This window comes from Streptomyces sp. CNS606 (assembly GCF_000426325.1).
On record NZ_AUFD01000007.1, the window covers coordinates 280,323 to 337,231 of the forward strand.

At 73.9% G+C, this 56,909-nt stretch carries 52 protein-coding genes (1 of these 52 only partly in view); 19 read left to right on the forward strand and 33 right to left on the reverse strand.

From position 1 onward, the window contains the following. A protein-coding gene (locus K304_RS0104790) for an aspartate-semialdehyde dehydrogenase (protein WP_027762819.1) crosses the window boundary here: on the forward strand, window positions 1-131 show its 3' portion. Its footprint begins 898 nt before the window's first position; only the last 131 of its 1,029 coding nucleotides appear in the window; its start codon lies beyond the left edge, outside the window; its stop codon occupies window positions 129-131. Window positions 132-226: 95 nt separating this feature from the next. Here the strand turns inward: K304_RS0104790 and K304_RS0104795 are convergent, their stop codons facing one another. The 3 genes from K304_RS0104795 to K304_RS0104805 form a co-directional block, all read right to left on the reverse strand. Further along, window positions 227-1,303, reverse strand: coding sequence for an alpha-lytic protease prodomain-containing protein (locus K304_RS0104795; protein ID WP_051307874.1), 1,077 nt, complete (start codon window positions 1,301-1,303; stop codon window positions 227-229). Window positions 1,304-1,475: 172 nt separating this feature from the next. Then, a complete protein-coding gene (locus K304_RS27300; protein WP_078528518.1) occupies window positions 1,476-2,435 on the reverse strand; it encodes a slipin family protein in 960 nt (319 codons plus the stop codon). Window positions 2,436-2,559: 124 nt separating this feature from the next. Next, window positions 2,560-3,828, reverse strand: a complete 1,269-nt coding sequence (locus K304_RS0104805; RefSeq protein ID WP_027762821.1) for a DUF5685 family protein — start codon at window positions 3,826-3,828, stop codon at window positions 2,560-2,562. A 322-nt stretch (window positions 3,829-4,150) separates the two neighbouring features. Here K304_RS0104805 and K304_RS0104810 point away from each other — a divergent pair, with 322 nt between their 5' ends. Further along, window positions 4,151-4,597: a cell division protein SepF gene (locus K304_RS0104810; protein WP_027762822.1), complete on the forward strand. Its 447-nt coding sequence runs from the start codon at window positions 4,151-4,153 to the stop codon at window positions 4,595-4,597. A 43-nt stretch (window positions 4,598-4,640) separates the two neighbouring features. On the opposite strand, the gene K304_RS0104815 is transcribed toward K304_RS0104810, so the two are convergent. Next, on the reverse strand, window positions 4,641-5,822 hold the full coding sequence (locus K304_RS0104815; RefSeq protein ID WP_027762823.1) for an acyl-CoA dehydrogenase family protein: 1,182 nt from the start codon (window positions 5,820-5,822) through the stop codon (window positions 4,641-4,643). 32 nt (window positions 5,823-5,854) lie between these two features. Beyond that, entirely contained in the window at window positions 5,855-7,552 is a 1,698-nt protein-coding gene (locus tag K304_RS27305; protein WP_078528524.1) for an MFS transporter, read from the reverse strand. A 474-nt stretch (window positions 7,553-8,026) separates the two neighbouring features. On the opposite strand from K304_RS27305, the gene K304_RS27310 reads away from it, so the two are divergent. Further along, window positions 8,027-8,983, forward strand: a complete 957-nt coding sequence (locus tag K304_RS27310) for a phosphatase PAP2 family protein (RefSeq protein WP_078528527.1) — start codon at window positions 8,027-8,029, stop codon at window positions 8,981-8,983. A 58-nt stretch (window positions 8,984-9,041) separates the two neighbouring features. On the opposite strand, the gene K304_RS0104830 is transcribed toward K304_RS27310, so the two are convergent. After that, entirely contained in the window at window positions 9,042-9,257 is a 216-nt protein-coding gene (locus tag K304_RS0104830; RefSeq protein ID WP_027762824.1) for a hypothetical protein, read from the reverse strand. A gap of 304 nt (window positions 9,258-9,561) precedes the next feature. Next, window positions 9,562-10,527 carry a helix-turn-helix transcriptional regulator gene (locus K304_RS0104835; RefSeq protein WP_027762825.1) on the reverse strand — a complete coding sequence of 322 codons (966 nt, stop codon included), beginning with the start codon at window positions 10,525-10,527 and terminating at the stop codon, window positions 9,562-9,564. 197 nt (window positions 10,528-10,724) lie between these two features. On the opposite strand from K304_RS0104835, the gene K304_RS0104840 reads away from it, so the two are divergent. Next, complete coding sequence (locus K304_RS0104840) at window positions 10,725-11,528, forward strand: hypothetical protein (RefSeq protein WP_027762826.1); 804 nt, start codon at window positions 10,725-10,727, stop codon at window positions 11,526-11,528. 179 nt (window positions 11,529-11,707) lie between these two features. Further along, entirely contained in the window at window positions 11,708-12,016 is a 309-nt protein-coding gene (locus K304_RS27315; RefSeq protein ID WP_078528560.1) for a hypothetical protein, read from the forward strand. A gap of 121 nt (window positions 12,017-12,137) precedes the next feature. On the opposite strand, the gene der is transcribed toward K304_RS27315, so the two are convergent. The 4 genes from der to K304_RS0104865 form a co-directional block, all read right to left on the reverse strand. After that, a complete protein-coding gene (der, locus tag K304_RS0104850; RefSeq protein WP_027762827.1) occupies window positions 12,138-13,604 on the reverse strand; it encodes a ribosome biogenesis GTPase Der in 1,467 nt (488 codons plus the stop codon). A gap of 17 nt (window positions 13,605-13,621) precedes the next feature. Next, window positions 13,622-14,242 (reverse strand): lysophospholipid acyltransferase family protein, encoded by a 621-nt coding sequence (locus K304_RS27320; RefSeq protein ID WP_078528566.1) that lies wholly within the window; start codon window positions 14,240-14,242, stop codon window positions 13,622-13,624. A 74-nt stretch (window positions 14,243-14,316) separates the two neighbouring features. Next, window positions 14,317-15,009, reverse strand: coding sequence for a (d)CMP kinase (gene cmk / locus K304_RS0104860; RefSeq protein ID WP_027762828.1), 693 nt, complete (start codon window positions 15,007-15,009; stop codon window positions 14,317-14,319). A gap of 163 nt (window positions 15,010-15,172) precedes the next feature. Beyond that, window positions 15,173-16,261, reverse strand: coding sequence for a prephenate dehydrogenase (locus K304_RS0104865; RefSeq protein ID WP_027762829.1), 1,089 nt, complete (start codon window positions 16,259-16,261; stop codon window positions 15,173-15,175). 102 nt (window positions 16,262-16,363) lie between these two features. Here K304_RS0104865 and K304_RS27325 point away from each other — a divergent pair, with 102 nt between their 5' ends. After that, entirely contained in the window at window positions 16,364-17,134 is a 771-nt protein-coding gene (locus tag K304_RS27325; RefSeq protein WP_051307878.1) for a DNA polymerase beta superfamily protein, read from the forward strand. On the opposite strand, the gene K304_RS0104875 is transcribed toward K304_RS27325, so the two are convergent. From K304_RS0104875 to pyrG, 10 genes are all read right to left on the reverse strand, one after another. Then, complete coding sequence (locus K304_RS0104875; protein ID WP_078528530.1) at window positions 17,131-17,958, reverse strand: DNA polymerase beta superfamily protein; 828 nt, start codon at window positions 17,956-17,958, stop codon at window positions 17,131-17,133. The genes K304_RS27325 and K304_RS0104875 overlap by 4 nt on opposite strands. Next, a complete protein-coding gene (locus K304_RS0104880) occupies window positions 17,898-19,034 on the reverse strand; it encodes a pseudouridine synthase (protein ID WP_027762831.1) in 1,137 nt (378 codons plus the stop codon). The genes K304_RS0104875 and K304_RS0104880 overlap by 61 nt, the downstream gene beginning before the upstream one ends. Then, on the reverse strand, window positions 19,034-19,729 hold the full coding sequence (gene scpB / locus K304_RS0104885; RefSeq protein WP_027762832.1) for an SMC-Scp complex subunit ScpB: 696 nt from the start codon (window positions 19,727-19,729) through the stop codon (window positions 19,034-19,036). The genes K304_RS0104880 and scpB overlap by 1 nt, the downstream gene beginning before the upstream one ends. Further along, window positions 19,726-21,033, reverse strand: a complete 1,308-nt coding sequence (locus K304_RS27330; RefSeq protein WP_037789236.1) for a segregation/condensation protein A — start codon at window positions 21,031-21,033, stop codon at window positions 19,726-19,728. Before K304_RS27330 ends, scpB begins: the two co-directional genes overlap by 4 nt. A gap of 83 nt (window positions 21,034-21,116) precedes the next feature. Next, window positions 21,117-21,791, reverse strand: a complete 675-nt coding sequence (locus K304_RS0104895) for a hypothetical protein (RefSeq protein ID WP_027762833.1) — start codon at window positions 21,789-21,791, stop codon at window positions 21,117-21,119. Next, on the reverse strand, window positions 21,788-22,972 hold the full coding sequence (locus K304_RS0104900; RefSeq protein ID WP_078528533.1) for a ParA family protein: 1,185 nt from the start codon (window positions 22,970-22,972) through the stop codon (window positions 21,788-21,790). Before K304_RS0104900 ends, K304_RS0104895 begins: the two co-directional genes overlap by 4 nt. Window positions 22,973-23,345: 373 nt before the next feature. Further along, a complete protein-coding gene (gene ald / locus K304_RS0104905) occupies window positions 23,346-24,464 on the reverse strand; it encodes an alanine dehydrogenase (protein WP_027762835.1) in 1,119 nt (372 codons plus the stop codon). 252 nt (window positions 24,465-24,716) lie between these two features. After that, window positions 24,717-26,759 carry an NB-ARC domain-containing protein gene (locus tag K304_RS0104910; RefSeq protein ID WP_027762836.1) on the reverse strand — a complete coding sequence of 681 codons (2,043 nt, stop codon included), beginning with the start codon at window positions 26,757-26,759 and terminating at the stop codon, window positions 24,717-24,719. A 259-nt stretch (window positions 26,760-27,018) separates the two neighbouring features. Further along, window positions 27,019-27,651 carry an NUDIX hydrolase gene (locus K304_RS0104915; RefSeq protein ID WP_027762837.1) on the reverse strand — a complete coding sequence of 211 codons (633 nt, stop codon included), beginning with the start codon at window positions 27,649-27,651 and terminating at the stop codon, window positions 27,019-27,021. Continuing rightward, the gene (gene pyrG / locus K304_RS0104920; protein ID WP_027762838.1) at window positions 27,648-29,351 is read right to left on the reverse strand and encodes a CTP synthase; all 1,704 of its coding nucleotides are present in this window, start codon (window positions 29,349-29,351) and stop codon (window positions 27,648-27,650) included. The genes K304_RS0104915 and pyrG overlap by 4 nt, the downstream gene beginning before the upstream one ends. Before the next feature lie 304 nt (window positions 29,352-29,655). On the opposite strand from pyrG, the gene K304_RS0104925 reads away from it, so the two are divergent. Further along, complete coding sequence (locus K304_RS0104925; RefSeq protein ID WP_027762839.1) at window positions 29,656-31,467, forward strand: glycoside hydrolase family 15 protein; 1,812 nt, start codon at window positions 29,656-29,658, stop codon at window positions 31,465-31,467. A 39-nt stretch (window positions 31,468-31,506) separates the two neighbouring features. Here K304_RS0104925 and K304_RS0104930 read toward each other — a convergent pair whose 3' ends face one another. Then, a complete protein-coding gene (locus K304_RS0104930) occupies window positions 31,507-32,697 on the reverse strand; it encodes a beta-1,3-glucanase family protein (protein WP_027762840.1) in 1,191 nt (396 codons plus the stop codon). Window positions 32,698-32,849: 152 nt separating this feature from the next. Here K304_RS0104930 and K304_RS0104935 point away from each other — a divergent pair, with 152 nt between their 5' ends. Further along, entirely contained in the window at window positions 32,850-33,890 is a 1,041-nt protein-coding gene (locus tag K304_RS0104935) for a LacI family DNA-binding transcriptional regulator (RefSeq protein WP_027762841.1), read from the forward strand. Between the two features lie 88 nt (window positions 33,891-33,978). Here the strand turns inward: K304_RS0104935 and K304_RS0104940 are convergent, their stop codons facing one another. Both K304_RS0104940 and K304_RS31590 read right to left on the reverse strand, forming a co-directional pair. After that, the gene (locus K304_RS0104940) at window positions 33,979-35,148 is read right to left on the reverse strand and encodes a glycosyltransferase (RefSeq protein WP_027762842.1); all 1,170 of its coding nucleotides are present in this window, start codon (window positions 35,146-35,148) and stop codon (window positions 33,979-33,981) included. A gap of 108 nt (window positions 35,149-35,256) precedes the next feature. Continuing rightward, window positions 35,257-37,602 (reverse strand): BTAD domain-containing putative transcriptional regulator, encoded by a 2,346-nt coding sequence (locus K304_RS31590; RefSeq protein WP_027762843.1) that lies wholly within the window; start codon window positions 37,600-37,602, stop codon window positions 35,257-35,259. 96 nt (window positions 37,603-37,698) lie between these two features. Between K304_RS31590 and K304_RS0104950 the strand changes: the two genes are divergently transcribed. From K304_RS0104950 to K304_RS0104960, 3 genes are all read left to right on the forward strand, one after another. Beyond that, window positions 37,699-37,953, forward strand: coding sequence for a hypothetical protein (locus tag K304_RS0104950; protein ID WP_027762844.1), 255 nt, complete (start codon window positions 37,699-37,701; stop codon window positions 37,951-37,953). Window positions 37,954-38,028: 75 nt separating this feature from the next. Next, on the forward strand, window positions 38,029-38,775 hold the full coding sequence (locus K304_RS0104955; protein WP_027762845.1) for a hypothetical protein: 747 nt from the start codon (window positions 38,029-38,031) through the stop codon (window positions 38,773-38,775). A gap of 25 nt (window positions 38,776-38,800) precedes the next feature. Further along, entirely contained in the window at window positions 38,801-39,481 is a 681-nt protein-coding gene (locus K304_RS0104960; protein ID WP_158687296.1) for a hypothetical protein, read from the forward strand. A 581-nt stretch (window positions 39,482-40,062) separates the two neighbouring features. On the opposite strand, the gene recN is transcribed toward K304_RS0104960, so the two are convergent. Then, window positions 40,063-41,805 carry a DNA repair protein RecN gene (recN, locus tag K304_RS0104965; RefSeq protein WP_027762847.1) on the reverse strand — a complete coding sequence of 581 codons (1,743 nt, stop codon included), beginning with the start codon at window positions 41,803-41,805 and terminating at the stop codon, window positions 40,063-40,065. A 234-nt stretch (window positions 41,806-42,039) separates the two neighbouring features. Between recN and K304_RS31595 the strand changes: the two genes are divergently transcribed. The 5 genes from K304_RS31595 (at window position 42,040) to K304_RS0104990 (ending at window position 45,637) form a co-directional block, all read left to right on the forward strand. Beyond that, window positions 42,040-42,519: a WXG100 family type VII secretion target gene (locus K304_RS31595; RefSeq protein ID WP_051307880.1), complete on the forward strand. Its 480-nt coding sequence runs from the start codon at window positions 42,040-42,042 to the stop codon at window positions 42,517-42,519. A gap of 145 nt (window positions 42,520-42,664) precedes the next feature. Beyond that, window positions 42,665-44,263 (forward strand): hypothetical protein, encoded by a 1,599-nt coding sequence (locus K304_RS0104975; RefSeq protein ID WP_027762848.1) that lies wholly within the window; start codon window positions 42,665-42,667, stop codon window positions 44,261-44,263. Between the two features lie 11 nt (window positions 44,264-44,274). After that, window positions 44,275-44,736: a protease inhibitor I42 family protein gene (locus tag K304_RS27345; RefSeq protein ID WP_051307882.1), complete on the forward strand. Its 462-nt coding sequence runs from the start codon at window positions 44,275-44,277 to the stop codon at window positions 44,734-44,736. Window positions 44,737-44,747: 11 nt separating this feature from the next. Continuing rightward, complete coding sequence (locus tag K304_RS0104985) at window positions 44,748-45,155, forward strand: hypothetical protein (RefSeq protein ID WP_027762849.1); 408 nt, start codon at window positions 44,748-44,750, stop codon at window positions 45,153-45,155. A gap of 74 nt (window positions 45,156-45,229) precedes the next feature. Next, on the forward strand, window positions 45,230-45,637 hold the full coding sequence (locus K304_RS0104990; RefSeq protein WP_027762850.1) for an SgcJ/EcaC family oxidoreductase: 408 nt from the start codon (window positions 45,230-45,232) through the stop codon (window positions 45,635-45,637). A gap of 51 nt (window positions 45,638-45,688) precedes the next feature. Here K304_RS0104990 and K304_RS0104995 read toward each other — a convergent pair whose 3' ends face one another. The 6 genes from K304_RS0104995 to K304_RS0105020 all read right to left on the reverse strand — a co-directional run bounded on the left by K304_RS0104995 (window position 45,689) and on the right by K304_RS0105020 (window position 51,122). Further along, window positions 45,689-46,633: an NAD kinase gene (locus tag K304_RS0104995; protein ID WP_078528536.1), complete on the reverse strand. Its 945-nt coding sequence runs from the start codon at window positions 46,631-46,633 to the stop codon at window positions 45,689-45,691. Then, window positions 46,630-47,451 carry a TlyA family RNA methyltransferase gene (locus K304_RS0105000; protein ID WP_027762852.1) on the reverse strand — a complete coding sequence of 274 codons (822 nt, stop codon included), beginning with the start codon at window positions 47,449-47,451 and terminating at the stop codon, window positions 46,630-46,632. The genes K304_RS0104995 and K304_RS0105000 overlap by 4 nt, the downstream gene beginning before the upstream one ends. A gap of 7 nt (window positions 47,452-47,458) precedes the next feature. Further along, window positions 47,459-47,992, reverse strand: coding sequence for a hypothetical protein (locus K304_RS33875; protein ID WP_486591573.1), 534 nt, complete (start codon window positions 47,990-47,992; stop codon window positions 47,459-47,461). Between the two features lie 85 nt (window positions 47,993-48,077). After that, a complete protein-coding gene (locus K304_RS0105010) occupies window positions 48,078-48,836 on the reverse strand; it encodes an ATP-binding cassette domain-containing protein (RefSeq protein WP_037789302.1) in 759 nt (252 codons plus the stop codon). 190 nt (window positions 48,837-49,026) lie between these two features. Further along, a complete protein-coding gene (locus K304_RS0105015; RefSeq protein ID WP_027762854.1) occupies window positions 49,027-50,067 on the reverse strand; it encodes an iron chelate uptake ABC transporter family permease subunit in 1,041 nt (346 codons plus the stop codon). Next, window positions 50,064-51,122: an iron ABC transporter permease gene (locus K304_RS0105020; protein ID WP_027762855.1), complete on the reverse strand. Its 1,059-nt coding sequence runs from the start codon at window positions 51,120-51,122 to the stop codon at window positions 50,064-50,066. Before K304_RS0105020 ends, K304_RS0105015 begins: the two co-directional genes overlap by 4 nt. A gap of 128 nt (window positions 51,123-51,250) precedes the next feature. On the opposite strand from K304_RS0105020, the gene K304_RS0105025 reads away from it, so the two are divergent. Both K304_RS0105025 and K304_RS0105030 read left to right on the forward strand, forming a co-directional pair. Further along, window positions 51,251-52,288, forward strand: a complete 1,038-nt coding sequence (locus K304_RS0105025; RefSeq protein ID WP_027762856.1) for an ABC transporter substrate-binding protein — start codon at window positions 51,251-51,253, stop codon at window positions 52,286-52,288. Window positions 52,289-52,311: 23 nt separating this feature from the next. Beyond that, window positions 52,312-53,178 carry a siderophore-interacting protein gene (locus K304_RS0105030; protein WP_027762857.1) on the forward strand — a complete coding sequence of 289 codons (867 nt, stop codon included), beginning with the start codon at window positions 52,312-52,314 and terminating at the stop codon, window positions 53,176-53,178. A 51-nt stretch (window positions 53,179-53,229) separates the two neighbouring features. Here K304_RS0105030 and K304_RS0105035 read toward each other — a convergent pair whose 3' ends face one another. Further along, entirely contained in the window at window positions 53,230-54,255 is a 1,026-nt protein-coding gene (locus tag K304_RS0105035) for an HAD hydrolase-like protein (protein ID WP_037789239.1), read from the reverse strand. A 93-nt stretch (window positions 54,256-54,348) separates the two neighbouring features. On the opposite strand from K304_RS0105035, the gene K304_RS0105040 reads away from it, so the two are divergent. Continuing rightward, window positions 54,349-55,659 carry a DUF1015 domain-containing protein gene (locus K304_RS0105040; RefSeq protein WP_027762859.1) on the forward strand — a complete coding sequence of 437 codons (1,311 nt, stop codon included), beginning with the start codon at window positions 54,349-54,351 and terminating at the stop codon, window positions 55,657-55,659. Between the two features lie 111 nt (window positions 55,660-55,770). Here the strand turns inward: K304_RS0105040 and K304_RS33565 are convergent, their stop codons facing one another. Beyond that, window positions 55,771-56,544 carry a tetratricopeptide repeat protein gene (locus K304_RS33565; protein WP_199779557.1) on the reverse strand — a complete coding sequence of 258 codons (774 nt, stop codon included), beginning with the start codon at window positions 56,542-56,544 and terminating at the stop codon, window positions 55,771-55,773. Window positions 56,545-56,909 lie beyond the last annotated feature (365 nt).

A 56,909-nucleotide genomic window follows, 5' to 3' on the forward strand; every position in this document is an offset into this window, starting at 1 on the left:
TGGGCCGCATCCGCGCCGACGAGACCGCGGAGAACGGGCTGTCGCTGTTCCTGTCCAACGACAACCTGCGCAAGGGCGCGGCGCTGAACGCCGTGCAGATCGCGGAGCTGGTCGCGGCCGAGTCCCGCTGACGCTCCCGCCCGAGCGCGCTGCGCGCACATGACGGTGCCCCCGGACCGGGAAGGTCCGGGGGCACCGTCGTGGTGTCACCGCGTGCGCGTCGGCGTCAGGGGAGAGTCGCCCCGTACACGTCGAGCGCCTCGCTGACGGGCTGGAAGAAGGTCTGGCCGCCCGAGCTGCAGTCGCCGCTGCCGCCGGAGGTCATACCGATCGCCTTGTCGCCCGCGAAGAGCGCGCCACCGCTGTCGCCCGGCTCGGCGCAGACGTCGGTCTGGATCAGACCGTCGACCGTGCCCTGCGGGTAGGAGACGGAGGCGTTGACGGCCTCCACGGTGCCGCTGTGCACCTGCGTGGTGCTGCCGCTGCGGGTCACCTGCATGCCCACGGTGGCCTCGCCCGGGCCGGAGATGGCCTGGCTGGTGCCGTCGTAGAGGTTGACCTCGCTCGGGTTGTCCACGCTGCCCGAGTACATCACCAGACCGTAGTCGTCGCCCGGGAAGCTGCCGCCCTCGGTGTCGCCGAGGGTGGCGCCGGCCTCGTCGGTCCAGGTGGAGACGGCCTCGGTGCAGTGGCCGGCGGTGATGAAGCCGGGCTGGCCGCCCACCGTGACGTTGAAGCCGAGCGAGCAGCGGGAGCCGCCGCCGTAGATGGCGTCCCCGCCCGCGATGCGGGTGGTGAACTCGCCCTCGGTGCGCTTGAGGACGGCCTTGCCGCCCTCGGCCTTCACCTGCTTCTTCAGGTCGGCCAGTTCGGCTCCGGAGACCGTACGGTCGGCAGTGATGACGACCTTGTTGGTCACCGGGTCGACGACCCGGGAGGTGCCGGTCAGGTCCCGCTCGGTGAAGGTGTCCTTCACCGACTTCAGCTGGGCCAGGGTGTGCTCGACGACGCGGGCCTCGGCACCGGCCGCCTCGACGGTCTTCTTGGCCGCCTCGTCGACCACGTTCACCACGAGGCGCTTGGCGTCCGCGTCGTAGTACGCGCCCGCATGGCCCTCGACGTCACCGACGAGCTTGTCGGCGAGGCCGGTCGCCGCCTGCACCGAGAGGGTCTTGGGTGCGGGCGCGGGCGCCGGGCTCTCGCTGGCGTTGGCGTTGGCCAGGGTCAGCGATCCGCCGACGAGGGCGGCCACGGCCGCTCCGGCGACTGCAGCGCGGCGCTTGGGTATCCGACGGTGTCTCAACTCTCGACCTCCTGTGGGGGCGGGCGGGCCCGAGACGGGGCACACCCGGAGGGTGGAGGCACGGGCACGCCGAAGTGGGGGGAGGCGCGTCCATGCCAATGTGATCGCCGAGTATCACGCGTCACTCCAGGCGACACAACCCCCGAAAAGCCGGAACTGTCCGGTAATCGGCCTACTGGTTCCCGGAATCCGTCCGCTTTTCCCCGAGTTCGAGTTCGGGGTGAACGTCCACAGGGGGCACGATCCCCACATCCTGGTCCGGACCTGCACCGATCTCCCCCTCGGCGGGCACGCCTTCGGCAGCCAGTTCGCGTCGGGCGGCGTCCGCCTCCGCCTTTTCGGCCGGACCGGGGCCCGCACCGGAGGGACCGTAGTCGCCGGTGCGCTGCGAGCGGTCCAGGAAGCGGAGCAGCTCGACGGGGAAGGGCAGCACGAGGGTGGAGTTCTTCTCGGTGGCGACGCTGGAGACGGTCTGGAGCAGCCGGAGCTGGAGCGCCGCCGGCGTGTCGGACATCGCCCGCGCCGCCTGGGCCAGCTTCTTCGACGCCTCCAGCTCGGCTTCGGCGTTGATGACGCGCGCCCGCCGGTCGCGCTGGGCTTCGGCCTGCCGGGCCATCGACCGCTTCATGCTCTCCGGAAGCGAGACGTCCTTGATCTCCACACGGTCGACGTTGACCCCCCATTCGACCGCCGGGCTGTCGATCATGATGGCCAGCCCCTGGTTCAGCTTCTCCCGGTTGGACAGCAGGTCGTCGAGCTCGCTCTTGCCGATGATCGACCGCAGCGAGGTCTGCGCCATCTGCGACACGGCGAACCGGTAGTCCTCGACGCGCACCACGGCGTCCGCCGGATCGATGACGCGGAAGTAGACGACGGCGTCGACCCGTACCGTCACGTTGTCACGCGTGATGCCCTCCTGGGCGGGGACCGGGAGGGTCACGATCTGCATGTTGACCTTCTGCAACCGGTCGATCCCGGGCACCACCATCGTGAACCCGGGATCGCGCAGCGTGGACTGCAGCCGGCCGAGGCGGAACACCAGCCCGCGCTCGTACTGCCGGATGACACGCGCGGCGGCGCCTGCGTAGACGGCGCCGCCGGCGAGTGCGGCAAGGATGAGCTCGACGATCATGACTGGCCCCCAAAGTCCGACTTATCCCCCACGGTAAACCCGCCGGTAGCCGGGGTCGAGCCCTCCGGGAAGGGCTTCGGGGCCCGCTCGGGACCGTCACGGCGGGGCCGCGGCGGCGGGCGGCTCAGGCTCCGCAGTCGCAGCAGCAGCCGTCGCAGCCGCAGCAGTCGCACGCGCAGTCCCAGTTCCGGGAGCACCGCTCGCGCCTCTTGCGCCTCTTGCGCGACCAGGGACCCTCGTACTCCTTGGCACAGCAGATCCGGCAGGTGCAGAGGAGGCCGAGGAAGGCGCCGCAGCCGGCGAGCAGCCCGCGGGGCGGCCGCTGCCCGTCGCCCGGCAGGTGCGCTCCCGGCCCGCCGGGGCCGCCCGGTCCGCCGGGGCCGCCCGGTCCGCCGGGGCCGCCCGGTCCGCCGGAACCGGAAGGCCCACCCGGGCCGAACGGGCCACCCGCGCCGTCGGGGTCGCCGCCGCCCGCGTACGGGTTGCCGGGGACCGGCTTGCCGAGGGGCACCGGGCCGGGAGCGCCGTGGCTGCAGGTGGTGGTGCCGAAGGCGCGGTCGACGGCGCGTGGCAGTTCGTGGGCCAGCAGCCGGTGCACGAGACGGCCGTCGGCGAAGTCGACGTCCCGCAGGGCGAGCCGGATCCCGTGCGCCGCGTCGTCGCACAGACGCCGCACCTCGGGCAGGGGCGTGGCCGTGACCGTGACCGGGTTCCAGGCGCCCGCGGCCTCGTCGGCCGCACGGTCCTCCACGGCGTCGAGCAGGTGGGCGAGGCGGCCGAAGAGCCGTCCCGCCTCGGCGAGCGGGACGGCGTTGTGCGGACGTCCGGCGAGCACGGCGGTGTGGGCGAAGGCCGCGGCAGTGGCCGTCTCGGCGGGTTCGGTGACGGCGAGGAGGTCGCCGCCCGGACCGGCGGCGGCCTCCACCAGCGGCTGCCGGTCGACGGCGTCGACCAGCAGCGCGGTGTCGAAGCCGAGGGACGCGCCGGTGCGCGCGCCGGCCCGTTCCCAGCCGGTGGCGACCCGGCGGGCGGCCGCGGCCACCGGCCGGCGGGCGAGGAGTCCGTCTCCGTCAGTGACGTGGTCGCGGGTCTTCGCCGAGGCCAGGACGAGGGAGACCGAGGCGGCGAGCCGTGCGCCCTCACCGTGCGCCACGGACGCGGTCCGCATGCCGCGCAGCGGGCACGGGCCGGCCGTACGCCTGCCGCCGCGCACGTCGGCCGTCTGGGCCTCGGTGAGAGCGGACAGAACGAGTCCGTCGTAGTTGGTCACCACGCGGGCGAACTGCCCGTGGTCGGTGCGCAGGGCCAGGCACAGGCCGCAGAGGTGGGCCGCCCAGGCACGCTGCATTTCCGTTCCCAGTCGATGGCGGCAGGGCCTGATGATTCCGAACATCGTTTCCCCCGTTACGTCGTGACAGCGCATCATCGCAGGAAGCGGGGGAAGGCTGGAAGCCACACCCCGGTCACCCGTATGTCGTTCCTGCCACCCGTCCGGAGGGAAGGGCAGAATCTTTCGCACCGTCATCACCCGTATACGGCAGGATCGCTGATCGGGCAGCATGATTTCTGCACCAGAACCGTCACGAAACACCCTCGGAGCGGCAATCCGCTTGGCACATTGTCAGCCTCATGGAAGACCATAGGAATGGCGGGCCCCGCGGCGGGCCGGTCACGGCAGCACTTTCGAAGCCGCGCGCAGAGGAGAGGAGGCGTCCATGGGATCGGTGCGCAAGGCGAGTGCCTGGCTGGGCCTCGTCGACGACAGCGAGATGCGTTACTACGACGACGATTACGCCGAGGGGCCGGAGCCGGGCGACGCCGCCCGGGAGTCGTGGGTCACCGACCCCCGGGTCCGGGTGACGGCCGAGACCGCGCAGGACCAGGGCACCCGCATCGCCACGATCACCCCGGACGGCTTCCGGGACGCGCGCGGCATCGGCGAGCTGTTCCGGGACGGCGTCCCGGTGATCGTGAACCTCACGTCCATGGAGTCCGCGGACGCCAAGCGGGTCGTGGACTTCGCCGCCGGGCTGACGTTCGGGCTGCACGGCTCCATCGAGCGGGTGGCGACGCGGGTCTTCCTGCTCACCCCCGCCGACTACAAGATCGTCAGCGGTGAGGAGCGCCGCGCCTCCGAGGGCGGCTTCTTCAACCAGAGCTGAGGGAGGGACGTCCCGCCCGGACGCCCCTCCCCCGCTCCGACGGTCAGCGGAAGGCGTCCACGCCGGTGAGCGCCTTGCCCAGGACGAGCTGGTGCATCTCGACGGTGCCCTCGTAGGTGAGCACCGACTCCAGGTTGGTGGCGTGCCGCATCACCGGGTACTCCAGGGAGATGCCGTTCGCGCCGAGGATCGTGCGCGCGGTGCGGCAGATCTCGATGGCCTCGCGCACGTTGTTCAGCTTGCCGAAGCTCACCTGCTCCGGACGCAGCCTCCCGGCGTCCATGCGCGTCCCCAGGTGGTGGGCGAGCAGGATGCCCTTGTGCAGCTCGACCGCCATGTCGGCCAGCTTGGCCTGCGTGAGCTGGAACCCGGCCAGCGGCTTCCCGAACTGCTCCCGGGTGCGCGAGTAGTCCAGGGCGCTCTCGAAACTGGCCCGCGCGGCGCCCATCGATCCCCACACGATGCCGTAGCGGGCGTGGCTCAGGCAGCTGAGCGGACCGCGCAGCCCCTTCGCCTCCGGCAGCACGGCGTCGGCGGGCAGGCGCACTTCGTCGAGCACGAGTTCGCTGGTCACCGAGGCGCGCAGGGACCACTTGTGCCGGATCTCGGGGGCGCTGAAGCCCGGAGTGTCGGTGGGCACCACGAAACCGCGGATGCCGTCGTCGGTGCCGGCCCAGACGACGGCGACGCCGGCCACCGAACCGTTGGTGATCCACATCTTGCGGCCGGTCAGCAGCCAGTCGGACCCGTCGCGCTTGGCGTAGGTGCGCATGCCCGCCGGGTCGGAGCCGTGGTCGGGCTCGGTGAGGCCGAAGCAGCCGATGACCTCGCCGGAGGCCATCCCGGGCAGCCACCGCTCCTTCTGCTCCTCGCTGCCGAAGCGGTGGAGGGCGTACATGGCCAGCGAGCCCTGCACGGAGACCAGCGAGCGGATGCCGGAGTCGGCGGCCTCCAGCTCCAGGCAGGCCAGGCCGTACTGGACGGCGGACGCGCCCGCGCATCCGTAGCCGGTCAGCGACATGCCGAGGGCGCCGATCGAGCCCAGCTCGCGCGCCATGTCGCGGATGCCGGGCAGCTCTCCGCGCTCGTACCAGTCGGCGATGTGCGGCAGCACCCGGTCGGCGGCCCAGGAGCGCACGGTGTCGCGGACCGCCCGGTCCTCGGGGTCGAGCAGGTCGTCGAGGCCGAGCGGGTCGGCCGGGTCGAATGGCGGCAGCGCGGACATGCGTTCCTCCGGGGTGATCGTCTGGTCCGACGCTAGGTGCGTGCGGCGCCGCTGGACAAGAGGGCACCGGCGCCCTTGGCCGGTTGTTCCCGCTGCTCCCGCGCGCCGCGGGGGCCGTGCTCGCCCGGCGCGGGGCGCGGCGGGTCCGCGGAGCGGCGGGCGGTGTCCGCGCTGCCCGGCAGGCGGAGCGCGGCCAGCGCGCCGAGCAGCAGTAGTCCGGCGCTGACGAGGAGCGTGACGTGCAGGCCGTGCACGAAGGCGCTGCGGGCGGCGGCCCTCAGGGCCTCCCCCGCCACGCCGTCGAGCCGCTCGGCGACGCCGTACGCCTCGCCGAGCGAGTGTCCGGCGTCCCTGCTCGCCGCGGACGGCACGCCGGGGAGGTCCCGTACGCCCGGGGCATAGGCGGCGTTCATCACGCTGCCCAGCAGGGCTATGCCGACGCCCGCGCCGAGCTGGTACGCCGTCTCTCCCACCGCCGCGGCCCCGCCCGCACGGTCCGCGGGCGCCTCGCTGAGCATCGACTCGTAGCAGCCGAACAGCGTCGTCTCGAGGCCGAAGCCGAGGAGGACGAACGCGCCGACGAGCAGCACGGGCCGGTCGTCCTGGCCGACGACCGCGACCAGGCAGAGCACCGCGAGCGCCGTCACCCCGAAGCCGAGCGCGACCATCAGCCGGGGGCCCATCAGGCGCAGCATGCGGGCGCCGACCAGCCCGGCGGCGATCGCGGCGACGGAGAGCGGCAGCAGCCGCAGCCCGGTCTCCAGCGGCGACAGGCCGAGCACGAGCTGGAGGTACTGCGCGGCGAGGAGCGCCAGCCCGACCAGGGCCAGGACGGTGAGCACGATGCAGCCCAGCGACGTCCCGAACGCGGGGCGGGCGAGCGCCTTCATGTCGATCAGCGGGTGCGCGTGCCGGCGCTGCCTGCGGACGAACGCCGCCAGCAGCCCCGCACCGGCGAGCAGCGGGAGCAGGGTGCCCGGGGCCAGCGGCGCGCCGTCCCCGGCCTGCTTCACGCCGAGGATCACGCCGAACAGGCCGGCGGCGGCGAGCAGGGCGCCGAGCACGTCCCAGGGCCCGTTCCCCGAACCGGTCGACTCGGGCAGGAGCCGGCGGCCGACGGGCAGGCTGACCGCCATCAGCGGAATGTTGATCAGGAAGACCGCGCCCCACCAGAAGTGCTCCAGCAGGAGACCTCCGAAGAGCGGGCCGAGCGCGGCCCCCACCGCGGCCACGGCGCTCCAGACGCCGACGGCCAGCGCGCGTTCCCTCCGGTCGGTGAAGACCTGCCGGAGGATGGACAGCGTGGCCGGCATGATCATCGCTCCGCCGACACCGAGCAGCGCCCGGGCTCCGATGAGCGTCTCCGGGGTGTGCGCGTACGCGGCGAGTGCGGAGGCGAGCGCGAAGATGCCGTAGCCGAGCAGCAGCACCCGCCGCCGGCCGGTGCGGTCGCCGAGGGTGCCGAAGAGGATGAGCAGCGACGCGCAGACCAGCGGGTAGGCGTCGACGATCCAGAGCAGCTGTGTCGAGGTCGGCTGCAGGTCCTGGGACACGGCGGGGACGGCGACGTGCAGGACGGTGGCGTCGACGGAGACCAGCAGCAGGCTGGCGCAGAGGACCACGAGGACGGTCCAGCGTCCGGCCCCGCGGTCGCCTGCGGGGGGTGGAGCAGCGGACCTCTGTGCGGGGACTTCCGCCGTCTCGCGTGCCACGGGAGTGTTCCCGGGCATGTACGCACCTCCTCCTGCACTCGCCGCCGTCGGCCACCGCGGGGAATGCCGGGCGCGGCGGGGTTGTCGCCCGGCTCGGTGCTTCGGGCACGAGTGGGCGACAGCGTACGCGAGTCCGCGGCCGGTTCCCGTGGCGCCTGTCACGTACACGGGCCGACCGCGCAGGTCCGCCGTGTGCGGAGGGGACCGCGGGGGTACCCGTGGTGGTCGCACGACCGCCCGCCGTGCGCACGCCCGGTGAACGGACGGGCGGACGCGCACGGGAATTCCGCATTAAGCGACGGTTAACGCCGTCCCGCCCTTCCGGGAACTCCTTATGCGGCGACCCGGCGGTGGAATGCGAGTCGACCGAGGGAATTGAGCGGCGAAATGCGAGGGATAAGACCGGGAACGAGACGAACTCCACATCACATCGGCATCACAAAGGCGCGGACACGCGCGTTCGCCTCACCGACGCGTTGTAACGTCGACTGGGTGCGTACCGACCGATTGCTCGCCAGGCTCGAGCAGGAGCCCGAGCGGCCCAGCAACCCCGCCCCGCGGATGAGCGGGACCCGCAAGGTCCTGTTCGCCGCGACGGGAGTCGTGTACGCACTCATCGTGGCCGCCGTCCTGCTGACCACCGAACTGGTGCGCTGGGACTGGCAGCTGATGCTCCTGAGGCCCTACAAGCAGTGGCCGGAGTTCCACGCCTTCCTCGACTACTTCGTCGTCCTGGGCCAGCGCGGACCGACGGCCGTGCTGGTGGCGGCCTGGCTGGGCTGGCGCTCCTGGCGCCAGCGCACCCTCCGCCCGCTGCTGGTGCTGGCCTCCGCGCTGCTGGTCCTCAACGTGTCGGTCGGCGCGGTGAAGATCGGCCTGGGCCGCCTCGGCCCGCACTACGCCACGCAGGTCGGCTCGGCCGAGCTCTTCGCCGGCGGCGACATATTCCCCTCCGGGCACACCGCGAACGCGGTCGTGACCTGGGGCATCCTGGCGTATCTGGCGACCACCCCGCGCGCCCGGCGGGTGCTGTCCGTGGTGGCTGCCGTGTTCGCCCTCGGAGTGGGGGCCACCACCGTCTACCTCGGTACGCACTGGCTGAGCGACGTGCTGCTGGGCTGGGTGGCCGGCCTGATCATCCTCCTGGGCCTGCCGTGGTGCGAGCCGTCGATCGCCCGGGTGGAGGCGAAGATCTACGCCTACCGCGAGCGCCTGCGGCCCGTCGGCCGGGCCCGGCCGTTCCCGGTCCCGGTGACCCCGGTGGCCGGCCCGCCGGCCGTCGCCCGCGCGGGGCACGGTGACGGGCAGCACGCCGGGGCGCACGCCGAGCCGACGGGCGCCGGGCGCGCCGCCGCCGTACGGGGCCACACCACGGGGCGGGCCCACCCCGCCCGCGGGGACCGCCCGTCCGCGACGCGTACCGCGACGCTGGGGCCGCGGGGACGCTGAGGTACGGCGCCTCCGCCGCCCCGGCCCGCGGGGCGTGCCCACCGGGCCGGGGCGGCTGTCAGCCCTTCCAGGAGCGCACCACGGTGCCGTCCCGGACGGCGAGGTTCAGCCGCCCGGAGAGGAACTCCATGGTGATGATCGCGTCCGGGGCGAGGGTGCGGACGGTGGACCAGCCCTGCTCGCGCGCCCGCCGTTCGGCGTCGTCGGCGGCGAGCCCCACGTAGCGCTCGGGGTCGTCCTGCGAGGAGTCGGGATCTGCGGATTCGGGTGCCATGGCCGCCACCGTACGGCGCGGCGGCTCGGGCGCGGAAGTCCGGGCCGTATCCGCGGGGCGTCACACTTGTGTCACAACGTGGAACACTCGCGTGGCGTTATCCGTTCACCCGTTCGCGTCATGCGACGGTGAACGGTCGACGGGGTGGGAATTCCCTCCCCTCACCGTCGTGGGACGCCTCCGGGAATTGCACGGGAGGGCCCGATTTTCGGTCTTCTGTTCTCCTGCGGCCACAGAGGTATTCACCCGTTTCCGGCGGATGTCGGCACGCCCGGAATTCTCCCGCACCCGTCCGGAGGGCGGGTCACGGCTCGCCCAGCGCGCGCCCCAGCCGGTCCCGGAGGGAACGCAGGTGGGCGGCCAGCTCCACGGGCTCGCGGACCTCGAAGTCGATGCCGAGCATCACCAGGTGCACGGCCATGAGGTCCAGCGAGTGCGCACCGGTGCGCAGCAGGCAGCTGTGCTCGTCCACGCCCTCCAGGGTGCCCGTGGACAGCGAGACGCGTTCCGCCGCCTCCTCCACCGGGGCGTGCAGCAGTACGGTGGCCTGCTCGGCGTACACCCTCCTCGAGACGCCCTCCGAGACCCAGGCGGCCAGGTCCTCCGCGGGCGGGGTGCGCGGGGTGAATCCCGGGCCGTGCGGCGGCTTCGGTGTGAGGCGGTCGGCCCGGTAGGTGCGCCAGTCCGCACGGTCCCGGTCCCAGCCCACCAGGTACCAGCGGCGCGCGGTGCTCACCAGCCGGTACGGCTCCACGACGCGGCGCGACTCCTCCCCGTCGTGCGCCCGGTAGGAGAACCGCAGCACCTGGTGGTCCCGGCAGGCGTGGGCGAGTTCGGTGATGGTGGCGGGATCGACGGCGGGCCCGCGAGCGGGGCGCGCCATCGGCACGGTGTAGGCGGTCAGCGCCCCGACCCTGCGGCGCAGCCGGTGCGGCAGCACCTGCTCCAGCTTGGCCAGCGCGCGGCCGGAGGACTCGTCGATGCCGCGGACGCCGAGCTGCGCGGCGGCCTGGAGGCCGACGGCCACGGCGACCGCCTCGTCGTCGTCCAGCAGCAGCGGGGGCAGCTCGGCGCCCGCGCCCAGCCGGTAGCCGCCGGACGTGCCGGTCGAGGAGTGCACGGGGTAGCCCAGACCACGGAGCTTGTCCACGTCCCGGCGCACCGTGCGCGGGGTGACGCCGAGGCGCGCGGCGAGATCCGCGCCCGACCACTCCCGGTGGGTCTGGAGCAGGGACAGCAGACGCAGCAGGCGTGCGGAGGTCTCCACCATGCGGAGGAGTCTGCCAGGCATGGCGGACGGTTCCGGTCCTCAAGGTGGTGGGCCACCCTACGCGGCTCGACGGCACCCGGCAGCCCGCTGCCACAAGGTGCACTCGATCCGGCGAACCCGGCGTCCCGCACGTGACCGCCGGAGTGACGCGCCGGTTGGCCGGGCGGACAGTCATCCGCGAGAAGCCAGGAGTCCCCGTGCCCCCCATGCTCGACGTCAGCGACGCCGTACGCGCCGAGATCGGCGACGAAGAAGCCGGCCGGCTGCTGGCCGGGGAGAACGCCCCGGGCAGCTACGACTGCACCTCGTGCCGTACCCCCGGCGACACCGGCCGGGAGCCCACCAGCACCGTGCTCTTCGTGGGCGACGAGACGGCCGTGCTCGCCTTCGCGCACTCCGCCTGCGTGCCGTCCCAGGTGGTGCGGGTGTCGGAGGAACAGCTCCAGGGCGCCGTGGCCACCATCACCGGCGGGCACAACCCGGCGGCGGGAGCCGACGCGGGCACGCTCGGCGGCGCCCCGCGCCAGGCCGTGCTCGGAGTCACCTGCGGGCAGGTGCTGATCGGCGACACGCTGCACCCCGCGATCGTGGTGGAGCCCACCGGTCCGATCGCCCGGCCGGGCACCGACGGTCCCGGCGACGACTTCCTGCCGATGCTGATCGAGGAGGGCTTCAAGCCCGTCGCGGACGTGGACACCGCTCCGGGCACGGTGGACGGCTGGTCCGTGCTGATGGCCGTCGGCCAGCTGCACGGCATCCTCCAGCCGCCGCCGGAGGGCACCACGCAGCCCACCTCCTGGTGGCAGGCCCACCAGCCGCTGGACGTCACCGAGGGCTGGCGCACCGCCGCGAACAAGAACCACACGGTGCTGGTGTACGCCTCCCCGCACGGCACCATCGGGCAGCAGCCGCGTGAGGACCTGCTGCGCGACGCGCTGGAGAAGTCGGCCCGGCGCGGCACGCTGGTGGCCGCGGCGATGCCGCTCGCCGGAACGTCCTGAGGCACCGCGGCCGCCCGGGACCGCCCTGTGGCGGCCGCTCCTCTCCCCCGCTCCATCCCATCGATCAGGTCATTCGCCGCCCGGCCCCGCATCCGCCGGGCGGCGGTGTCGTTTGGACAGTCGTGCAGCCCTACGAATCCAGCAGCGACCCCGCCCCGCGCCACTCTCACGTCCCCGCCATGCGGCCTCCGCACGGAGTCTCCGGCGCGCCCGGCACGTCCGTCGGCTCCGTGTACCCGGCGTACCCGCGCTCGGCGACGCCCATCTACGACGCGCTCTACGCCGAGTACCAGCGGCTCTTCCGGGCGCTGCCCGGCGACCGGACGGGTGAGGAGGAGATGCGCTTCGAGCGGTTCGAACGCGTCGGGCGTCTCGACTCCCTGCGGCCGCTCGACGGCGGTCCGTGGGGCGGGCAGCCCACCACGCGGCGCCCCGCCCGCGCGGCACTGCCCCCCGCGCCGCGCGACGGCCACGGGTACGGGCTGTAGCACCCGCCCGGCCACGGTGGCACCGCAGCGGGGCCGGAACACGCCTGTTCCCGGCCCCTGCGGTGCGCCGTCACGTTCCCCCGTACCCCGGCGGCCCCGGGGGCCGCTCACCCCCCGTGCGTCACTTCTTCCTGCCGCGCTTCTCCCGCACCCGTACGGACAGGTGGATCGGCGTGCCCTCGAAGCCGAACTGCTCGCGCAGCCTGCGCTCGACGAACCGCCGGTAGCCGGCCTCCAGGAAGCCGGAGGCGAAGAGGACGAAGCGGGGCGGGCGGGTGCCCGCCTGGGTGCCGAAGAGGATGCGCGGCTGCTTGCCGCCGCGTACCGGATGCGGGTGGGAGGCGACGATCTCGCCGAGGAAGGCGTTGAGGCGTCCGGTCGGGACGCGCGTCTCCCAGCCGTCCAGCGCCGTCTCGATCGCCGGGACGAGCTTCTCCATGTGCCGTCCGGTGCGCGCCGAGACGTTGACCCGGGGCGCCCACTGCACCTGTCCGAGATCCCGCTCGATCTCGCGCTCGAGGTAGAAGCGGCGCTCCTCGTCCAGGGTGTCCCACTTGTTGTACGCCAGCACCAGCGCGCGGCCCGCGTCCACCGCCATGCTGATGATGCGCAGATCCTGCACGCTGATCGATTCGCTGACGTCGACGAGGACGACGGCGACCTCCGCCTTCTCGAGCGCGGCGGCTGTGCGCAGCGAGGCGTAGTAGTCGGCGCCCTCCTGGAGGTGGACGCGGCGGCGGATGCCGGCGGTGTCCACGAACTTCCACGTCACGCCGCCGAGTTCGATCAGTTCGTCGACGGGGTCGCGGGTGGTGCCGGCCGTGTCGTCGACGACGACCCGGTTCTCCCCCGCCACCTTGTTCAGCAGCGAGGACTTGCCGACGTTGGGGCGGCCGATGAGGGCGATGCGGCGCGGGCCGCCGAGTCCGCCCCCGAAGGTCTGCTGCGGGGCGTCGGGCAGCACCTTCAGCACCTCGTCCAGCATGTCGCCGGTGCCCCGGCCGTGCAGCGCGGACACCGGGTGCGGCTCGCCCAGGCCCAGTGACCAGAGGTACGCGGCGTCGGCCTCGCCGGACGGACCGTCGACCTTGTTGGCGCACAGCACCACCGGCTTGCCCGCCCGGCGCAGCAGCTTGACGACGGCCTCGTCGGTGTCGGTGGCGCCGACCACGGCGTCCACGACGAACACCACGGCGTCGGCCGCCTCGACGGCGAACTCGGCCTGCGCCGCCACGGAGGCGTCGATGCCGAGCACGTCCTGCTCCCAGCCGCCGGTGTCGACGACCTTGAAGCGGCGGCCCGACCACTCGGCCTCGTAGGTCACCCGGTCGCGGGTGACGCCCGGCCGGTCCTCGACGACCGCTTCGCGGCGGCCGATGATGCGGTTCACCAGGGTCGACTTGCCGACGTTGGGGCGGCCGATGACGGCGAGTACGGGGAGCGGGCCGTGACCCGCCTCGCCGAGTGCGCCTTCGACCTCGTCGAGGTCGAAGCCCTCCTCGGCGGCGAGTTCCATGAACTCCGTGTACTCGGCGTCGCCGAGTTCGCCGTGGTCGTGACCGTCGCCGGTCGCGTGCTGCTCGTTCATGCCGTCGTGGTCCTCGTTCACTGTGCTCGTTTCCCGTTCGGGTGGATGCTGCGGCGGCCGGTCAGCGCCCGGGCTTCGGCCAGGTGCTCGGTCAGCCGCTGCTGGATGCGTACGGTCGCGGCGTCCAGGGCCGCGCGCGTACGCCGGCCCGAGCCGTCCCCGGCGTCGAAGGGCTCGCCGAAGACCACGTCCACCCGGCCGCGCAGCGGCGGCAGCGCGCCGACGACGCGGCTGCGCCGCTCGGCGCTCCCCAGTACCGCGACCGGTACGACGGGGGCGCCGGAACGCAGCGCGAAGTACGAGAGGCCGCCGCGCAGCGAGGCGAAGTCCCCCTCGCCGCGCGTGCCTTCGGGAAATATCCCCAGCACTCCGCCCTGCGCGAGGACGCCCAGGGCGTCGGTCGTGGCGGCCCGGTCGGCCGCGTGCCGGTCGACACCGATCTGCCCGATGGAGCGCAGGAACGGGCCCAGCGGGCCGACGAACGCCTCCTTCTTGATCAGGAAGTGCACCGGGCGCGGCGAGGTGCCGAGCAGCAGCGGGCCGTCGATGTTGTGGCTGTGGTTGACGGCGAGGATCGCGGGCCCGGTCGCGGGGACGCGCCAGGCGCCCAGCACGCGCGGCTGCCACAGGCCGTGCATCAGACCGATGGCGATCCCGCGGCCGACGGCGGCGCCGCGCGGCCCGGGACCGTCCGGTCCGGGACCGGTACCGCTCACCGCGCCTGCTGCTTGTCTTCGACGAGGGTGACCACGCACTCGATGACCTGCTCCAGGGTGAGGTCCGTGGTGTCGACCTCGACCGCGTCGTCGGCCTTCTTCAGCGGGGACGTCTTGCGGCTGGAGTCGGCGGTGTCCCGCTGGAGCAGCGCCGCCCGGGTCGCGGCCAGGTCTGTGGCCTCCGCTCCCTTCAGCTCGCCGCTGCGGCGGGCCGCGCGCGCCTCGGGGGAGGCGGTGAGGAAGACCTTCAGGTCGGCGTCGGGGAGCACGGTGGTGCCGATGTCACGGCCCTCGACGACGATGCCGCCCGGCGCCTCGGTCGCGATGGCCCGCTGCAGCGCGGTGATCCGCTCCCGCACCTCGGGGACGGCGCTGACCGCGCTGACCGCCGCGGTGACCTCCTTGGTCCGGATCGGGCCGCTCGCGTCGGCGCCGTCCGCGGTGATCGTGGGAGCGGCCGGGTCGGTGCCGGAGACGATGTCCGGACGTCCGGCGGCGGCTGCGACGGCGGCCGGGTCGTCGACGTCCGTACCGTGGCTGAGCATCCACCAGGTGAGGGCCCGGTACTGCGCCCCGGTGTCGAGGTAGCGCAGCCCGAGCTTGGCGGCGACCGCCTTGGAGGTGCTGGACTTGCCGGTGCCGGAGGGACCGTCGATGGCGACGATGACGGGGGCCGGGGCGGTTTGCACGGTGAAGTGGACCTTTCTCGGGCACCGGGTTCGGATCACGCGGGGCGGGGCGCACGGTGCTGCGCTGGGGCCCCGCACAAGGCTACCGGCTCCCGGACGGCCGCCGTCCCGGGAGGGCGGCCGTACCGGAGGGCGCCCCCGGCAGGGCGCGCAGGCGGGCGGGCTACTGCGTGCGCAGCGCCCAGCCGCGTTCCCTGAGGGCCGCGGTGAGGACGGCGACGGCCGCGGGGTCGACCATCAGCTGGACGTGGCCGGCCTGCTGCCCCGTGGCGTGCTCGATGCGCACGTCCTCGATGTTGACGCCCGCGGCGCCGGCGTCCGCGAAGATCCGCGCCAGCTCGCCCGGCCGGTCGCTGATCAGCACCGCCACCGTCTCGTAGGCGGCGGGTGCCTGGCCGTGCTTGCCCGGGACGCGGGACCGGCCGGCGTTGCCGCGCCGCAGCACGTCCTCGATGCCGAGCGCCCCGCTGCCGCGCTTGGCCTGGTCGTGGGAGTCCAGCGACCGCAGCGCGGACACCGTCTCCGCGAGGTCCGCGGCGACCTCGGCGAGGATGTCGGCGACCGGGCCGGGGTTGGCGGAGAGGATGTCGATCCACATCCGCGGGTCGGAGGCGGCGATCCGCGTCACGTCGCGGATCCCCTGGCCGCACAGGCGTACGGCGGTCTCGTCCGCGCTCTCCAGCCGTGCCGCGACCATGCTGGACAGCAGTTGCGGGGTGTGCGAGACCAGCGCGACGGCACGGTCGTGCGCGTCGGCGTCCATCAGCACCGGCACCGCCCGGCACAGGGCGACCAGCTCCAGCGCGAGGTTGAGCACCTCGGTCTCGGTCTCCCGCGTCGGGGTGAGCACCCAGGGCCTGCCCTCGAACAGGTCGGCGGTGGCGGCCAGCGGACCGGACTGCTCCCGCCCCGACATCGGGTGCGTCCCCAGGTAGCTGGTCAGGTCGCCGCCGGCCGCGGTCAGCTCGCGTCGCGGTCCGCCCTTGACGCTGCCCACGTCCAGGTAGGCGCGGGCCAGGCCGGCCCGCTGCGCCTCGGCCACGGTGGCCGCCAGGTGGGCCGGGGGCACCGCGACGACGGCGAGGTCGACGGGGGCCTCCGGCTCCGCCGCGGTACCGGCGCCCAGCGCGGCCGCGGTCCGCGCCCGCTCGGGGTCGGCGTCCCGCAGGTACACCCGCACACCGCGTGCCGCGAGCGCGAGGGCCGCGGAGGTGCCGATGAGACCGGAGCCGATGACGAGGGCGGTGCGCATGGCGTACAGCCTACGGACCGGCCGGGACCCCCGCCCGCGTCGTCCGCCCCTCGGGCCTCGGGCCCCTCCGGCCATGGGTGTCGGCCCTGCGATGATGACGCGATGACCGGCCTCCCGCGCTCCGTACCCGCCCCGGATCCGCACACGCTGGTCCGCGCGCACACGGTGTACTCCTGCGTGATGGGCTCCCGGGCCTTCGGCCTGGACACCGCGGCAAGCGACACCGACCGGCGCGGGGTGTTCGTCGCTCCCTCCGAACTCTTCTGGCGGTTCGACAAGCCGCCGACGCACGTGGACGGCCCGGCGGAGGAGCAGTTCTCCTGGGAGCTGGAGCGGTTCTGCACGCTGGGGCTGCGTGCCAACCCCACGGTGCTGGAGTGCCTGCACTCGCCGCTGGTGGAGTACGCGGACGGCACGGGCCGGGAACTGCTCGGCCTGCGGGGCGCGTTCCTCTCCCGGCACGCCCACCGCACCTTCACCGGCTACGTGGACGGGCAGCACCGCAAGATCGAGGCCCGGGTGCGCCGGGGTGCGCCGCCGGGCAAGCCCGCCATGCACCTGCTGCGGCTCCAGCTCGCCCTGCTGGATCTGCTCCGCACGGGCACGCTCACGCTCGACGTGGGCGAGCACCGCGACGAGCTGCTGGCGATCCGGCACGACGAGACCCCGTGGGCGCAGGTCGAGAAGCGGCTCCGGACGCTGCGGGCGGCGTCGGAGGCGGCCGCCGCGCGGACGCCGCTGCCCGCCGAGCCGGACGTGCGCCGGATCGAGGACTTCCTCGTCCGCGTCCGCCGTACCTCGGCCTCGGCACCGGCCTCGGCGCCGGACTCGGACTCGGGGTCGGGGTCGGGGTCGGGCCGGAGTCCGTCCTAGGCGTCGCCGAGCCGGGCGCGGACGACGAGGTCGTGCAGCGCGTCCCGGGCCGAGGGCTGATCCGGCAGGGCGGAGGCGGTCTGGGCCTCGTCCAGGACGCCGTGCAGCGCGGCGATCTCCTCGGCCGTCGCGTCCGCACCGGCCAGGCCCTCGGCCGTGCCGTGCTCGGCATGCGCCTTGGCCTCGATCAGCCCGGCCAGCCGGCCCGGTGCCTCCGGGACCGCGTCCGCGAGCTCCCGCAGGTCGGCGACGACCTTGCCGCTGCGCATCAGGTGGATGCCGGTGAGCAGCACCCGGTAGGTGTACAGCAGCGGTTTCAGCTCGCGGTTCTTCTCGTGCAGCCGCCACTGGGTGCGGGCGAAGCCGCGGTAGTGGTGGGCGTGGTGCCGGGTGAGCACGCCCGGCGCCAGCGCGACCAGTTCGGCGTGCACGTCGGTGGTGTGCACGACCAGCGGGGAGAGCAGTTGCTCCAGCACGTAGCCGTTGCGGCGCAGCAGCAGCCTCGCGAACTTCCGCAGGTCGTGGGTGACCAGGTCCATCTCGACGCCGTCGTGGAACCACATCCGCGACCGGGTCTCGTCCGGTTCGCGCAAGCCGACGAGGTCGGCGGCGGGCAGCAGGTGCACACCGCGCAGGTCCACGTCGGAGTCGCGGGAGGGGAAGCCGTAGAGGTGGGCGCCGGAGACGGTGGCGAACAGCAGCGGGTGGCCGTCCCGCTGCTGCTCGACCAGGACGGGGGCGAGGTCCGGCAGCCCGGTGAGGGTCAGAGGCCGACCTCGTTCATCAGCATGCCGACCTCGGTGTTGGTCATGCGGCGCAGCCATCCGGACTTCTGGTCGCCCAGTGCGATGGGCCCGAAACGGGTGCGTACCAGCTTCTCCACCGGGAAGCCCGACTCGGCGAGCATGCGGCGCACGATGTGCTTGCGGCCCTCGTGCAGGGAGACCTCGACCAGGTAGTTCTTGCCGGTGTTCTCCACGACCCTGAAGTGGTCGGCCTTGGCGTAGCCGTCCTCCAGCCGGATGCCGTCCTTGAGACGCTTGCCCAGGTCGCGCGGGAGCGGGCCCTGGATCGCGGCCAGGTAGGTCTTCCGCACCCCGTAGCGGGGGTGGGTGAGGCGGTGGGACAGCTCACCGTGGTTGGTGAGCAGGATCAGGCCCTCGGTCTCGGTGTCCAGGCGGCCGACGTGGAAGAGCCGGGTCTCGCGGTTCTGCACGTAGTCGCCGAGGCACTGGCGGCCGTCCGGGTCCTCCATGGCGGAGACCACACCGGCCGGCTTGTTGAGCGCGAAGAACAGGTGCGACTGAGTGGCGATGGTGAGGCCGTCGACCTTGATCTCGTCCTTGTCGGCGTCGACCCGGAGGCCCTGCTCGACGACGATCTTGCCGTTGACCTCGACGCGAGCCTGCTCGATCAGGTCCTCGCAGGCCCGGCGGGAGCCCATGCCCGCGCGGGCGAGGACCTTCTGCAGCCGCTCGCCGTCCACCTCACCGAACGTCTTCGGCAGCTTGACCTGCGGCTTGCTGTGACGGGCGCGGTTGCGCTCCTCGATCTGCGCCTCGTACTCGCGCGGACGCGCCGGGGCGGACGCGCGGCGGTTGCGCGTCTTGGGGGCGCCACTGCGGGTGGTGCTCTTCGGTGCCGCTCCACTGCCCCCGGCCTTGCCGCCGGCGCCTGAGCCGGCCTTCCCGCCCGCGGGGCGGCCCTTGGCTCCGGAGGCGCCCTTGCTTCCCGGAGCGCCCTTGCCGCCGGGCGTGCTCCTGCCCGATCCGGCGCCGCCGGTGTCGTAGCGGCGCTCCTCGGGACGCGGCTTGCCCGTCCGCTGCTGCTTCTCGTCCCTCTTGTTCCCCGCGCCTCGCTGGTTACGGTCGCCGCCGGGGTTCCTGCCGCTGCTTCGCATCAATGTTCCGTCGTCGTCTGGGTGTCGCCGCTGTCGTCTACGTCGAACGACGGCATCCCCTCCTGGGTGTCCCCCTCGACCGCGTCCGCCTCCGGGAGGAAGGGCGCGAGTTCCGGTAGCTCGTCCAGGCCGCGCAGGCCCATCCGCTCCAGGAAGTAGTGCGTCGTCCTGTACAGGATCGCACCTGTCTCGGGTTCCGTGCCCCCCTCCTCCAGCAGACCGCGCTGGAGGAGCGTGCGCATCACGCCGTCGCAGTTCACGCCGCGCACGGCGGATACCCGCGAACGGCTGACCGGCTGACGGTACGCGACGACGGCCAGGGTCTCCAGCGCGGCCTGGGTGAGCCGGGCCTGCTGGCCGTCGAGCACGAACCGCTCCACGGCGTCGGCGTACTCGGGGCGGGTGTAGAAACGCCAGCCCCCGGCGACGAACCGCAGGTCGAAGCCGCGACGCTGGACGGCGTACTCGTCGACGAGCTCGCGCAGCGCGTCGGCGACGGCGCGGCGCGGGCGGTCCAGCACCTTGGCGAGATGCTCCTCGGTCGCGGGCTCGTCGACGACCATCAGCACCGCTTCCAGCGCGGGCTTGAGCTCGAGTTCGGCGACGCGGTCGCCGCCCACGGGCGCCGTCCCGTCCGTCGTCTCCGGGACGGCGGGCACGTCCTGTTCGAGGACGTCGTAGGTCTCCTCGCTCATGGCTGGGGCTCCTTCTCGGGCTCGGGCGGCTGCTCGGGCATCTGCTCGGGCGGCGTCCCGGGCTGCGGCTGCGGTCCCTGGTCGAACTCGTCGGTGACCAGCGGACGGCCGGTCGCCGCCCCGCCGGTCCACCGCACGATCAGGTCGCCGAGCGCCTCGGGCTGGTCGAGGGCCACGGCGCGTTCGCGGTACAGCTCCAGGAGGGCGAGGAAGCGGGCGACGACGGTGAGCGTGTCCGGCGCGTCGGCGACCAGGTCCCTGAACCTCGCCTCGCCGAACTCCCGCAGCCGGGCCACGACCACCTCGGCCTGTTCCCGGACGCTGACCAGCGGGGCGTGGATGTGCTCCACGTACACCTGCGGCTTGGGCTTGGGCTGCATGGCCTTGACCGCCAGCCTGGCGAACCCCTCGGGCCCGATGGTGAGCGCGACCTCGGGCAGCAGTTCGGCGTGGTGGGGCTCCAGACCGACCGTGCGCGGATGGCGGCGCGCCTCGGCCGCGAACCGGTCGGCGAAGATGTCGGCGACCCGCTTGTACGCGCGGTACTGGAGGAGCCGCGCGAAGAGCAGGTCACGGGCCTCGAGCAGCGCGAGGTCCCCCTCGTCCTCCACCTCGGCAGCGGGGAGCAGCCGCGCCGCCTTGAGATCGAGCAGGGTGGCGGCGACGACCAGGAACTCGGTGGTCTGGTCGAGATCCCAGTCCGGGCCCATGGCGTGGATGTGGGCCATGAACTCGTCGGTGACCCGGGACAGCGCCACCTCGGTGACGTCCATCTTGTGCTTGGAGATCAGCTGGAGGAGCAGGTCGAACGGCCCCTCGAAGTTGTCCAGCCGGACCGTGAACCGGCCGTCGTCGACGGCCTCCGCGCGCTCCTCCTCGTCCGCGTTCCGGGTCTCCGTGGCGGAAATCCCCGTGATCTCCGTGATCTCCGTCGTGTCCGTCTCCGCGGCGTCCGTCTCCGCCGGAGGCGGAGGGGAGGACGAGACGGCTCCCGCGGCGTGGTCGTCGCCGTCGCCGGACGTCTCCGCGGCGGGCCGTACCGTGTCGTCGCGCGGCGGTTCCGGCTCCTCGTCGGGCAGGTGGACGGCATCGGTCGCCGTCGCCTCCTGCAGCGCACCTGGCGCAGAGGCGGGCTCAGGCCCCGGCTCCGGGTCCGGCGCGGGACGCGGAGCGGCGGCGGCCTCGGACGCATCCGCCGTTCCGTCGGCCGCCACGTGCGGGCGTGCGGAGGGTGCGCCGGGGCCGCGGCCGAGGGGGCGGCGGGAGGCCCGGGCGGGCGGCTCGTGGTCGTCAGGTGTGGGCATGTGCGGGGCAGCGTACTGGGCGCGACCGGTGGCGGGCGGCCGGTGTCACCCCGTTGGACCTGCGTTTCCCCGGAGCGGCGTGCTCATCGGCCGCGGAGGCGGCGGACCAGGATGCTGGCGTCGCCCCGGGACTCCAGGTCGGCGAGGACGACGGCCACCGCCTCCCGGACGATACGGCCGCGGTCGACGGCGAGTCCGTGTTCGCCGCGGAGGACGAGCCGGGCGTGCTCCAGGTCCATCAGTTCCTCGGCGGAGACGTAGACCGTGATCTTCTCGTCGTGGCGTTCCCGCCCGCTGGGGCGCCGTGCGGCCCGGCTGCGGCGCGGAGTGGGCGCTCCGTCGGGCTGGCGGTTCTTGCCCGCGGCGGGGCGGTTCGGCCCTCCCGCTCCGGTGCTTCCGGGCGCGCCGCCCGCGGCGGTGGCGGTCGGCCCGCCGCCGGGCGCGGTGCCGTTGACACCGGAGCCCGAACGGCCGTTCGCGCCACCGGAGTTCTGGCCGGGGACGGCACCGCGCGCCGGCCGGTCCGTGCTGCGCGTGCCGTGCTCGGCGGGCCCGGCGTCCGCGGCGCGCCCGGTGGTGGGCCGATCGCCCGCGCGGTCGCCGGGCGAGCCGGCCGACGGCGCGTCGTCCGCCGCCGGGGCGTGCTCACCGCCGGGCGCCGGGACGCGCGGGGCGCCGCCGGGCTGCGGCGGGGTGGAGGGCTGGACCGCGGATCCCCCTGTGGTACGGAACAGTTCGTCGGCTGCCGGCAGACTCACTCGGCGTGGCACCGGGCGAGCACCTCCCTGGCGAGCTGGCGGTAGGCGGCGGCACCGACGGAGTTGGACGCGTAGGTGGTGATCGGTTCGCCCGCGACGGTGGTCTCCGGGAAGCGGACGGTACGGCCGATCACCGTGTGGTACACGCTGTCGTCGAACGCCTCGACGACCCGCGCGAGGACCTCGCGGCTGTGCACGGTGCGGGAGTCGTACATGGTGGCCAGGATGCCGTCCAGATTCAGCTCCGGATTGAGCCGCTCCTGCACCTTCTCGATGGTCTCGGTCAGCAGCGCCACACCGCGCAGGGCGAAGAACTCGCATTCCAGCGGCACTATCACCTTGTGCGCGGCGGTCAGCGCGTTGACGGTGAGGAGACCGAGCGAGGGCTGGCAGTCGATGACGATGAAGTCGTAGTCGGGCAGCAGCGGGGCGAGGGCGCGCTGGAGCGTCGACTCGCGGGCCACCTCGCTGACGAGCTGCACCTCGGCGGCCGAGAGGTCGATGTTGCTCGGCAGCAGGTCCATCCCGGCGACCGCCGTCTTGAGCAGCACCTCGTCGGGCGACATGCCCCGCTCCATGAGCAGGTTGTAGACCGTCAGGTCGAGTTCCATCGGGTTGACACCCAGCCCGACGGACAGCGCACCCTGCGGGTCGAAGTCCACGAGCAGCACGCGGCGTCCGTACTCGGCGAGCGCGGCGCCCAGGTTGATGGTCGAGGTGGTCTTGCCCACCCCGCCCTTCTGGTTGCACATCGCGATGATCTTCGCCGGCCCGTGCTCGTTGACCGGGCCGGGGATCGGGAAGTACGGCAGCGGACGGCCGGTGGGGCCGATGCGCTCGCGGCGCTGGCGGGCCGCGTCGGGCGCGAGGGTGGCCGCGTACTCGGGGTCCGGCTCGAACTCGGCGTCGGGGTCGTAGAAGTGACCTTCCGGCAGGTCCGGGGCGTTGTGGTCGTAGTCGGCGAAGCGGTCGCCGGATGCGTGGTCCGTGCCGTCGCCGGCCGAGGCGTTCACGTGGTGACCGTCCATGCTCTGGTGGGCTGTCGAGTGCGGCTGGGTGCCCTGGCGGGCGGCGAAGGTGCGAACGGCGACGGAGCCGACAGCCTCTGGCCCCGTGGCGCCCCGTCCCGCTACCGACGCTCCCGGCTGACCACCCCCGGGAGTGAATGTCGACTCGTTCACAAGTCGTTCTACCTCCTAGGCGACCAGGAAACTTCTGGACAAGGTCAGCGTGCACCCTGCCGACGACTGGTGACTCTATGGCGTGTCGGCCTCCCGCAGCAACACAAACCGTCGGACACGGTGCGATCCGTCGGCATGTGAACGTCCCGCTGTCAAGGGCGTCACGGCTCCGCGCGCGAGGTTTCCGGGAGGTGCGTAACGGCCAAACAGCACAGTTCCGCGCGAGTCGACCCGCTCGGCGGCCGGTCGTGCGACCGGTGGGCGCCCGCAGGTCGCACGACCGGCCGGGCCCCGAGGGTCGGAGCCCGGCCGGTGACGCGGCGTCGGTGACGTTGACGACGGACGTTGACCCGTCGTCGTGCAGGTCGACTTGTCAGCCGAGCAGCGTGGCGAGGTCCACGGTGGAGGACAGGCCGTGCGCCTCCGCGACGGGACCGTAGACGACCTGACCCTCGTGCGTGTTGAGGCCCTTCGCCAGAGCGGCGTCCCGGCGCAGGGCGTCCCGCCAGCCGCGGTTCGCGAGCTCGACGATGTAGGGCAGCGTCGCGTTGGTGAGCGCGTAGGTCGAGGTGTTGGGCACCGCGCCGGGCATGTTGGCGACGCAGTAGAAGACCGAGTCGTGCACCTGGAAGGTGGGCTCGGCGTGGGTGGTGGGGCGGGAGTCCTCGAAGCAGCCGCCCTGGTCGATCGCGATGTCGACAAGGACACTTCCCGGCTTCATGCGGGAGACCAGCTCGTTGGTGACCAGCTTCGGGGCCTTCGCGCCCGGGATCAGCACGGCGCCGATGACCAGGTCGGCCTGGAGGACGGCCTGTTCGAGGGAGAGCGCGTTCGAGGCGACCGTCTGCACCTTGGTGCCGAAGATGCGGTCGGCTTCGCGCAGCTTGTTCACGTCCTTGTCCAGGAGCGTGACGTGGAAGCCCATGCCGACGGCGATCTGGGTGGCGTTCCAGCCGGAGACGCCGCCGCCGATGACGACCGCGCGGCCCGCGGGGGTGCCCGGAACGCCGCCCGGCAGCACGCCGCGGCCGCCGGCCGAGCGCATCAGGTGGTAGGCGCCGACCTGCGGGGCGATCCGGCCGGCCACCTCGGACATCGGGGCGAGCAGCGGCAGCGCCCGGGTCGCGGTCTCGACGGTCTCGTACGCGATCGCGGTGGTGCCGGACTGGAGCAGCGCGTCCGTGCAGTCGCGGGAGGCGGCGAGGTGCAGGTAGGTGAAGAGCGTCTGGTCCTTGCGGAGCCGGTGGTACTCCTCGGCGATCGGCTCCTTGACCTTCAGGAGCAGGTCGGCGGTGGCCCACACGTCGTCGGCGGTGGCCAGGATGGTGGCGCCGGCGGCGGTGTACTCGTCGTCCGCGATGGAGGAGCCGAGGCCGGCTCCGAGCTCCACGTAGACCTGGTGGCCGTTGCGCACGAGTTCGTTGACGCCGGCCGGGGTGATGGCCACTCGGAACTCGTTGTTCTTGACCTCGCGGGGGATGCCGACCTTCACGTCGATCACGGTCCTTGCTTCGGGGATGCAGGAGAAGGGCCGGGCCCGTTTCCTGTCATCTCAGCATAGAGGGGTGCATGCCGGATGCAGGCGGAACGGCCACAGCGCAGCCAGTCTAATGAAGGATGCCGCACTGTCTAGCCTTGCAATGGGTCAATCTTTTCCGATCCTGCTATTGATTTCGCAGGTCGGCACCGGGGGTGACACGGCTGCCACCTTGGGTCCACCACGCGCCCCCGCACGCCCTCGCCGCTACCGCTCGGTAAGGTCGCGCAGCTCCTCGCCCGCGGCACGGTGCCGCGCGGCGGCGGCCGGGTCGCCCGCCGCGTCGCACACGTCGGCCAGGCGCATCCGCAGGTCCGCCTGGAGCAGCGGGTCGCGGGCGCGACGCGCCTCGGCGAGCGCCTCCCGGCAGCTGCGCAGCGCCTCGTCGGGCCGGCCCCGCTGCTGCTGGAGGCGGCCGACTTCGCCGAGCGCGCGGCCGCGGCCTGCCGGATCGCGCAGCCTGCGGTGCAGGGCGGCGGCCGCACGCCACGTGCGCAGGGCCTCTCCGGTGTCGCCGTTCCGCGCCTGGGCGTCGGCGACCAGGCCGTGCAGGCGGGCGACCTCGTGCGGGTCGCCGGCGGACTCGCGCAGGGAGAGCGCGCGGCCGTACCAGTCGGCGGCGCGCGCCCAGTCCCCGAGCCGTCCGTGGGTGTCGCCCAGGCGCTCCGGGATCACCGTGGCGGCGACGCCGTCCCGGCAGGCCCGGGCGGCGTCCAGGGCCCGCCGGTAGCGGTCGGCGGCGACGGCGAGGCGTCCGGCGGCGGCGTCCATGTCGGCGAGGGCGAGGAGGGCGGCGGCGCGATCGGGCTCCAGGGCGCGGCGTTCGGCGACCTGGAGGGCCAGTTCCTGGAGACGGTAGACCTCGGGTGCGGCCTCCTCGGGGGTGCGGTGCGCGGCGAAGCAACGGCCCAGGGCGTGCACCAGGCGGCGGAGCAGGGTGTCGAGATCGCCGGCGCCTTCGGCGACGGCGAAGCGGGCCGCGGCGAGGAGCGCGGGCCGCCGCAGCTCCAGCCAGTCGCGGGCTTCGCGAGCGCTGTCGAAACGCAGCGGGCGCGGCATCCCGGCGAGTTTCGTCCGGGCGGGCGACCCGGGCGGCTCGGTGACGGCGCGGCAGGCGTGCAGCCGCCGTACGGTGCGCTCCAGCATGCGAGCACGGGCGAGCATCACCTCGGCCGGGCGTTCGCGGGCGTCCAGTTCGGCCCGCAGCAGCGGGTCGAGGCAACCGGGGACCGTCCAGCAGCCGGGCGCGGCGTGGTGCAGCAGGCCGAGGGCGTGGAGCCGGTGCAGCGTCTCCTCGGCGGTCTCCGGCGAACAGCCGGTGAGGGCGGAGGCGTGCTGCGCGTCGACGAATCCGGCGGGCGCCACGGCGAGGAAGCGCAGCAGCCGGGCGGCGGGCGCCGGAAGGGAGCCGGCGACCAGGTGGAAGGCGCGAGCCAGGAAGTCGGGGGTGCGGGTGCCGGGGGTTCCGAGGGTGCCGCCGGTGTCCGGACGGCCGTCCGGGGTGCCGAGGAGCTGGGCGGTGGCGTCGGAGACGGAGAGCTTGGGGCGTGCTGCGAGCCAGCCGCCGACCATGCGCAGGGCCGCAGGGAGGTCGCCGCAGGCCTCGGCGAGCGATTCGGCGCGCCGCGGGTCCACGGTGAGCCGGGGCGAGGTGCCGGCGCGGCTGCGCAGCAGTTCGACGGCGGCGGCCCGGTCGAGTCCGCCCATCGCGCAGGGGCGGATGTCGGGGACGCCGGTCAGGGGACCCGAGGCGACGGCGACCACGAGGCAGTCGCGGTTCTCGGGGACGAGTTCGCCGAGCTGCTCGGCGGCGGCCACGTCGTCGCAGAAGAGGAGGACCCGGCGCCGTGCGAGTTCGGCGCGGAGCACGGCGGTGAGGTCGTCGGGGTCGGCGCCGGGAGGTGCACCCCCGGCGCCCAGCGCGGTCAGCAGGTCGCGTGCGGTGCGTTCGGTCGGCACGGGCATGCCGCCGGGGTCGGTGAGCCGGGCCCGGAGCACGCCGTCGGGGTAGCGTCCGGCGACCTCGCGGACGAATTCCTCCGCCAGCGTGGTGCGCCCGGAACCGGGCCGCCCGGCGACGAGCAGCACCCGGCTGTGCGGGGCGGGGCGGCCGGCGAGGGTGCCGAGTCCGGCGGACTCCAGATCGGTGCGGAGCCGCCGCAGTTCCCGGTCCCGTCCGACGAAGGAGCATCCTCCGTCGGGGCGGCCGCCCGCCTTCGGCGTGCCGTGCCGCACCGCCTGCTCCGTCACGGGTCATGCTCCCGTCCGCCTGCGCCTGTGGGGGCACCCTCCGCGCCGGGGGTGCGGGGGCGTACGACCCGCCGCGCGGGGCGGGCGGGGACCCGTCGAGCGTAGTTCACCGTGCGCGTCCGGGAAGGACGCGCACGGCGGGCGGACGGCCCGGCGGTTCCCGAGGATCACTGCACCGGGCCACGGACCTCACGAGGCGTCAGGTGCGTGCGCACGGGGCTCGGGGCGTCGGGCGTGACGGCCGGATCACACTTCCCGGTCAGGCATCGAAGGGCCGCGCCGGCCAGGGGGCGTCGGCGGCCCGGAGCGCGTCGAGGCCGTCGGAGGTGAGGGCGGCGTGCAGGGCGAGCGCGCCGACGACGAGGCAGTTGTTGTGCAGCTCGCCGGCGAGCGCGCCGCGGAGCAGGTCGGGCAGCGGGACCCGGGCCTGCTCCATGGTGGCCTCCTCCTCGCTGACCGCGAAACGTTCGCCCTCCGCGTCGGTGACGCCGCGCGCCAGGAAGATGCGCACGGCCTCGTCGCAGCCGCCGGGCGTGGTGTAGACGTCGACCAGCACCCGCCAGTCCTCCGCCTTGACGTGCGCCTCCTCGTACAGCTCGCGCTGAGCGGCGTGCAGCGGGTTCTCCCCGGGCACGTCGAGCAGACCGGCCGGGATCTCCCACAGCGTGTGCCGCACGGGGTGACGGTACTGGCTCAGCACCAGCACCCGGTCCTGGTCGTCGAGGGCGAGAACGGCCACCGACCCGGGGTGCACCTGGTAGTCACGCCCGACGACCTGCCCGTCGGGCATCTCCACCTCGTCGGTGCGGACGCTGGTCTTGTTGCCTCGGAAGGGGACGTCGGTGCCGACGACGCGCCATTCCTCGGCCCTGTCGGCGAGGCGGTCGGTCACGCTCCGGCCTCCTCGGCGGTACGGCCGGCCGCGACCTGCCCGGCCTGGCCGCCCTGCCGCTCGACGGCGGCCCGGACCAGGCCCGCGAACAGCGGGTGCGGGCGGGTCGGCCGGGAGCGCAGTTCCGGGTGGGCCTGGGTGGCGACCAGGTAGGGGTGGGCCTCGCGCGGGTACTCGACGTACTCGACCAGCTTGTTGTCGGGGGAGGTGCCGGAGAAGACCAGTCCGGCCTTCTTCTCCAGCTCCGAGCGGTAGGCGTTGTTGACCTCGTAGCGGTGGCGGTGCCGCTCCTCGACGTAGGGCTCGCCGCCGTAGACCTCCCGCACGAGGGAGCCCTCGGCGAGCTTGGCGGGGTAGAGGCCGAGCCGCATGGTGCCGCCCATGTCGCCCTCGCCCGCGACGATGTCGAGCTGCTCCTCCATGGTGGAGATCACCGGGTGGGCGGCTCCCTGGTCGAACTCGGTGGAGTCGGCGCCGTCGATGCCCGCGAGGTTGCGGGCGGCCTCGACCACGATGCACTGGAGGCCGAGGCACAGGCCCAGCAGCGGGACCCGGTTCTCGCGCGCGTAGGTGATGGCGGCGAGCTTGCCCTCGACGCCGCGTTCGCCGAAGCCGCCGGGGATGCAGACGGCGTCCACGTCGCCGAGCTGCTCGCGGGCGCCGGCGGCGGTGCGGCAGTCGTCGGAGGTGACCCACTTGATGGTCACCCGGGCGTTGTTCGCGAAGCCGCCGGCCCGGATGGCCTCGGTGACGGAGAGGTAGGCGTCGGGCAGGTCGATGTACTTGCCGACCAGCGCGACGGTCACCTCGTGGTCGGGCTGGTGGACGCGGCGCAGCAGGTCGTCCCACTGCGTCCAGTCCACGTCGCGGAAGGGCAGGTCGAGCTTGCGGACGGCGAACGCGTCCAGGCCCTCGGAGTGCAGCACCTTGGGGATGTCGTAGATCGACTTGGCGTCGATGGCGGCGACCACGGCGGCGTCGTCCACGTCGCACATCAGCGAGATCTTGCGCTTGATGGAGACGGGCACCTCGCGGTCGGCGCGCAGCACGATGGCGTCGGGCTGGATGCCGATGTTGCGCAGCGCGGCCACGGAGTGCTGGGTGGGCTTGGTCTTCAGCTCGCCGGAGGGCCCGATGTAGGGCAGCAGCGAGATGTGCACCACCAGCACGTTGTCCCGGCCCACCTCGTGCCGGACCTGGCGGACGGCCTCCAGGAAGGGGAGGGACTCGATGTCGCCGACGGTGCCGCCGACCTCGGTGATGACGACGTCCACGTCCTCGGCGGCCATCCGGCGGATGCGGTTCTTGATCTCGTTGGTGATGTGCGGGATCACCTGGACGGTGTCCCCCAGGTACTCGCCGCGCCGCTCCTTGGCGATCACCGAGGAGTACACCTGGCCGGTGGTGACGTTCGCCGACCCGTCCAGGTCGACGTCCAGGAACCGCTCGTAGTGGCCGATGTCCAGGTCGGTCTCGGCGCCGTCGTTGGTGACGAACACCTCGCCGTGCTGGAAGGGGTTCATCGTGCCCGGGTCGACGTTGAGGTACGGGTCGAGCTTCTGCATGGTGACCCGCAGGCCGCGCGCCTTGAGCAGCGCTCCGAGGCTGGAGGCGGTCAGCCCCTTGCCGAGGGAGGAGGCGACACCCCCGGTGACGAAGAGGTGCTTGGTCGTCACGGACGACGAAGGTCGGTTCGGCATGGCCAAGAGGGGGCTCCCGTGGTCGCTTGGTGGGGTGCGCACCGGCTACCTGGCAGGTCGCGCAGGGGTACCGTCGCTGCGGTCGGGGGGCTGCCGTCTCGGGATCGGATGCCGATTCCGCGCCCACCGGTCCACGGGCCACCAGGGTATCAGTGGCAGGCTGTGACCGTGGCGGTCCAGGGGTGGACCGCCAGGTCGGACGAATCACATTGCACGGCACGTATGCTGCCCGGACACTCGCATGGGCAGGATGGACGTATACGCGCCCCGCGGCGCGTGAACCGCAGCTCGACTGGAGACGCACGTGGCAGGGCGCATCGAGGATTACGCACTGATCGGAGACATGCAGACGGCCGCCCTCGTCTGCCGGAACGGCTCCGTCGACTGGCTCTGCCTTCCCCGCTTCGACTCCGACGCGGTCTTCGCCGGCCTGCTGGGGACGGAGGACAACGGCTTCTGGCGGATCGGCCCGGCCCACTCCCCCGACGGCACCCCGCCGCCGGCCACCCGCCGCCGGTACCGCGGCGAGTCGCTGGTCCTGGAATCGGAGTGGGACACCGACCGCGGCACCGTGCGCGTGATCGACTTCATGCCGCCGCGCGGCACCGGCACGCCGCAGCTGACCCGGATCGTCGAGGGCGTGAGCGGCCGGGTGCCGGTGCGCTCCGCTCTGCGGATGAGGTTCTCCTACGGCTGGGTGGTGCCGTGGATGCACAAGGTCGACGGCCGTTCGGTGGCCGTGGCCGGCCCGGACTCGGTCTGGCTCGACACGGATGTGGAGACGTACGGCGAGGACCTCACCACGTACGCCGACTTCACCGTGGCGCCCGGCGAGCGGGTCGCCCTGTCGATCAGCTGGCAGCCCTCGCACAAGGAGCCGCCGCCGCTCCCGACGCCGGAGGCCGGGCTGCGCAACACCGAGGAGTTCTGGCAGCGCTGGGTCGGACACTGCACCTACCACGGCCCGTACCGCGAGGCGGTGGTGCGTTCGCTGATCACCCTGAAGGCGCTGACCTACTCCCCCACCGGCGGCATCGTCGCCGCCCCGACGACCTCGCTGCCGGAGGACATCGGCGGCTCGCGGAACTGGGACTACCGCTTCACCTGGCTGCGGGACGCGGCGATCACCCTCTCGTCGCTGCTGCGCACGGGCTACCACGAGGAGGCCAGGGCCTGGCGGGAGTGGCTGCTGCGCGCGGTCGCGGGCGACCCGGAGCACCTGCAGATCATGTACGGCATCGCGGGCGAACGCGACCTCGGTGAGCGGGAGCTGACGTGGCTGCCGGGCTACGAGAACTCGGCTCCGGTGCGCATCGGCAACGGCGCGGCGGGGCAGCTCCAGCTGGACGTGTACGGGGAGGTCACCGAGGCGCTGCACCTGGCCCACATGACCGGTCTGGCCCGCAACGACTACGCCCAGCTGCTCCAGCTCAAGCTGATCCACTACCTGGAGGAGCACTGGGACGAGCCGGACGAGGGCATCTGGGAGGTGCGCGGCCCGCGCCGCCACTTCGTGCACTCCAAGGTGATGGCCTGGGTGGCGGTGGACCGCACCTGCAAGCTGATCGAGTCCGGCGACGTCGACGGCCCGCTGGAGCGCTGGCAGGAGCTGCGCGACACCATCCACCGCGCGGTGTGCGAGAAGGGCTACGACGCCGAGCGGAACACCTTCACGCAGTACTACGGGTCCAAGGAGCTGGACGCCTCGCTGCTGCTCATCCCGCAGATGGGTTTCCTGCCGCCGGACGACAAGCGGGTCATCGGCACGGTCGAGGCGATCCAGCGCGAGCTGTCCACCCACGACGGCTTCATCCTGCGCTACCCGACCTCCAGCGAGGAGGGCGACACGAACGTCGACGGCCTGGAGGGCAACGAGGGCGCGTTCCTGGCGTGTTCCTTCTGGCTGGCGGACGACCTGGCGATGATCGGCCGGGTGGACGAGGCGCGGAAGCTGTTCGACCGGCTGCTGTCGCTGCGGAACGACCTGGGGCTGCTCGCCGAGGAGTGGGACCCGGTGCGCGGCCGCCAGGTCGGCAACTTCCCGCAGGCGTTCAGCCACGTGCCGCTGATCGACACGGCACTGCGGCTGACCGCCTCGGGTGCGTACGGCGGCTGACGCCGCCGTACGCGGACGCCTGATGCGCCGTGCGCCGGCCTAGAACGGCGTGAGCGTCAGGGTGAAGGAGCGGGGAGCTCCGTCCTGGATGTAGGAGGCGTATCCTCCGACGTCGTCGAAGGCGAACCCGTAGGCCTTCCCGTCCTCGGTGGCCTCGTGCATCGCACGGGCGTAGGCGTGCACGGGGTCGTCCTGGTAGAAGCCGCCGGGGTCGCCGGTCGGCTGGTCGGCGTGCGCGGCCAGGGTGGTGCGGTTGAACCCGGCGCCGAGGATCGCGGCCACGGGGCCGGTCGTGCCGTCGTTGGGGGCGGCGAGCGCCCCGTCGCAGAAGAGGACGTCGCGTGTCGAGGGCCGGTCGAAGGACACGTTCGCGGGGCCGGTGAAGGAGAGCCGCCCGCCGGAGACGCGGCCGGTGAACGTCCCGGCGTTCGTGGTGACCCGCAGGTCGCGGGAGGCGTAGGTGTCCCACACCCGGTCGATGTAGCCGCCGAAGTAGTCGGCGGGGAAGAGCCCGGCGTCCAGGCCGTGGCCGGGGGCGATGACGCGCCGGTCGTCGACGACCAGGGACGAGAACGGTCCGCTGCCGCGCAGCGCGTCGAAGATCTGCGCCCGTCCGCCCGGGCGGAGGGTGCCGGTGGTCTGGTCGGCCGCCCCGGTGAGGCGGATGGACAGCGGCACGCTGAACATGTCGACCATGGTGGTGTTGCAGAACATGCCGGCGGAGTTGAACGTGAACTCCGCGCAGTCGTGCAGCACGTCGTAGTTGGGGTCGCCGGATACCCAGCCCGCGGGGTAGGCGAGGGCGGCGTTGCCGTTGCCGTCGCGGACGGCCTTGAACTTCAGGTCCGCGCCGAGCGCGACGTACATGCGGCCGGACATGTGCGGCAGCGTCAGGGTCGTCGCGCCTCCGGCCGCGAGCGGGATGGCGTAGTCGGTGTAGCCGTCCGGGCCGTTGTCCGACAGGGCGACGGGCGCGACGGTGCCTTCCGGGGTCAGGCGCACCTGGCGGGTGCCGTCGTTGCCGACCACGTAGAGACGGATGTCCGCGTTGCCGTAGCGGCCGGTCTCGTTGACGACGGTGAGGTCCATCGTCGCCGCGGTCCCGCGCGCGGGTGCGGTGCGCGGGGTGCCGGCGGTGGCGAGACCGGCCGCTGTTCCGGCGGAGACGGCGGTGGCGGCGACGCCGCCGAGGAACATGCGCCGCGTGAAGCGGCTTTTCATCGTGCCCATGTCATTCACCTCTCGCAGGTGGGGGTCATTTCGGGAGGGGTGGGGCCTTTCCGGCGTACCGCGCCCACGTGAGAGCGCTCTCACGCCGTGGTCATGCACCATGCCGCGCGCTCGCGGTAGCGTCAAGGGCCGACGACGGATAGGAGTTCGACGTGCACGGTGTCCGCGGTTCCCGGCCCACCCTGGAGGCCGTCGCCGCCCATGCGGGCGTCTCCCGCGCGACGGTCTCGCGGGTCGTCAACGGCGGCCCCGGCGTACGGACCGAGGTCCGCGAGAAGGTGCAGCGCTCGGTCGAGGAGCTGGGCTACGTGCCGAACAGCGCCGCGCGCAGCCTGGTGACCCGCCGCACCGGAGCCGTGGCCGTGGTCATCGCCGAACCGGAGACGCGGGTGTTCTCCGACCCGTTCTTCTCCCAGCAGCTGCGCGGCATCAGCCGCGAACTGTCCGAGCGCGACACCCAGTTGCTGCTCATGCTGCTGGAACACCGCCGGGACTACACGCGGATCGGCCGCTACCTCTCCGGCGGCCACGTCGACGGCGCGCTGATGTTCTCGCTGCACTCCGAGGACCCGCTTCCGGCGATGGCCGCGGAGTCCGGGCTGCCCACGGTCTTCGGCGGCCGCCCCGGCTGGCCGGGCGCGGAGAAGGACCCCGACCTGCTGTACGTCGACACCGACAACCGGGGCGGCGCCCGGCAGGCGGTCGCACACCTGCTGGAGCGGGGCCGACGGCGCATCGCCGTCATCACCGGCCCGCTGGACCAGACCTCGGCGCTGGACCGTCTCCAGGGGCACCGGGACGCGCTGGGCGCCGCAGGGGCTGCGGGCGCGGGCGAGGCGCACGGCGCGTTCACCGCCGAGGGCGGCGAACGGGCGATGCGCGAACTGCTGGCCCGTGAGCCGGAACTGGACGCGGTGTTCGCCGGGTCGGACCTGATGGCGTCCGGGGCGCTGCGGGCGCTGCGCGCGGCGGGGCGCCGGGTGCCGGAGGACGTCGCGGTCGTCGGCTACGACGACCTGGAGCCCGCGGCGTGGGCGGACCCCCCGCTGACGACGGTCCGTCAGGACGTGGAGGGAATGGGGCGGATGATGGCCGAACTGCTGCTGCGCCGTCTGGACCCCTCCCCGTCCGGCCCGCCTCCCACCCCGGTCGTCACCCCGGCCCAGCTCGTCGTCCGCGCCTCCAGCACGTAGGACCTGTCCGGCGGCGCGACGCGCGCCGGACGACGTCCTCGGACGGCCCCCGCCCACGGCGGCGCGAGAGGGGGCGGCGAGAACCTCGTCAGCGGCGGAGGCCCAGGAGCTCGTCGTAGACCGCCAGCACGTGGGTGACGCGCTGTTCCCCGGTCGGGAGGGTGGCGGCGCGCTCGGCGCACGCCGCGCGCAGCCGGGCGAGCCGCACCGGGTCGCGGAGCAGTTCCGCGACCGTCCCGCCCAGGGCCGTCGCGTCGCCGGGCGCGGTCAGCGCCCCCGCCTCCCCGACGAGTTCGCGGGCGCCCTCACCCTGCCGGGCGGCTCCCGCGACGGGGACCCCGGCGCGCAGCGCCTCCTGGGCGAGGAGCATCGCGGACGCGCCGCCCTCCGGCAGCAGGACCAGGTCGGAGGCCCGCAGCAGGTCCAGTGCGTCGTCCCGTCGGCCGGGCAGCGTCACCGGGAGGTTCTCGGCGACGATCTGCCGTTGCAGCGCCGCCCGTTCGGGGCCCTCCCCGGCGACGACGGCGAGCGGCGGCCGCTTCAGGCCCCGCCACGCGCGGGACGCTGCGACGACCGTGCCGTAGCCGTGCCGCGCGTCGAGGCGGCCCAGGGAGAACAGCAGCGGCCGGTCCACGGCGCCGATCTCGGCGCGGGTCTTGTCCCGGCTCTCCGCCGCGCCGCACGGGGGCGTCGCCGGTACGGGCAGCGTGAGGGGCGACAGGCGCGCGTCGCGGGCACCGCACCGCCGGGCCCGGTCGACCTGGCGCGGGGTCGGGCAGAGGACGACGGCCGCCGCCCGCGCGGCCCGTCGCTCCAGCGTGCGCAGCAGCCCTTCGCGCGGACCGTCGACGGGCTCGCGGTCGTGCCAGCCGACCACGAGCGGCACCCGCCGGCGTGTCAGGTCCCGGGCGAGGGAGGCCAGCGCGGCGGCCCGCAGCCCGTGGGCGTGCACCAGGTCGGCGCCGGTGAGGGCGGAGCGCAGCGCCATGACCGCTTCCGGTTCCGTGCGGGCGTGGGCGGGGCGGAAGGCCGCGCCCCGGGAGGCGTCGGGGCAGGCGGACCCGGCCTCGGGCGGCGCGTGCACCGTGACCCGCACGCCGTGCGCCACCAGCCCGTCGGTCAGCGCCCGGAGGCTCAGACAGGCCAGGGCGGACGGAGGCTCCTGCCCCAGCCCGGGTGACGTGCCGCCGAGCACGTGGACGACGTGCACGGGGGCGCCGCCGTGCGGCGGCGGGGGCGGCTCGGCGCTGCGGATCACGGCGGGGCAGGCTCCTGGACGCGGTGGCGGTCGGTGGTGCGCGGGAGGCGCGGGGTGCCGGGCGCGGGGTGTGCGCGGGCGCGTGACAGTCTGACAGGTGCTGCGGGTTCATCCGACCGCGCCGGGCCGCCGGTCTCCCGTGATCGCCGAGTAGAGCCGCTGGGTGGCGGGCGAGGGTTCGGTCGCCAGCTCCTCCCGCAGCCGTTCGCGGAGCAGCAGGTAGCTCCGTACGGCCTCGGCGCGTCTGTCCTGCCGTGCGCAGACCTCCATCAGGACGCGCCAGGCGCGCTCGCGCAGCGGGTCGCGGCCGATGACGCGGCGGGCGTGCACTTCGGCCTCCTCGCAGGCGCCGGAGGCGAGGAGGCCGGCTGCGTGCTCCTCCAGCGTCCACAGCCACTCCAGCGCGAGCCGTTCGCGTTCCCGGCGGACCCATACCTGGCCGAAGCCGGGGAGGAGGTCGCCCCGGTACAGGGCCAGGGCGTCCCCGCATGCCTGGCGGCGGGCTCGGCCGGTGCTGCGCCGGGCCGTCCCGACCTGGGCCTCGAACCGCGCGAAGTCGGTGGTGACGCGCACCTCGTGGGCGATGCGGTAGGAGCCGGCACGGTGCTCCACGTAGTTGGCGTCGGGGCGCCAGGGCGGGCGCAGGGCGTGCCGGAGGAGACGCATGGTGCTGCGCAGACGCACCTCGGTGCGGCGCACGTCGTCCTCCGGCCAGAGCAGGTCGAGGAGTTCGTCGCGCGTGGCGCCGCCGTTCGCGGCGAGGTACACGAGGATGAGCTGCGCGTGCAGCGACGTCCACCGGCCGGGCGGCACGGGGGCGCCGACCCGGACCTCGTAGCCGCCCAGGCACCGCAGGTCCAGGCCGGGGAGCGGTTCGGCAGCCGCTGCGGTCAGCGTCTCGGCGACGCGGGCGCGTACGGCCGGGCTGTCGTCGTGGTGGCCGGCCAGCAGTGCGTAGGCCCGCGGAGTGGGCCGGCCGGAGAGCGCGGTGACGGCCCAGGTGCGTACCCGCTCGTCCGGGGAGGCGAGCAGGTCGGCGGCGAGGCGTGCGGGGGAGTCGTCCCCGCCGCCTTCGGCGGCCGGGAGTACGGCGGCCACGCGGTCGGCGACGGGCGGGAGGAGGCTGGGCAGCCGCCCGGCGATGAGCGGGGTGAGGCCGGGGTAGCGGCCCATGTCGGTGACGAGTGTGGTGACGTGGCCGGACAGCGCGTCCAGGTCGCCGCGGTCGTGGGCGTGCCGGGCGGCGACGGTGTGCCAGCGCAGCGCCTGGTGGCGGTCGCCGTAGCGGCGGAAGAGGGCGCCCGCTTCGGCGAGCAGTCCGGCGCCGGCGGCGGCGCCTTCGATGTCGGCGAGTTCCAGGAGGCAGACCCCGAGCGTCCACCGGTCCTGCTGGGTGCGGGCGACGTGCACGGCGGTGCGCGCGGTGTCGGCGGCCCGGCGCGGGCTGTGCGGGCGTTCCAGGCGGGCCCTGGCCAGCAGGACGTCGGCGCGCAGCAGCGAGGAGGAGCCCGTCCGCAGGGCGCGCAGCGCCCGGTCGCAGGCGTCCAGCGCGGCCGTGGTCTCGCCGCGGTGTCCGAGGGCGACGGCCTGGTTGTACTCGGCGAAGCAGACGGCGTGCGGTACGTGCAGCCGGTGGCCCTCCTGCAGGGCGCGCCGGGCGTGACCGTGGGCCTCGTCGTGGCGTCCCTCCCAGTTCAGCACGAACGCCAGGCAGTTCAGGGTGCGGGGCAGGCCGAGTTGCAGGCCGTGCTCCTCGGCGAGGGCGAGGGCTTCCTCCAGCAGAGCCTCGGCGTGGTCGAAGTCGCCGCGTCGCAGCGCGACGAGGACGGCGGCGTTGGCCAGCACATGGCGCTGTCCCTCTGCGTCGGCGCGCCGCTGGAAGGTGCGGAGCTGGATGCGCAGGAGGGTCTCGGCGCGGTCGAGTTCGCCGTGGGCGCTGTGCACGAGGGCCTGCCCCTCGCGGAGCTCGTCCCACGCGGGGTCGTCGGAGACGGTGCCGGCGAGGAACCGGGAGGCGCGATCGAGGAGGCGCCGGGCCTCGGGGATGTCGCCGCGGTACCAGGCGAGGACTCCCTGGGCGGTGACGACCTGGGCGAGGTCGGGGGCGGTGCCGTGGTCGGTCGCGAGCCGGTGGGCGCGCCGGTAGCAGGCGGCGGCCCGCTGCCAGGCGGTGAGTTCGGTCCAGGCGGTGCCCGCCCGCAGCAGCAGGTCGAGGTCGGTGTGGGCCTGGGCGGGAGGGAGCGCGTCGAGGAGTTCGAGGAAGCTGCGGACCGCGCCGCTGTCGCAGAGCGGCTTGGCGAGCGTGCGCAGCTCGGAGAGCGCCCCGTGGTGGTCGCCGCGTGCGGCGGCGCCTCGGCAGCGGGCGACGTCTCCGTCGGCCGCTCCGGGCCGCCCGGTGTGGTCGTACTGCGAGTGCTGGAGCCCGGTCCCCGGCTCCCGGCGCTGCGGTTTCACTGTCGTTTCACCTCCGGTCGCCACCCTTCCCGCTGCGCGTGTCATGTACGCGCAACGGGTGGAGACGGGCGTGCCCGGAGGAGTGAGGAGAGCGCTGTGCGCGAAGCGACGGACGACCGCGCCCGGCGAACGGCGGGGCGGCGCCTGCGGCGTCACCTGCCGCCCCTGCTGCTCGCCGTCGTGCGCGCGGTCCCCGGCATGGCGGCGCCGCTCCCGGGCACGCCCGGACCGGCGCCGCAGCAGGCGGACGCGTCGTCGCCGGGGCCGCAGCCCGCCCCTGCGGGGGCCCGCCACACGCTGGACCTCGACTCCGACGCGTCCGGCGCCCGCTGGCGCAACGACCGCCGCTGAGCCCCCCGGCCGGACAGACCCCGGGGCATGCACCCCGGCACACCCCGACACGCCCCCTGCAGAGAAGGAGACACCGTGAGGGACCACCCCGCGCCGTCCGCACGGACCCGCAGACCGCTCGGACTGCGGGCCGCCTGGACGGCCGTACTGCTGCTGGTGGCCGCGCTGCTGGCACCCACCGCGCAGGCCTCGCACCACAACACCAGCTCGCACCAGACGCACGTCAACTCCATGCACTACACCTCGGCGGGCGGCGGCGCGGCCGGGCCGCTGGACGAGCAGTACTGCGCGCAGGTCTACGGCAGCTCCTACCTCTCGCACACCCAGGCCCGGAACTTCCTGGAACAGACCCTGGCCGGCCAGGGCGACCGCGACTGGGACGGCACCGGCGGCTGGCGCATCGACCTGTGGCTCGCGCCGAACCCGTGCACCTCCTACCCCACGCAGGAGCGGGCGGAGATCGAGCTGGAGTACCACTACGCCGCCGACTGGAGCAACGTGTGCGGCGGCAGCTACGGCTACTACAACTGCGCCGTCAGCCAGAACCCCGTCTACAACTCCGACTACGGCCACACCGACTACCGGTGGAAGGTCATGTACATGGTCGACAGCACGGGCGGTGCGCTCGACAACGTGGGCCGCGCCTTCATCAACCACGAGACGGGCCACGCCTGGGGCCTGCTCGACCCGCGCTGGGACGGCGACTGCCACACGCCCAGCATCATGCACGGCAGCTACACCTACGGCTGCCAGAACTGGACCAACTGGTGGCCCAGTTCCTACGACTACGACTCCGTCGTCGCCTCGATGAACGGCAACTGACCCCCGCCAGGAAGGACGATCACCGATGCTTCGACGCCTCCGCATCCGCAGGAGAACGGCCCTGCACCTGGCCGCCATGGCGGCCGTACTGGGCGCCGCCACCGCCGCACTCGGACACGGCGCCGCTCCCGCGCACGCCGAACTGACCCCGGACAACGGCCTGCTGGTGAGCACCCGCGAGGACTTCCGCATGTGCGTGCACACCGCCGACGGCGTGGCCGACCCGGCGCGGGCGCGCGCCGACCTCGCCGCGGGACTCGCCCACGCCCAGCAGCACCCCGACTGGCGTGCCGCCTTCGGCGCCGCGCCCTCCTCCGCCCGCGCGGCGACCGCCGCCGACTGCCCCGACGTGACGCTGCCCGCCCGCGTCGACCGCACCACCCTCGTCGGGCCCGGCGTCACCGAGGAGCCGAGCCCCTACCGCACCTGGGTGCACGTGCTGGACGACCGGACCGCCGACCGGCTGCTCGGCGAGGGCGTTCCCGCGCTCTCGGTGACCGCCGAGGCGCTGCCCGACGGCGAACGCCACGCGGCGACCGTGTCCACCGCCGTACTGGTGCGCCGCGACCACCTGGACGACAAGCGGTTCCAGCTGGGCACGCTGACCCGCGCCGTCGGCCTCCAGCCGCAGCAGGCGCCCCCGGCCGGCGTGCACGGGCCCGCCACGGTCAAGGAGCACACCGCGGCAGGGAGGGCCGCGGAGTGAACCGGCGCCCGGCACCGGGGCCTGCCCGGGTGCCGGGCGTCTGCACCGGCGCCTTCGACCCGGTCGTCCGCTGACCGCCGACCCCGTCACCCAGCAGGTCGTCCTCACCCTCACCGACGCCACCGACGCCCGCGGCGCCGCACGCCTGCGCGCCGCCGCGGCCGAACACGGCGACGCCGTACGCATCGAGGAGACCCGCGGCGCGATGAGCCCGGCCGTCCGGGGCAGAGCCCCATCACCGGCGGCGGCATCCGCTGCTCCGCCGGCTTCACCACCCGCAAGAACGGCCGGAACTGCATCATCGACGCGCCGGTCACTGCACCAAGGGCGTCGCCAACTGGAACGGCATAGGCCCGTCCGTCGGGGCCAGCTTCCCCGGCAACGACTACGGCATGATCCGCAACCGCCACAGCAGCGCGCCCGGCGTCGTCACCCTCTACAACGGCGACGTGCAGCGCATCGACCGGGCCGCCTCAGCTGAACACGGCTCACCGAGGGCCGCCGTACGCCGGATCCGTCGGCGGTGCGGCGGACGGCCGGTCCTCCCTGCGGTGGCCGGTCGTCCGCGGCGCGGCGCACGGTCACGCCTCGGCGCGGGCGGCCTCCAGCAGTTCCTCCGCGTGCGCCCGCGCCAGCTCCGAGTCCTCCTGGCCGGCGAGCATCCGCGACAGCTCCCGCACCCGGTCCTCCCCGTCCATCGCCAGCACGCCGCTGCGCGTGACGCTGCCGTCGTCGGTCTTCTCCACCACCAGGTGCCGGTCGGCGAACGCCGCCACCTGCGGGAGATGGGTGACGACCACGACCTGCGCGGAACGGGCCAGCCGGGCGAGCCGTCGCCCGACCTCGACCGCCGCCTTGCCTCCCACTCCCGCGTCGACCTCGTCGAACAGGTACGTCGGCACCGGGTCCGAGTCCGCGAACACGACCTCGACGGCCAGCATGACCCGGGACAGTTCGCCTCCGGAGGCACCCTTGGCGACCGGCCGGGGCGGCGCCCCGGGGTGCGGGGCGAGCAGCAGCTCCACCTCGTCGGTGCCGTGCGGCCCGTAGGCGTAGGCGCCGCCGTCGATCTCCAGACCCTGCGGGTCCTCCGTGCGGCGCAGCGCGAACGACACCCGGGCGTGCGGCATGGCCAGTTCGCCCAGCTCGCCGGTCACCGCGTCCGCGAACCGCTTCGCCGCGCCCGTACGTGCCTCGGTGAGCTGTGCGGCCAGACCGGCCAGCTCGGTGCGCAGCGCGTCGCGTTCGGCGGCGAGTTCGCCGATCCGGTCGTCGTCGCCCTCGAGTTCGGTGAGCCGGGCGGCGCTGCGCTCGGACCAGGCCAGGACGCCCGCGATGTCGTCGGCGTACTTGCGGGTGAGCTGCGTCAGAGCGGCACGGCGCTCCTCGACCGCGGCGAGACGGAGCGGGTCGGCGTCCAGGTCGTCGGCGTAGCCGGCGAGTTCCCCGGCGACGTCGGTGAGCAGAATGGACACCTCGCTCAGCCGGTCGGCGAGGGCAGCCAGCGCGGGGTCGTGGGCCCGTACCGCCTCCAGCGCGCGGTGGGCGCCCGCGACCAGCGCGTTCGCGTCCACGCCCTCGGGATCGGCGGGGTCTCCGGCGAGCGCACCGTGCGCCGTGGCGGCGGCCGAGGCGAGGGCCTCGGCGTGGCCGAGGCGTTCCGCCTCGGCGGCCAGCTCGTCGTCCTCCCCCGCGCGGGGCTCGGCGGCGGCGATCTCCTCGATGCCGAACCTCAGGAGGTCGGCCTCCTGCGCCCGCTCGCGGGCCCGGGTGGTCAGCTCCTCCAGCTCCAGCGTGACCGAGCGCACCCGCTTGTAGGCCTCGCCCCAGGCGGCGAGCGGCACGGCGACGGCGTCGCCCGCGTACCGGTCCAGCGCCTGGCGCTGGCGGGAGGGGCGCAGCAGCCCCTGCTGGTCGGTCTGGCCGTGCACCGCGACCAGGTCGTCACCGAGGTCGGAGAGCAGCCCGACCGGGACGGACCGGCCGCCGACGTGGGCCCGGGAGCGGCCCTCGGGGGAGACGGTACGGCTGACCAGCAGCGCGTCCTCGTCCAGTTCGGCGCCCGCCTCGGCGGCCCGCACGGCCGCGGGGGCGTCCGGCGCGACGACGATGCGGCCCTCCACGACGGCGGACCTGGCCCCGGCCCGCACCAGGGCGGCGTCGGCGCGGCCGCCGAGCAGCAGGCCGAGGCTGGTGACGACCATGGTCTTGCCCGCGCCGGTCTCGCCGGTCACCGCGGTGAAACCGGCCGACAGCTCGACGACGGCGTCGTCGATCACGCCGAGGTCCTTGATCCGCATCTCCTGCAACACGGATACGACCATACGAGGTTCCCTGCCGGAAACCACCCCCGGCCGTCGTACGCCCTCCCTGCGGGGCCCTCCGCACGCGTGCACGAGCCACGGCGGCACGTCCGCCCGCGCCGGGCGTGTCGGCACGGCAACGGCACCTGACCTGCACCAGGTGTCCGTGGTCATGACACCGAGTGCGGGTATGCTCATGATCGGCGTACCGGGGCCGAGGGGGCGTGCCGGTCGGAGCGAGCAGGGGGACGCGGCATGTCCGGCGGGGCGGGGAACGGTTACGAGGTCCGGAAGAGCGGCATGGCCGGCGAGGCCGGCAAGCTCGACCGGGCGGGCGACGACGTCGGCGACATCCGCAAGGCCGTCGACATGCAGGTGTGCTACCCGGCCGACACGCTGGGCGGCTCGGACTCGGGCCCGGCCCACGACGGCTTCGCCGACGCCTGGCAGGCCGAGGCGAAGGTGCTGGAGGCCGCGTTGCACGAGCTGGCGGACAAGGTCCGCATCTCGCAGCAGAACTACCAGGGCGCCGACGTCTTCGCGCAGAACGGGCTGAACTCGGCTGCCGGCGGAGACGGCCTGACGACGATGCCCACCCCGGCCACGCTCCCCCACCCGGGAATCACCGGCGGACCGGCGCCCGGCGAACGCCCCGCGGTCATCGGCGAGCCGCCGCTCGTCGGCGGACCCGCACCGGCCACGCACACGCCCCCGGGCCTCGCCGACTTCGGCTGAGCAGCACCGCATCAGGCCTCAGCGCACCCCCGCAGCACCGCACCTCCGCATCTCCCGTCGTGCGCCGCGACGGCCGCGCCTGCCGCGGCCGGCCCGGTGCGCGCGTCCGCCGTCACTCACCCACCACCCACGGGGCGAACACGTCATGGCCGCAGCAGGCGAATCCACCACCGACCGCAGGGAAGCGATAGCCGGACACCGGAAGTCCGTCTCCGACGCCGGGGACAAGAACGCCCTGCTCGACGCGATCGGCAAGCTGCTCGACGTCTCGGCACCCGTCGGCTCCCCGAGCACGCTGGACGGCATCGCGAAGACGTACAAGAGCCAGGCAGACGACGCCGGGGACGTGCAGACGCGCGTCGAAGCGGTGGCCAGGTCCGGCCTCCCCTCGGTCTGGGTGGGCAGCACGGGCGCCAAGGCCGCCGAGGTGGTGGCGGCCGCCGGCCGTTCCGCCGAGCAGATGGAGGAGGCGTTCCGCAAGGCGTCGAAGGCGTTGTACGACCTGTCCGACGCCCTGACCTCCGCGCAGTCGACCGACGAGTCCGGCCGCGGCCAGCTGCGTCAGGCCCGCACCCTCCTCGGCGACGAGGACGGCTTCTTCGACGACTGGGTGGAGAAGGACGCCGAGGAGGAGGAACGCAAGCGCGCCCAGAAGATCGCCGTCGGGGGCGCCGACGAGCTGCACGCGGCGGCCGTCAAGGCGGACGACGCGGCGCGGACGGCCGCGCGGGTGCTCAACAAGTTCGCCTCCGAGGCACGCGCCGGACAGATGCGGACGGACGAGATCTCCGCCGCCGACCGCCTCGTCCTCGCCGACATCGGCCAGGTCGGCGGCCCGTTGGAGCAGAACGAGCTCCTGACGGCCAACGACCTGGAACGGTCGGGGCGTTACCTGGAGAAGATGAGCCCGCAGGAGCAGGCCGAATTCGAACGGATGCTCGCCGACGCCGGGTCCCCGCAGGAGCGCGCCTACCTCGTCAAGGCACTCGCAGCGGGCTACAGCCTCGACGAGGTCGGGGAGTTCCGCGACAAGATCCACGACAAGGACCCGGTCTGGCTCCAGGAACACCTTTCGCCCATCACGACGGGCTACGGCAGCAAGGTCGACATGGGGGTCAACGACCAGGGGGCCAACGTCAACACCGAATTCCAGAAGTTCGAGGGCAAGGAGTGGTCTCAGGACGGTCTGACCTGCGTCCCGTCCTCCGTCGTGACCGCCCGCGCAATGGTCGACCCGGTGTACGCCCTCGAGCTGACTGGGGGTCCGACAGGGCAGGAGAACGATGCCGAGGCGTTCCGAGAGCGTCTCACCGACGAACAACTGCGGTTGCACGAGGACGGCGACGGCGCCGACAAGGGCTGGTTCGACGACACGCCCGCCGGGATGAACGACGAGGGAAAGACCGACATCGCCAACAACGAGATCAGCCCTCATACCGGCAGCGAGTACGAGGCTCGGCAGCTCGACAGCGCCGACGCGCGCCGCGACGTGCTGCCGGACGTCGAGAAGGCGGTCGCCGAGGGCAAGCCGGTGCCGATCGGTGTGGAGGGCCACGACGAGGACGGCAATTGGGTCGGGCACGGAATGATGATCATCGGCCAGGAGGGCGACATGCTGCAGGTCTACAACCCGTGGGGGCGAACCACCTGGGTCAGCGAGGACGACTTCGTCAACGGCAACATGCAGAAGGCGTCCGACAACGACCTACCGGACACCTACTCCGTCCATCTTCCGGCCGCGTGAAAGGACCTGCGATGCGCAGTGTACGAAGCGGGGCGTTCGTCTTTCTGACCGTCATACTCGCCGGGTGCGGCTTGGCGGGCCCGGCGATCTACGAGCTCGACGAGAAGACCGTGGAGGTCGAGGTGGGCGAGGAGTTCACGCTGGCCGTGCCGGTCGACGTCGCGTTGGGCGAGAACTGGTCGCTGACCGCACCGGAACCGGATGCCCGCATCGTCCGCAGCAGCGGAAACCGCGAGGAGTACGGGGACAGCGGAGACTACGCGGGCGGGAGCTCCGGAACCTCGTTCTTCGACTTCGAAGCGGTCGGCAAGGGCACCACACGCATCCGGCTCGTGGAGTGCCCCGACATGGGCTGCACGGGCGGCGGCGACAGCGGCAGGCCGGTCGTGCCCAGCCCGGTCCCGAGCGGGAGCCCCACGCCCGACGCCGAGGACCGGGCGAAGATCCACACGTACACCGTGACCGTGAAATGACCGAGGCGCGCATGAACTCCGCATCCACTCCCCCGCCCCCGTCGCGGACCGACGACGAGCTGGCGCAGGCCGATCCGGCGGCGATGCTGCGCTACGGGCTGTCGTTCGGCGGTCCGCACCGCACCGCGCTGTTCGGCGACGGCGCCGTCGGTGCCGCCGTGCGCCTGGACCGGCTGGGCGTGCCACCGCGCGCGGTGGCGTTCCTCGCCAAGGTCGTCCGCAGCGGCGGCGCCCGCTACGCGGCGGAACTGGAGGAGCCCGTGCCGGGTGAGGCCGCCGCGGAACAGGTCCGCGGCTGGCTGGAGACGGCGGCCACCGTCGTCACGGGGCCGGACGGCGACGAGCAGGCCGCGCGCTGGCTGGAGGCCGTCGCGGAGATCCTCTCCCTCCGCGTCACGACCCGCCGCTCCCCCGCCTAGATGATCGATTCCAAGGGGTCGGTGTTCGCTCTCCTCTTGACCTCAACCGAACTTCACGTCACACCATGACCCGCATGGACACTGAATCGACAGCCGCCCACCCGGCCGACCTCGAAGCGATCCACCAGGTCGTAGCCGCCGTCGAGCACTCCCAGCAGCACAAGGACCCCGACGAGTTCCTCGAGCTTTTCCACCCTGACGCGGTCTGGACTACGGGCGGAGGCAAGGTCCTCATCGGTCTCGACGCGATCTCCGAGTTCACCCGCAAGGTCCTTCCCGGAAACCACTGGGACGGCAAAGTCACCTACGAGGTGATCCACGTGTTCTTCATCCGCTCCGACGTTGCGGCGGTCAAGGTCCGTCAGCTCTACCTGACCCCGGGGGACGAGAGTGAGGGTGCACCGCTGTACGTGATGTCGAAGCAGGACAACGGCCGCTGGCTGCTGACCGCCTGCCAGAACACGGAGGTCGTCGCAGACTGATCGATGCAGACTGACCGCCCACGACCGCTGAACCCCTTCGGAATCACTCGTCTAGGGGCGGCGGGCGCCACGCCAACCGGCCACCGGGAGGGCGAACTTCGCGACCAGGCGGTCCGTGAACGACGCGTGGTGCAGCCGTGCGAGACGTACGGGGACGGCGCCGCGGCGGACCTCCACCCGGGCGCCGGCGGGGAGTTCGACGCTGCGGCGCCCGTCGCACCACAGGACGCCGTGCGGGGTCTGCCGCTGCACCTCCACGGCGAGCACCGAGTCGGGCGCGGTCACCAGCGGCTTGGCGAACAGCGCGTGGGCGCTGATCGGCACCATGAGCAGGGCCTCGACCTCGGGCCACACCACGGGGCCGCCGGCCGAGAAGGCGTAGGCCGTGGAGCCGGTGGGCGTGGCGCAGACGACGCCGTCGCCGCCGAATCCGGTGACGGGCCGGCCGTCGACCTCGGTGACGACCTCCAGCATGCGTTCGCGGGCGGCCTTCTCGACGGACGCCTCGTTGAGCGCCCAGTCGGTGTGCACCACGTGGCCGTCGTTGCGCACCAGCACGTCGAGCGTCATGCGCTCCTCGACCTCGTAGCTGCGGCCCACGACCCGGTGCACGACGCGGTCCAGGTCGTCGCGTTCGGCCTCGGCGAGGAAGCCGACCCGGCCGAGGTTGACGCCGAGCATGGGCACGCCCGACGCGCGCGCGAACTCCGCGCCGCGGAGCAGCGTGCCGTCGCCGCCGAGCACCACGAGCAGTTCGCAGCCGTCGAGCACGTCCGGGGCGGCCTCGACGGTCTCCACGGCGGGGGGCAGCGGCATGTCGCTGGCCTCGTCGCCCAGCACGCGCACGCCGATGCCGTTGCGCAGCAGTCCCTGGACCACGAGTTCGGCGCTGCGGACGGCGGCGGGCCGCCCGGTGTGCGCCAGCAGGAAGACGGTGCGGGTGGCGTCGGCCTCCGCGCTCGTCCCCGGGGTCGTCTCGGTCGCCTTCGTCGTCACTGGGGCCCCTCCGCCACCGCTCGTTCCACGTCCGCCGGGTCCAGCTTCGGTGCACCGGCGCGCAGCCACAGGAAGTACTCGACGTTCCCGGACGGCCCTGGCAGCGGGCTGGCGGTGACGCCGCGCACGCCGAGGCCGAGGTGCGCCGCCCGTTCCGCCACCGTCCGCACGGCCTCCGCGCGCAGGGCGGCGCTGCGCACCACGCCGCCGCTGCCGAGCCGTTCCCTGCCGACCTCGAACTGCGGTTTGACCATCAGCAGCAGGTCGGCGTCGGGTGCGGCGCACCGGACGAGCGCGGGCAGCACGAGTCCGAGCGGGATGAACGACAGGTCGCCGACGACCAGTCCGACGGGCCGGCCGTCCACGTCCTCCACGGTCATCTCGCGTACGTTCGTGCGGTCCTTGACGGTGACGCGCGGGTCGCTCTGGAGGGACCAGGCGAGCTGGCCGTAGCCGACGTCGGCGGCGACGACGTGTCCGGCTCCGGCGCGGAGCAGCACGTCGGTGAACCCGCCGGTGGACGCGCCCGCGTCCAGCGCGCGGCGGCCGGTCACCTCCAGCCCCTGCGGGACGAAGACCTCGAGGGCGCCGGCGAGCTTGTGGCCGCCGCGGGAGACGTAGTCCGGGTCGGCGTCGTCCTCCCGGACGACGAGTGCGGCGCTGGTCTCGACCTGGGTGGCCGCTTTGGTGGCGGTCGCACCGCCGACGGTCACCCGCCCCTCGGCGATCAGCCGGCTCGCGTGCTCGCGGGAACGGGCGAGCCTGCGGCGCACCAGTTCCGCGTCGAGTCGCTTGCGTTGCGGGCGGGTCGCAGCCACGTGCGGGTCAGCTCCTGGTGTCGTGCCGGTCGAGCGCGGTCAGCGTGTCGCGCAGGCCGCGGTGCACATCCTCGTACACCTCCAGGTGGCCGGAGACGGCGAGGTGGTCGGCGTCCTCCAGGCGCCGGAGCTGCGCGTCCACGTCGGTGTCGCCGGTCTGCTCGATACGCACGCCGAGCGGCTGCGGGCCGTGGTCCTCCTCGTCCGGGCCGCCGTCGTGGTGCGCGTCGGGGCCGTCGTGGTGCGCGCCCGCACGGGCGTTGGCGGGGGCAGCCGCCTGGGGCGTGCCGGACTCGGTCGCTTCCGGCCCGGGCGCCCCCGGCCGGGACGTCCTCGGCGACGGGGCCTCCGGAGCGGGCTCCGGTGCCGGCTCCGGCGCGGCGGGAGCGGGCGGGTGCGGACCCGCACCCCCGTGCGCGCCGAGCGGGCGGCGCACGGGGCCGGGCACCCCCGGTCCGTGCGGCGGCGGGCCCGGCAGCGGGCGGGGGCCGGGACGGGGTCCGGGCTGGTCCGGGGCGTCGCCGGGCGTCGCGTCGTTCATGGGGGCGACGCTACCCGTTCGGGGCGGGCGGTCGCGCGGCCCGTCGCGCCGACGGCGCAAAGTCGCCCCCGTGTGCGGGAGGCGGCTACCGCCGGCGGGCGGCCGGGACGACCAGGGGGGTGCCGGTCTCCGGGTCGTCGATGACCCTGCACGGCATGCCGAAGACGTCCACCACCAGGTCCGCCGTGACGACGTCCTGCGGCGGCCCCTCGGCGACGACGCGGCCGTCGCGCATCGCGATGAGGTGGGTCGCGTACCGGGCGGCGTGGTTGAGGTCGTGCAGGACGGCCACCACCGTGCGGCCGTCCTCGTGCAGCCCGGCGCAGAGGTCGAGGATGTCGATCTGGTGGGCGATGTCCAGGTAGGTCGTGGGCTCGTCGAGCAGCAGCAGCGGAGTCTCCTGGGCCAGCACCATCGCGATCCACACCCGCTGCCGCTGGCCGCCGGAGAGCTCCTCCACGAAGCGGTCGGCCAGCGCGGAGACGCCGGTGGCGGCCATGGCCCGGTCGACGATCCGCTCGTCCTCGCGCGACCACTGGCGCAGCAGGCTCTGGTGCGGGTAGCGGCCGCGTCCGACGAGGTCGGCGACGGTGATGCCGTCCGGGGCGAGGGAGGACTGCGGCAGGAGGCCGAGGGTGCGGGCGACCTGCTTGGCGGGCAGCGCCGCGATGTCGCGGCCGTCCAGCAGTACGCGGCCCACGGCGGGCTTCAGCATCCGGGACAGGGCGCGCAGCAGCGTGGACTTGCCGCAGGCGTTGGGGCCGACGACGACGGTGAAGGACTCGTCGGGGACGGAGACGGACAGCTCGCGGGCGATGGTGCGCTGGTCGTAGGCGAGAGTCATGCCCACCCCGGCGAGCCGGGTGGCGTCGACGTCGCCGGCCGCAGGGGGTTCGCCCTTCGCCATCCGGACGCCCGGGCCGGTGCCGGTGAACTGCTTCATGTCGCGGGTCCTCTTCCTGCTCCCGTCCGTCCGGGCGTGCGGGGGCGGCGGTTCGGGCGGCGGGTGTCCGCCGGGGGCGGGCCGGCGGGGGTCATATCCGTCCCGCCCTGCGTTCGGTGGCCAGCAGCCACACCAGATACGCGCCGCCCGCGACACCGGTGACGACGCCGACGGGCAGGGTGTGTCCGGGTATCAGGCGCTGGGCGGCGAGGTCGGCGACGACCAGCAGCGCGGCGCCCATGAAGAGCGCCGGCAGCAGGTTCGGGCCGGGGGCGCGGGTCAGGCGCCGGGCGAGCTGCGGCGCGGTCAGGGCGACGAAGGCGACGGGACCGGCGGCGGCCGAGGCGAAGGAGACCAGCAGGACGGCGGCGGTGAGCACCGTCAGGCGGACGCGTTCGACCGGTATGCCCAGGCCGGAGGCCGCGTCGTCGCCCATCTCCAGCATGCGCAGCGGCCGCGCGCAGTACAGCAGGACGACCGGCAGCAGCACGACCAGCGTGACGAGCAGGGGCAGGGCGTCCTCCCAGCCGCGTCCGTCGAGGCTGCCGGTGATCCACAATACGGCGCGCCCGGCTTCGAGGATCTGGGCGCGAGTGAGCAGGTAGCCGTTGACGCCGGTGAGGATGGCCATCACGCCGATGCCGACGAGGACGAGGCGATAGCCGTGCACTCCCTGCCGCCAGGCGAGAAGGTAGATGAGCAGGCCGGTGGCGAGTCCGCCGACGACGGCGCCGAAGGCGAGCGCGGTGCTGCCGCCGCCGATGAGGACCACGGCGGTGAGGGCGCCGGTCGCGGAACCGCTGGTGAAGCCGAGCACGTCGGGGCTGCCGAGCGGGTTGCGGACCACGGTCTGGAAGACGGCGCCGCCGAGGCCGAACGCGGCGCCCACCAGGAGGGCGGTGGCGGTGCGGGGCAGGCGCAGTTCCTCGACGACGAACGCGTCGCCGGGCGCGCCGGAACCCGTCAGGACCCGGAGTACGTCCAGGGGGTTCATCGGGTAGTCGCCGCTGCCGGCGGCGATCGCGAACACGGCGCCGGCCAGGGCGAGTACCGCGCAGCCGGTGCCGACGGCCAGGGCGCGGGGCCGGAAGACGACGGAGAAGCTCCCTGCGGCGGCGCGTTTGACGCTCATGCGCGGGCCACCTTCCGCCGGGTCACGAAGTACAGGAACAGCGGGCCGCCGAGCACCGCGGTGACGATGCCGACCTGGAGTTCGGAGGGCCGGGCGAGGAGGCGGCCGGCCACGTCGGCGGCCAGCAGCAGGACGGGGGCGAGCACGGCGCAGTACGGAAGCATCCAGCGCAGGTCCGGGCCGGTGAGCGCGCGGACCATGTGCGGGACCATCAGGCCGACGAAGACGATGGGACCGCAGGCGGCGGTGGCGGCGCCGCAGAGCAGCGTCACGGTCACCATGGCGCCTCTGCGGACCTCCGCGGGGCGGGCGCCGAGGGCCCGCGCGGAGTCGTCGCCCAGCGCGAGGGCGTTCAGCGGGCGGGCCAGGGCGAGGGCCCCGACCGTGCCGATCACGACGAACCACCCCAGGCTCTCGAGGATTTCCGGCCGTGTGCCGGCGAGCGAGCCGACGGTCCAGAACCGCATCAGGTCCAGCGACGAGGTGTCCAGCAGCATCACGGCGTTGACGTAGCTGAACAGGGCGGCGTTCAGGGCGGCGCCGGCGAGCGCCAGGCGTGCCGGGGTGGCGCCGCGTCCGCCGCCGACGGTGTAGACCAGGACGGCCACGGCGGCGGCGCCGGCGAAGGCGAACCACACGTAGCCGGAGAAGCCGGTGATGCCGAGGAACGAGATGGCGGTGACGACGGACGCGGCGGCGCCGGCGTTGATGCCGAGCAGGCCGGGGTCGGCCAGCGGGTTGCGGGTCAGGGCCTGCATCACCCCGCCCGCGAGCCCCAGCGCGGTACCGACCATGAGCCCGAGCACCGTGCGGGGCAGCCGCATGTCGTGCACGACGGTCCAGCTTCCGGACGTGTGGTCGGTCAGGCCGGCCCACACCTCGTCGAGGGAGAGGGCCTTGGCGCCGAGGGCGACGCTCAGGGCGAGCAGCACGCACAGCAGCGCCAGCGAGGCGAGGAGACCGGCGGCGCGCACGGCGTTCCGCCCGCGGGGCGGCCGGGTGCCCGGCGATGCCGCCTGGGGCGACTCCGGCGGCGGGGACTTGGTCAGCGACACGTACGCGGCTCCGGTCGGGGCCCGGTGACGCGACTCACCCGGCCACGGGGACAGTGCTTTGTTAGGTTAACCTAACCTCGCACGCGGACCCCGCGGTCCCCCCAGCACGTCCCAGGAAGGCCCCTGCCATGTCTCAGCCCCGACCGTCCACTCCCACCAGGCGCGGCGTCCTCGCGGCGGGCGGCGCCGTCGGGCTCGGCGCTCTGCTCGCCGCCTGCGGCGACGGCGGCACGTCCGGGAAGAGCGGCGGCTCGGGCGGAAACGGCGGCGGCTCCTGGTCGTTCACCGACGACCGCGAGAAGAAGGTCACCCTGGACGCGGTACCGGACCGGATCGTGGCCTTCACCGGTACCGCCGCCGCGCTGCACGACTTCGGCATCGACGAGCAGGTCGTCGGCGTCTTCGGCCCGACGAAGCTGCCGAACGGCGAGGCCGACCCGCAGGCCGGCGACCTCGACGTCGACCGGCTGGAGGTCATCGGCAACGCCTACGGCGAGTTCAGCATCGAGAAGTACGCCAAGACCCGTCCCCAGGTGCTCATCACCAACATGTACGAGCCGGGTGCACTGTGGTTCGTGCCGGAGGAGAGCAAGGACAAGATCGTCAAGCTGGCGCCGACCGTCGCGATCACGGCGTCCCGCACCTCGTTGAAGAACGTCATCGGCCGCTACGCGGATCTGGCCGAGTCCCTGGGCGCCGACCTGAAGGCGCAGCAGGTCACCTCCGCCAAGGCGCGTTTCGAGAAGGCCGCCGAGCGGCTCCGCAAGGCCGCGAAGGCGAGCGGCGGCCTGAAGGTCCTGGCCTGCTCGGGCAGCAAGGACCTCTTCTACGCCTCCAACCCGGGGATGAGCGCCGACCTGATGTTCTTCCAGGAACTCGGCGTGCAGCTCGTCACGCCGGACAACCTGGACGAGGGCGGCTACTTCGAGAGCCTGAGCTGGGAGAACGCCGACAAGTACGACGCCGACCTGCTCTTCCTCGACGACCGCACCGCGACGCTCCAGCCGGAGCAGCTGAAGGCCAAGCCCTCCTGGCGCGACCTGCCCGCGGTGAAGGCCGGCCAGGTCACCCCGTGGTCGAGCGAACCGCGCTTCTCCTACGCGGGCTCCGCCCCGCTGGTGGAGCGCCTGGCGAAGGCCGTCGAGGACGCTGCGAAGGTCGGCTGACCCCCCGCACGGAAGGATTCCGTATGAGTGCCGCCGCTCGTGAAGCACCCGCGCCCGCCGCGCCGTTCGCTTTCTTCGAACTGCAGGTGGTGCGCACCCGACGGCTCGGTCCGACGATGCTGCGCGTGACCCTCGGCGGCGAAGCCATGGCGGGCTTCGCGAGCGGGGGGCGCGACCAGAGCTTCTCGTTGTTCCTTCCGCACCCCGGCCAGTCCGCACCCGTCGTGCCGACGGGGGCGGACTGGTTCGCCCGCTACCGTGCGATGGACCCGGAGGAACGGGCCGTGATGCGCGCCTACACCGTCCGCGCCCGGCGCGCGGACGAGTTGGACGTCGACTTCGCCCTGCACGGCGACGGCGGACCGGCCTCGCGGTGGGCGCGGACCGCCGGGCCGGGCGACCGGGTGACGCTGCTGGGTCCGGTGGTTCCGGACAACAAGAGCGTCTGCTTCCGGCTCCCGGACGACGCCGACTGGGTGCTGCTCAGCGGCGACGAGACGGCGCTTCCCGCCCTCGGCGCCATCCTGGAGTCGCTGCCCGCGGGGCTGCCGGCCCGGGTGTTCGTCGAGGTTCCCGAGGCGGGCGACCTCACGGAGCTGGACACCGAGGCCGACGCCGAGATCACCTGGCTGGTCCGCTCCGGCCGGTCCGGGCACCGTACGGACGTGGCGGTGGAGGCCCTGCGGTCGGCCGCGCTGCCGGCGGGAGCGCCGTACGCCTGGATCGCGGGCGAAGCGGGCACGGTGCGCGCGCTGCGCCGCCATCTGGTGAACGAGCGCGGGTTCGCGCGGCGTGCCGTGACCTTCGGCGGCTACTGGCGGCTCGGCTCCTCGGAGGAGAGGCTCGCCGCCGAGGCCGAGGCCGGCCTCTCCCGCGTCCCGGAGGACTGAACCCCCCGCCCGCAGGCTGCGGCCGGGCCCGTACGAGACGCGCCCGCGCTGTCACCAGCCCAGGCGGGCCAGTGCCTTGGCGGAGTCGAGGTCGCAGCCGCCGTCGCCCCCGGCCGCCCAGGCGGCGCCGCACAGGGCGCGCAGGCCGTCGACGGGATCGCCGCCGCCCTCCAGGGCGAGCGCTCCGTCCGCGGCGCGTGCGCGCCAGCCGCCGCAGCGGAAACCGGTCACCGGGTCGCCCGTGGTCCCGGGGTGCGGAGTGAGCAGCCCCCGCAGGTCCGCGGCGACGTACGCGGGCCGGTGCGGCGGCGGCGCGGCCAGGAGTTGTGCCCCGTCCGTCACCCCCGTCATCACCAGCAACGCGTCCACGCCGCCGGCGTGCGCGCCCTCGATGTCGGTGTCGAGCCGGTCGCCGACCACCAGCGGCCGTTCGGCGCCGGTGCGCAGGATCGTCTCGCGGTGCATGGGCGGGCGCGGCTTTCCGGCGACCTGCGGTTCGGGAGCGTCCCGCATCCACCGGGTGGCGATCCGGACGACCTCCACGGCGGCGCCGTTGCCGGGGGCGATACCCCGTCCGCTGGGAATGGTGAGGTCGGTGTTGGAGGCATACCAGGCGGCACCGCGTCCGACGGCGAGCGCGGCCTCGGCGAGACGCCCCCACGCCAACTCCGGCCCGCCGTAGCCCTGCACGACGGCGGCCGGGTCGTCGTCCGCGGACTCGACGGTCTCCAGGCCGCGTTCGGTCAGCGCCACGCGCAGCCCCTCGCCGCCGACGCACAGCACGCGGGAGCCGGGCGGAAGCTGCTCGGCGACGAGACGGGCCACGGCCTGCGCGGAGGTGATCACTTCGTCTGCGGCGGCGGGCACGCCGAGCCGGGTGAGGTGGTCGGCGACGGTCTGCGGGGTACGGGCGGCGTTGTTGGTGACGAACGCCTGCCGCATCCCGTCCCGGCGGGCGGCGGCGAGTGCCTCGACGGCGTGCGGCACCGCGGCACCGCCGGCGTACACGACGCCGTCCAGGTCGAGCAGGGCGGTGTCGTACGCCTGGCTCAGTGCCGTCTCGCAGGCTGGCAGCATGATTCTTCCCTGGTCTTCGGTCGGGTGTCTTCCCCACCGATCATCGCGTACCCGCCCCCTGGCGCCGTGCGCCGGTCCGCATAGCATTCCGGGATGCGCACTGACGGCAACGACGCCCACGACGCCCCTGCCCGGGCCACCGACGGCCTGCGGCTGCTGCCCTTCCGCGGACTGCGCTACGTTCCGGAGCGCGTGAGTTCGCTCGCCGCGGTGACGTCCCCGCCGTACGACGTCATCGTGCGCCCGGACGGTGTGCTGCACCTGGAGACCGCCGACCCGTACAACATCGTGCGGCTGATCCTGCCGCACACCGTCGACCCGGCGGCCCGGCACCGCAAGGCCGCCGACACCCTGCACCGCTGGCGCGGGGAGGGCGTGCTGGCCGCCGACGGGACCCCGGCGCTGTACGTCTACGAGCAGCGGCGCGGCGAGGTGCTGCAACGTGGGCTGATCGGCGCGCTGCGCCTGGACGGTCCGGTGCTGCCGCACGAGGACGTGGTCCCGGAGATCGTCGCCGACCGGGCGGCGCTGATGCGGGAGACCGCGGCCAACTTCGAGCCGCTGCTGCTCGCCTACCGGAGCGAGGGCACGGTCACGGGGGCGACCGCCGTGATCGAGGGCGCACTGACCCGGGCGCCGCTGCTGACGACCACCACCGAGGACGGTTTCGCGCACCGCCTGTGGTCCGTGACCGATCCGGCCGAGATCGACGCGGCGTGCGCGGATCTCGCCTCCCGGGAGGCGCTGATCGCCGACGGGCACCACCGCTGGGCGACATACCAGCGGCTGGCCGGGGAGCACCGCGGCGGAGACGCCGGGGCGTGGGCCAGCGGCCTGGTGCTGCTGGTCGACTCGGCCCGCTACCCGCTCCAGGTGCGGGCGATCCACCGGGTGCTGCCGCGGTTGCCGCTGGGCGACGCCCTGGCGGCGCTGGAGGGGGTGTGCCGGGTGCGGGCGGTGGACGGGCCGCTGCCTGCGGCGCTGGAGGCCCAGGCCGGGACGCCGGGCAACGCCTTCCTGCTTTCCGGCGGGGGTTCGGCGGGAACCGGCGCGTTCCACCTGGTGGACCGCCCGGACCCGGACCTGCTGGCACGCACGGTCCGCAGCGACCGGCCGGAGACGTGGCGACGGCTGGACGCGACGGTTCTGCACTCGGCGCTGCTGGACGCCGTGTGGCGGGTCCCGGACCGGCCGTCGGACATCTCCTACCTGCATTCGGCGGAGGACGCGGTGGAGCAGGCGGGACAGCACGGCGGCACCGCCGTGCTGCTGCGTCCGGAGCGTGAGGAGACGGTGCGCGAGCTGGCCGGGCAGGGCGTCACCATGCCCCGGAAGTCCACCTCGTTCGGGCCGAAGCCCGCCACCGGTCTGGTGCTGCGCGACCTCGCGGACGAAACCGGCTGAGGCCGGCTCCAGCTCGTCGGCGCGCTGGACGACCCACCCGTCCGGCTCGCCTGACACCGCGGGGCGTGTGTGGAGGGGCGGGCCCTGCCGGCCCGCCCCTCCACAGTCTCCTCAGTCCTGCGGCGGCTCCTCGCCGGAGTCGCCGTCGGCGCTCTTCGGCTCGGACACGGGCTCGGCCTCGGGCTGGGCCGCGGTGGCGCCTTCCGGGGCCTCCGGGGCCTCTTCCCGCTCGTCCTCCTCCGCGGCTTCCTCGTCGAGCGCGTCGAGGAACTCCACGCCGTCCAGTTCGGCCAGCCGGTCGGATGCGTCGGTGAGTCCTCCCTGGTCGGCCTCGAGCGCCCTGGCGAACCAGTCACGGGCCTCCTCCGTCCGGCCCACCTCGAGCAGGGCGTCGGCATAGGCGTACCGGAGACGCGCGGTCCAGGGCTGCACGGAGTTCGAGGCCAGTTCCGAACTCTGCAGCGTCACCACCGCAGCGTCGGCCTGACCCATGTCGCGACGGGCGCCGGCGGCGACGATGCGCATCTCGACCTGTCCCGCCTTGTCGAGCTTCCGCACCTCGGACTCCCCGGCCATCGCCAGGGCACGCTCCGGGCGCCCCATCCCGCGCTCGCAGTCGGCCATCACGGGCCACAGGTGAACACCGCCGGTCATGCGCCGCGCCGCACGGAACTCGGCCAGCGCCTCCGCGTACTTACCGACACCGTACGAAGCGAAGCCCGCCGCCTCACGGACCGCCGAGACGCGGGAGGCGAGGCGCAGTGCCACGCGGGAGTAGCCGTAGGCCTGCTCGGGTTCCTCGTCCAGCAGCCGCCCGACCATCACGAGGTTCTTGGCCACGTCTTCGGCAAGCGTCTTGGGGAGGCCCATGAGCTCCTGGCGCACGTCACGCGGTACTTCCTCACCGGTGACGTCCTCCGGGATCGGCAGGCGCCGCAACGGCTGGCCGTCACCACGCGAGCCGCCCCTGCGGTCGTCCCGTCGGGTGTCCCTGCGGTCGTCACGTCGGCCGTCCCGACGATCGTCCCGGCGGCCACCGCCCCTGCGGTCGTCCTGCCGGTCCCGGCCACGGAAACGGTCATCGCGCCGGAAGCCTCCGCGGTCACCGCCCGGACGGCCGCGCTCGCGGTCGTCACGGCGGTCACGGCCTTCGGTACGGCGGTCATTGCGCCGGTCCTCCCAGCGCCCGCCGTCGGAGCGCCGGTCGGTGCGCCGGTCGTCGCCACGGCGTCCGGCGCCACGGTCCTCCC

Coding starts and splice junctions, on each gene's coding strand:
- K304_RS0105035 (WP_037789239.1), bottom strand. CDS start 54,255: ATGCTGCCAGCCTGCGAGACGGCACTGAGCCAGGCGTACGACACCGCC.
- K304_RS0104875 (WP_078528530.1), bottom strand. CDS start 17,958: ATGGCTGCGCCGCATGACCAACACCGAGGTCGGCATGCTGATGAACGA.
- K304_RS0105015 (WP_027762854.1), bottom strand. CDS start 50,067: ATGAGCGTCAAACGCGCCGCCGCAGGGAGCTTCTCCGTCGTCTTCCGG.
- K304_RS0104930 (WP_027762840.1), bottom strand. CDS start 32,697: ATGGGCACGATGAAAAGCCGCTTCACGCGGCGCATGTTCCTCGGCGGC.
- K304_RS0104835 (WP_027762825.1), bottom strand. CDS start 10,527: ATGGTGGAGACCTCCGCACGCCTGCTGCGTCTGCTGTCCCTGCTCCAG.
- K304_RS27300 (WP_078528518.1), bottom strand. CDS start 2,435: ATGATCGTCGAGCTCATCCTTGCCGCACTCGCCGGCGGCGCCGTCTAC.
- pyrG (WP_027762838.1), bottom strand. CDS start 29,351: ATGCCGAACCGACCTTCGTCGTCCGTGACGACCAAGCACCTCTTCGTC.
- K304_RS0105040 (WP_027762859.1), top strand. CDS start 54,349: ATGCGCACTGACGGCAACGACGCCCACGACGCCCCTGCCCGGGCCACC.
- K304_RS0104865 (WP_027762829.1), bottom strand. CDS start 16,261: ATGCGCACCGCCCTCGTCATCGGCTCCGGTCTCATCGGCACCTCCGCG.
- K304_RS27345 (WP_051307882.1), top strand. CDS start 44,275: ATGCGCAGTGTACGAAGCGGGGCGTTCGTCTTTCTGACCGTCATACTC.
- K304_RS0104960 (WP_158687296.1), top strand. CDS start 38,801: ATGCTTCGACGCCTCCGCATCCGCAGGAGAACGGCCCTGCACCTGGCC.
- K304_RS27320 (WP_078528566.1), bottom strand. CDS start 14,242: ATGCACGGCCTGTGGCAGCCGCGCGTGCTGGGCGCCTGGCGCGTCCCC.
- K304_RS27315 (WP_078528560.1), top strand. CDS start 11,708: ATGCGGCCTCCGCACGGAGTCTCCGGCGCGCCCGGCACGTCCGTCGGC.
- K304_RS27325 (WP_051307878.1), top strand. CDS start 16,364: ATGACCGGCCTCCCGCGCTCCGTACCCGCCCCGGATCCGCACACGCTG.
- K304_RS0104810 (WP_027762822.1), top strand. CDS start 4,151: ATGGGATCGGTGCGCAAGGCGAGTGCCTGGCTGGGCCTCGTCGACGAC.
- K304_RS0104830 (WP_027762824.1), bottom strand. CDS start 9,257: ATGGCACCCGAATCCGCAGATCCCGACTCCTCGCAGGACGACCCCGAG.
- K304_RS33875 (WP_486591573.1), bottom strand. CDS start 47,992: ATGAACGACGCGACGCCCGGCGACGCCCCGGACCAGCCCGGACCCCGT.
- K304_RS0104985 (WP_027762849.1), top strand. CDS start 44,748: ATGAACTCCGCATCCACTCCCCCGCCCCCGTCGCGGACCGACGACGAG.
- K304_RS27305 (WP_078528524.1), bottom strand. CDS start 7,552: ATGCCCGGGAACACTCCCGTGGCACGCGAGACGGCGGAAGTCCCCGCA.
- K304_RS27330 (WP_037789236.1), bottom strand. CDS start 21,033: ATGCCCACACCTGACGACCACGAGCCGCCCGCCCGGGCCTCCCGCCGC.
- K304_RS0105025 (WP_027762856.1), top strand. CDS start 51,251: ATGTCTCAGCCCCGACCGTCCACTCCCACCAGGCGCGGCGTCCTCGCG.
- K304_RS0104815 (WP_027762823.1), bottom strand. CDS start 5,822: ATGTCCGCGCTGCCGCCATTCGACCCGGCCGACCCGCTCGGCCTCGAC.
- K304_RS0104805 (WP_027762821.1), bottom strand. CDS start 3,828: ATGTTCGGAATCATCAGGCCCTGCCGCCATCGACTGGGAACGGAAATG.
- K304_RS0104990 (WP_027762850.1), top strand. CDS start 45,230: ATGGACACTGAATCGACAGCCGCCCACCCGGCCGACCTCGAAGCGATC.
- der (WP_027762827.1), bottom strand. CDS start 13,604: ATGAACGAGCAGCACGCGACCGGCGACGGTCACGACCACGGCGAACTC.
- K304_RS0105010 (WP_037789302.1), bottom strand. CDS start 48,836: ATGACTCTCGCCTACGACCAGCGCACCATCGCCCGCGAGCTGTCCGTC.
- K304_RS0105030 (WP_027762857.1), top strand. CDS start 52,312: ATGAGTGCCGCCGCTCGTGAAGCACCCGCGCCCGCCGCGCCGTTCGCT.
- recN (WP_027762847.1), bottom strand. CDS start 41,805: ATGGTCGTATCCGTGTTGCAGGAGATGCGGATCAAGGACCTCGGCGTG.
- scpB (WP_027762832.1), bottom strand. CDS start 19,729: ATGAGCGAGGAGACCTACGACGTCCTCGAACAGGACGTGCCCGCCGTC.
- K304_RS0104880 (WP_027762831.1), bottom strand. CDS start 19,034: ATGCGAAGCAGCGGCAGGAACCCCGGCGGCGACCGTAACCAGCGAGGC.
- K304_RS31595 (WP_051307880.1), top strand. CDS start 42,040: ATGTCCGGCGGGGCGGGGAACGGTTACGAGGTCCGGAAGAGCGGCATG.
- K304_RS0104975 (WP_027762848.1), top strand. CDS start 42,665: ATGGCCGCAGCAGGCGAATCCACCACCGACCGCAGGGAAGCGATAGCC.